This window comes from Escherichia sp. MOD1-EC6475, assembly GCF_003046645.1.
GTDB classification, from domain to species: Bacteria; Pseudomonadota; Gammaproteobacteria; order Enterobacterales; family Enterobacteriaceae; genus Escherichia; species Escherichia ruysiae.
This window is the reverse complement of the sequence record NZ_PZKQ01000022.1, coordinates 115,343-173,013: the sequence shown is the minus strand read 5'-3', so window position 1 is coordinate 173,013 and position 57,671 is coordinate 115,343. Positions and strand designations below refer to the sequence as shown.

General features: G+C 51.0%; 54 protein-coding genes (2 of these 54 running past the window's edge). 31 read left to right on the top strand and 23 right to left on the bottom strand.

Features of this window, described 5'->3' with window-relative positions; genetic code table 11:
• Both fumC and fumB read right to left on the bottom strand, forming a co-directional pair.
• On the bottom strand, positions 1-1,365 hold the 5' portion of the coding sequence (gene fumC / locus A7589_RS07345) for a class II fumarate hydratase (RefSeq protein WP_000860010.1). 39 nt of this gene lie to the left of the window's left edge; the window shows 1,365 of its 1,404 coding nt (coding positions 1-1,365); the start codon lies at positions 1,363-1,365; its stop codon lies beyond the left edge, outside the window.
• Between the two features lie 142 nt (positions 1,366-1,507).
• Positions 1,508-3,154, bottom strand: a complete 1,647-nt coding sequence (gene fumB, locus A7589_RS07340; protein WP_000066639.1) for a class I fumarate hydratase — start codon at positions 3,152-3,154, stop codon at positions 1,508-1,510.
• A gap of 198 nt (positions 3,155-3,352) precedes the next feature.
• Here fumB and manA point away from each other — a divergent pair, with 198 nt between their 5' ends.
• Both manA and A7589_RS07330 read left to right on the top strand, forming a co-directional pair.
• Complete coding sequence (gene manA / locus A7589_RS07335) at positions 3,353-4,528, top strand: mannose-6-phosphate isomerase (protein WP_105282738.1); 1,176 nt, start codon at positions 3,353-3,355, stop codon at positions 4,526-4,528.
• A 99-nt stretch (positions 4,529-4,627) separates the two neighbouring features.
• On the top strand, positions 4,628-6,136 hold the full coding sequence (locus tag A7589_RS07330) for a YdgA family protein (RefSeq protein WP_001043388.1): 1,509 nt from the start codon (positions 4,628-4,630) through the stop codon (positions 6,134-6,136).
• 44 nt (positions 6,137-6,180) lie between these two features.
• On the opposite strand, the gene uidC is transcribed toward A7589_RS07330, so the two are convergent.
• The 6 genes from uidC to malI all read right to left on the bottom strand — a co-directional run bounded on the left by uidC (position 6,181) and on the right by malI (position 13,764).
• On the bottom strand, positions 6,181-7,446 hold the full coding sequence (gene uidC, locus A7589_RS07325; protein ID WP_001227062.1) for a glucuronide uptake porin UidC: 1,266 nt from the start codon (positions 7,444-7,446) through the stop codon (positions 6,181-6,183).
• Between the two features lie 38 nt (positions 7,447-7,484).
• Positions 7,485-8,858 (bottom strand): glucuronide transporter, encoded by a 1,374-nt coding sequence (uidB, locus tag A7589_RS07320; RefSeq protein WP_108188788.1) that lies wholly within the window; start codon positions 8,856-8,858, stop codon positions 7,485-7,487.
• Complete coding sequence (gene uidA / locus A7589_RS07315) at positions 8,855-10,666, bottom strand: beta-glucuronidase (protein ID WP_000945890.1); 1,812 nt, start codon at positions 10,664-10,666, stop codon at positions 8,855-8,857. Before uidA ends, uidB begins: the two co-directional genes overlap by 4 nt.
• Positions 10,667-11,037: 371 nt before the next feature.
• Positions 11,038-11,625, bottom strand: a complete 588-nt coding sequence (uidR, locus tag A7589_RS07310; protein ID WP_108188791.1) for a DNA-binding transcriptional regulator UidR — start codon at positions 11,623-11,625, stop codon at positions 11,038-11,040.
• Positions 11,626-11,856: 231 nt separating this feature from the next.
• Positions 11,857-12,624 (bottom strand): 7-alpha-hydroxysteroid dehydrogenase, encoded by a 768-nt coding sequence (hdhA, locus tag A7589_RS07305; protein WP_000483368.1) that lies wholly within the window; start codon positions 12,622-12,624, stop codon positions 11,857-11,859.
• Positions 12,625-12,735: 111 nt separating this feature from the next.
• The gene (gene malI / locus A7589_RS07300; protein WP_000179524.1) at positions 12,736-13,764 is read right to left on the bottom strand and encodes a mal regulon transcriptional regulator MalI; all 1,029 of its coding nucleotides are present in this window, start codon (positions 13,762-13,764) and stop codon (positions 12,736-12,738) included.
• Positions 13,765-13,938: 174 nt separating this feature from the next.
• Here malI and malX point away from each other — a divergent pair, with 174 nt between their 5' ends.
• From malX to add, 3 genes are all read left to right on the top strand, one after another.
• Positions 13,939-15,531, top strand: coding sequence for a PTS maltose transporter subunit IICB (gene malX, locus A7589_RS07295; protein ID WP_000125484.1), 1,593 nt, complete (start codon positions 13,939-13,941; stop codon positions 15,529-15,531).
• A 9-nt stretch (positions 15,532-15,540) separates the two neighbouring features.
• The gene (malY, locus tag A7589_RS07290; protein ID WP_108188787.1) at positions 15,541-16,713 is read left to right on the top strand and encodes a bifunctional maltose regulon transcriptional repressor/cystathionine beta-lyase MalY; all 1,173 of its coding nucleotides are present in this window, start codon (positions 15,541-15,543) and stop codon (positions 16,711-16,713) included.
• A gap of 103 nt (positions 16,714-16,816) precedes the next feature.
• Positions 16,817-17,818, top strand: coding sequence for an adenosine deaminase (gene add, locus A7589_RS07285; protein ID WP_000567525.1), 1,002 nt, complete (start codon positions 16,817-16,819; stop codon positions 17,816-17,818).
• 67 nt (positions 17,819-17,885) lie between these two features.
• Here add and A7589_RS07280 read toward each other — a convergent pair whose 3' ends face one another.
• Positions 17,886-18,926: an oxidoreductase gene (locus tag A7589_RS07280; RefSeq protein WP_001282509.1), complete on the bottom strand. Its 1,041-nt coding sequence runs from the start codon at positions 18,924-18,926 to the stop codon at positions 17,886-17,888.
• A gap of 241 nt (positions 18,927-19,167) precedes the next feature.
• Here A7589_RS07280 and blr point away from each other — a divergent pair, with 241 nt between their 5' ends.
• The 12 genes from blr (at position 19,168) to gstA (ending at position 29,694) form a co-directional block, all read left to right on the top strand.
• A complete protein-coding gene (gene blr / locus A7589_RS07275; protein ID WP_032155957.1) occupies positions 19,168-19,293 on the top strand; it encodes a division septum protein Blr in 126 nt (41 codons plus the stop codon).
• 272 nt (positions 19,294-19,565) lie between these two features.
• Entirely contained in the window at positions 19,566-19,781 is a 216-nt protein-coding gene (ydgT, locus tag A7589_RS07265; protein WP_000126621.1) for a transcription modulator YdgT, read from the top strand.
• An 86-nt stretch (positions 19,782-19,867) separates the two neighbouring features.
• Positions 19,868-20,308 carry a DUF2569 domain-containing protein gene (locus tag A7589_RS07260; RefSeq protein ID WP_010352892.1) on the top strand — a complete coding sequence of 147 codons (441 nt, stop codon included), beginning with the start codon at positions 19,868-19,870 and terminating at the stop codon, positions 20,306-20,308.
• Between the two features lie 76 nt (positions 20,309-20,384).
• Complete coding sequence (rsxA, locus tag A7589_RS07255; RefSeq protein ID WP_000133181.1) at positions 20,385-20,966, top strand: electron transport complex subunit RsxA; 582 nt, start codon at positions 20,385-20,387, stop codon at positions 20,964-20,966.
• Positions 20,966-21,544: an electron transport complex subunit RsxB gene (gene rsxB, locus A7589_RS07250; RefSeq protein ID WP_000991799.1), complete on the top strand. Its 579-nt coding sequence runs from the start codon at positions 20,966-20,968 to the stop codon at positions 21,542-21,544. Before rsxA ends, rsxB begins: the two co-directional genes overlap by 1 nt.
• A complete protein-coding gene (gene rsxC, locus A7589_RS07245; protein WP_108188786.1) occupies positions 21,537-23,855 on the top strand; it encodes an electron transport complex subunit RsxC in 2,319 nt (772 codons plus the stop codon). The genes rsxB and rsxC overlap by 8 nt, the downstream gene beginning before the upstream one ends.
• A complete protein-coding gene (rsxD, locus tag A7589_RS07240; protein ID WP_000231898.1) occupies positions 23,856-24,914 on the top strand; it encodes an electron transport complex subunit RsxD in 1,059 nt (352 codons plus the stop codon).
• A gap of 3 nt (positions 24,915-24,917) precedes the next feature.
• Positions 24,918-25,538 carry an electron transport complex subunit RsxG gene (gene rsxG / locus A7589_RS07235; RefSeq protein ID WP_000920784.1) on the top strand — a complete coding sequence of 207 codons (621 nt, stop codon included), beginning with the start codon at positions 24,918-24,920 and terminating at the stop codon, positions 25,536-25,538.
• A 3-nt stretch (positions 25,539-25,541) separates the two neighbouring features.
• Positions 25,542-26,237: an electron transport complex subunit RsxE gene (rsxE, locus tag A7589_RS07230; protein WP_001289635.1), complete on the top strand. Its 696-nt coding sequence runs from the start codon at positions 25,542-25,544 to the stop codon at positions 26,235-26,237.
• Positions 26,237-26,872 (top strand): endonuclease III, encoded by a 636-nt coding sequence (nth, locus tag A7589_RS07225; RefSeq protein ID WP_001030335.1) that lies wholly within the window; start codon positions 26,237-26,239, stop codon positions 26,870-26,872. The genes rsxE and nth overlap by 1 nt, the downstream gene beginning before the upstream one ends.
• 609 nt (positions 26,873-27,481) lie before the next feature.
• Positions 27,482-28,984: a dipeptide/tripeptide permease DtpA gene (gene dtpA / locus A7589_RS07215; RefSeq protein WP_108188785.1), complete on the top strand. Its 1,503-nt coding sequence runs from the start codon at positions 27,482-27,484 to the stop codon at positions 28,982-28,984.
• A gap of 104 nt (positions 28,985-29,088) precedes the next feature.
• A complete protein-coding gene (gene gstA, locus A7589_RS07210; RefSeq protein ID WP_000765737.1) occupies positions 29,089-29,694 on the top strand; it encodes a glutathione transferase GstA in 606 nt (201 codons plus the stop codon).
• A gap of 38 nt (positions 29,695-29,732) precedes the next feature.
• Here gstA and pdxY read toward each other — a convergent pair whose 3' ends face one another.
• From pdxY to anmK, 5 genes are all read right to left on the bottom strand, one after another.
• Positions 29,733-30,593: a pyridoxal kinase PdxY gene (pdxY, locus tag A7589_RS07205; protein ID WP_000789748.1), complete on the bottom strand. Its 861-nt coding sequence runs from the start codon at positions 30,591-30,593 to the stop codon at positions 29,733-29,735.
• A 60-nt stretch (positions 30,594-30,653) separates the two neighbouring features.
• Entirely contained in the window at positions 30,654-31,928 is a 1,275-nt protein-coding gene (gene tyrS, locus A7589_RS07200) for a tyrosine--tRNA ligase (RefSeq protein ID WP_001516333.1), read from the bottom strand.
• A 128-nt stretch (positions 31,929-32,056) separates the two neighbouring features.
• Positions 32,057-32,713 (bottom strand): pyridoxamine 5'-phosphate oxidase, encoded by a 657-nt coding sequence (gene pdxH / locus A7589_RS07195; protein WP_001282324.1) that lies wholly within the window; start codon positions 32,711-32,713, stop codon positions 32,057-32,059.
• Between the two features lie 58 nt (positions 32,714-32,771).
• The gene (gene mliC, locus A7589_RS07190) at positions 32,772-33,095 is read right to left on the bottom strand and encodes a C-type lysozyme inhibitor (protein ID WP_000734947.1); all 324 of its coding nucleotides are present in this window, start codon (positions 33,093-33,095) and stop codon (positions 32,772-32,774) included.
• Between the two features lie 90 nt (positions 33,096-33,185).
• The gene (gene anmK / locus A7589_RS07185; protein ID WP_000835035.1) at positions 33,186-34,307 is read right to left on the bottom strand and encodes an anhydro-N-acetylmuramic acid kinase; all 1,122 of its coding nucleotides are present in this window, start codon (positions 34,305-34,307) and stop codon (positions 33,186-33,188) included.
• Positions 34,308-34,581: 274 nt separating this feature from the next.
• Here anmK and slyB point away from each other — a divergent pair, with 274 nt between their 5' ends.
• Positions 34,582-35,049: an outer membrane lipoprotein SlyB gene (gene slyB, locus A7589_RS07180; protein WP_000597203.1), complete on the top strand. Its 468-nt coding sequence runs from the start codon at positions 34,582-34,584 to the stop codon at positions 35,047-35,049.
• Between the two features lie 46 nt (positions 35,050-35,095).
• On the opposite strand, the gene slyA is transcribed toward slyB, so the two are convergent.
• Positions 35,096-35,530 (bottom strand): transcriptional regulator SlyA, encoded by a 435-nt coding sequence (slyA, locus tag A7589_RS07175; RefSeq protein WP_016158207.1) that lies wholly within the window; start codon positions 35,528-35,530, stop codon positions 35,096-35,098.
• A 200-nt stretch (positions 35,531-35,730) separates the two neighbouring features.
• On the opposite strand from slyA, the gene A7589_RS07170 reads away from it, so the two are divergent.
• Genes A7589_RS07170 through A7589_RS07160 form a run of 3 tightly spaced genes read left to right on the top strand, consistent with a single transcriptional unit; the run spans position 35,731 to position 38,839 of the window.
• Positions 35,731-35,967, top strand: a complete 237-nt coding sequence (locus A7589_RS07170) for a DUF1656 domain-containing protein (protein WP_000671001.1) — start codon at positions 35,731-35,733, stop codon at positions 35,965-35,967.
• 2 nt (positions 35,968-35,969) lie between these two features.
• Positions 35,970-36,827 carry an efflux RND transporter periplasmic adaptor subunit gene (locus tag A7589_RS07165; protein WP_010350818.1) on the top strand — a complete coding sequence of 286 codons (858 nt, stop codon included), beginning with the start codon at positions 35,970-35,972 and terminating at the stop codon, positions 36,825-36,827.
• On the top strand, positions 36,827-38,839 hold the full coding sequence (locus A7589_RS07160; protein ID WP_001276614.1) for an FUSC family protein: 2,013 nt from the start codon (positions 36,827-36,829) through the stop codon (positions 38,837-38,839). Before A7589_RS07165 ends, A7589_RS07160 begins: the two co-directional genes overlap by 1 nt.
• Here the strand turns inward: A7589_RS07160 and sodC are convergent, their stop codons facing one another.
• From sodC to A7589_RS07145, 3 genes are all read right to left on the bottom strand, one after another.
• Positions 38,840-39,361 (bottom strand): superoxide dismutase [Cu-Zn] SodC, encoded by a 522-nt coding sequence (gene sodC / locus A7589_RS07155; protein WP_000819797.1) that lies wholly within the window; start codon positions 39,359-39,361, stop codon positions 38,840-38,842.
• Between the two features lie 79 nt (positions 39,362-39,440).
• A complete protein-coding gene (locus A7589_RS07150; protein WP_000250648.1) occupies positions 39,441-40,337 on the bottom strand; it encodes an aldo/keto reductase in 897 nt (298 codons plus the stop codon).
• A 48-nt stretch (positions 40,338-40,385) separates the two neighbouring features.
• Positions 40,386-40,625 (bottom strand): DUF1289 domain-containing protein, encoded by a 240-nt coding sequence (locus A7589_RS07145; RefSeq protein WP_000840481.1) that lies wholly within the window; start codon positions 40,623-40,625, stop codon positions 40,386-40,388.
• A 102-nt stretch (positions 40,626-40,727) separates the two neighbouring features.
• On the opposite strand from A7589_RS07145, the gene A7589_RS07140 reads away from it, so the two are divergent.
• The 5 genes from A7589_RS07140 (at position 40,728) to A7589_RS07120 (ending at position 48,406) form a co-directional block, all read left to right on the top strand.
• On the top strand, positions 40,728-41,327 hold the full coding sequence (locus A7589_RS07140) for a TetR/AcrR family transcriptional regulator (RefSeq protein WP_001032928.1): 600 nt from the start codon (positions 40,728-40,730) through the stop codon (positions 41,325-41,327).
• Between the two features lie 37 nt (positions 41,328-41,364).
• Positions 41,365-42,462 (top strand): N-ethylmaleimide reductase, encoded by a 1,098-nt coding sequence (gene nemA / locus A7589_RS07135; protein ID WP_000093629.1) that lies wholly within the window; start codon positions 41,365-41,367, stop codon positions 42,460-42,462.
• A gap of 80 nt (positions 42,463-42,542) precedes the next feature.
• Positions 42,543-42,950, top strand: a complete 408-nt coding sequence (gene gloA, locus A7589_RS07130; RefSeq protein WP_001237802.1) for a lactoylglutathione lyase — start codon at positions 42,543-42,545, stop codon at positions 42,948-42,950.
• 102 nt (positions 42,951-43,052) lie between these two features.
• Positions 43,053-43,700, top strand: coding sequence for a ribonuclease T (rnt, locus tag A7589_RS07125; RefSeq protein WP_001282286.1), 648 nt, complete (start codon positions 43,053-43,055; stop codon positions 43,698-43,700).
• 92 nt (positions 43,701-43,792) lie between these two features.
• Positions 43,793-48,406 (top strand): ATP-dependent helicase, encoded by a 4,614-nt coding sequence (locus tag A7589_RS07120; protein WP_024257377.1) that lies wholly within the window; start codon positions 43,793-43,795, stop codon positions 48,404-48,406.
• Positions 48,407-48,455: 49 nt separating this feature from the next.
• Here A7589_RS07120 and grxD read toward each other — a convergent pair whose 3' ends face one another.
• Positions 48,456-48,803, bottom strand: a complete 348-nt coding sequence (gene grxD, locus A7589_RS07115) for a monothiol glutaredoxin 4 (protein ID WP_000108172.1) — start codon at positions 48,801-48,803, stop codon at positions 48,456-48,458.
• 334 nt (positions 48,804-49,137) lie between these two features.
• Here grxD and mepH point away from each other — a divergent pair, with 334 nt between their 5' ends.
• Positions 49,138-49,965 carry a peptidoglycan DD-endopeptidase MepH gene (gene mepH / locus A7589_RS07110; RefSeq protein WP_000101159.1) on the top strand — a complete coding sequence of 276 codons (828 nt, stop codon included), beginning with the start codon at positions 49,138-49,140 and terminating at the stop codon, positions 49,963-49,965.
• Positions 49,966-50,092: 127 nt separating this feature from the next.
• The gene (gene sodB / locus A7589_RS07105) at positions 50,093-50,674 is read left to right on the top strand and encodes a superoxide dismutase [Fe] (protein ID WP_000007278.1); all 582 of its coding nucleotides are present in this window, start codon (positions 50,093-50,095) and stop codon (positions 50,672-50,674) included.
• 146 nt (positions 50,675-50,820) lie between these two features.
• Here the strand turns inward: sodB and A7589_RS07100 are convergent, their stop codons facing one another.
• Positions 50,821-51,990, bottom strand: coding sequence for an MFS transporter (locus A7589_RS07100; RefSeq protein WP_000701067.1), 1,170 nt, complete (start codon positions 51,988-51,990; stop codon positions 50,821-50,823).
• Between the two features lie 165 nt (positions 51,991-52,155).
• Positions 52,156-52,245 (bottom strand): cytochrome bd-I accessory subunit CydH, encoded by a 90-nt coding sequence (cydH, locus tag A7589_RS07095; RefSeq protein ID WP_000102278.1) that lies wholly within the window; start codon positions 52,243-52,245, stop codon positions 52,156-52,158.
• Positions 52,246-52,542: 297 nt separating this feature from the next.
• Here cydH and purR point away from each other — a divergent pair, with 297 nt between their 5' ends.
• Complete coding sequence (purR, locus tag A7589_RS07085; RefSeq protein WP_000190978.1) at positions 52,543-53,568, top strand: HTH-type transcriptional repressor PurR; 1,026 nt, start codon at positions 52,543-52,545, stop codon at positions 53,566-53,568.
• Here the strand turns inward: purR and punR are convergent.
• Positions 53,565-54,497 carry a DNA-binding transcriptional activator PunR gene (gene punR / locus A7589_RS07080; RefSeq protein WP_000269488.1) on the bottom strand — a complete coding sequence of 311 codons (933 nt, stop codon included), beginning with the start codon at positions 54,495-54,497 and terminating at the stop codon, positions 53,565-53,567. The two genes, purR and punR, sit on opposite strands and share 4 nt — an antisense overlap.
• Positions 54,498-54,609: 112 nt before the next feature.
• Between punR and punC the strand changes: the two genes are divergently transcribed.
• Entirely contained in the window at positions 54,610-55,821 is a 1,212-nt protein-coding gene (punC, locus tag A7589_RS07075) for a purine nucleoside transporter PunC (protein ID WP_001182343.1), read from the top strand.
• A gap of 289 nt (positions 55,822-56,110) precedes the next feature.
• Complete coding sequence (gene cfa, locus A7589_RS07070; RefSeq protein WP_000098915.1) at positions 56,111-57,259, top strand: cyclopropane fatty acyl phospholipid synthase; 1,149 nt, start codon at positions 56,111-56,113, stop codon at positions 57,257-57,259.
• Between the two features lie 48 nt (positions 57,260-57,307).
• Here the strand turns inward: cfa and A7589_RS07065 are convergent, their stop codons facing one another.
• Positions 57,308-57,671: the 3' portion of a riboflavin synthase gene (locus A7589_RS07065; RefSeq protein WP_000493960.1), read on the bottom strand. It continues 263 nt past the right edge of the window; the window shows 364 of its 627 coding nt (coding positions 264-627); its start codon lies beyond the right edge, outside the window; the stop codon is at positions 57,308-57,310.

The window sequence follows — 57,671 nt, the reverse complement described above, 5'->3', positions numbered from 1 at the left end:
TCGTACCCAGCTGTCAAACTCGGCTTCGCTAAGATAGCCCAGCGCAAGGGCTGCGGCTTTTAAGGTCAGCCCTTCTTTATGCGCCTTTTTGGCAATCTCGGCGGCTTTGTCATAGCCAATGTGGGTGTTGAGTGCGGTCACCAGCATCAGCGATTCATTGAGTAATTGATTGATTCGCTCACGATTCGGCTCAATCCCCACTGCACAGTGTTTGTTAAAACTTTCCATGCCATCTGCCAGCAAGCGTACCGATTGCAGGAAATTGTGGATAACCATCGGACGGAAGACGTTCAGTTCAAAGTTTCCGGAAGCGCCACCCATGTTGATCGCCACATCGTTCCCCATCACCTGACAGCAAAGCATGGTTAACGCTTCACACTGCGTTGGGTTCACTTTCCCAGGCATGATTGAACTGCCCGGCTCGTTTTCCGGGATTGAGATTTCACCAATTCCGCAGCGAGGGCCAGATGCCAACCAACGGACGTCATTGGCAATTTTCATCAGTGACGCAGCCAACCCTTTCAAGGCGCCGTGCGCCTGAACCAGCGCATCACAGGTCGCCAGAGCTTCAAATTTGTTCGGCGCGGTAACAAACGGCGCGCAGGTAATTACCGAAAGTTCATCCGCAACGCGACGCGCATATTCCGGATGAGTGTTCAGCCCCGTCCCTACTGCTGTACCACCCAGCGCCAGTTCCGCCACGTGCGGCAGACTGTACTCGATATGTTTGAGATTATGCTCCAGCATCGCTACCCAGCCAGAAATCTCCTGCCCCAACGTCAGCGGCGTGGCGTCCTGCAAGTGGGTACGACCAATTTTGACGATATCGGCAAATGCGCGCGATTTTTCACTCAGCGTTTGTGTCAGTGTTTTAAGCTGCGGAATGAGTTGCTTGCGCAGCGCCAGCAGCGCCGCAACATGCATCGCCGTCGGAAAGACATCATTGGAACTTTGGCTTTTGTTCACGTCGTCATTAGGGTGAACTTTACGTTCCATCCCACGCACGCCGCCAAGCAATTCGCTCGCCCGGTTAGCCAGCACTTCGTTCATATTCATATTGCTTTGCGTACCGGAACCGGTCTGCCAGATAGCCAGCGGAAATTCATCGTCATGCTGTCCCGCCAGCACTTCATCTGCCGCCTGACGAATGGCACTCGCTTTCTCTTCGGACAGCAAGCCTAAATCTTCATTAACTTTTGCCGCTGCGCGCTTGGTTAGCGCCAGCGCATGAATCAGTGAGGTTGGCATTTTCTCCGTCGAAATGCGGAAATGCTCCAGCGAGCGTTGAGTTTGTGCGCCCCACAGCTTATCTGCCGGGACATCGATCGCACCCATCGAATCTTTTTCGCTGCGTACTGTTTTCATGGACTGCTCCTCACCTGATTAATTTTTTCTTTCTGTTTTGCTTACGTTAAGCAACTTTTAGCTCACTCATTATTTACTATTTGATAACAAATGTTTGGTCTTTCGTGCCATGTAAAAAAGCCGCCCCGAAGGACGGCTCTGTTTATTTCACGCAGCGGGTGCACTGCGTGAGCTGTATCTGCTGGAAGAAGTCATTTCCTTTATCATCCACAAGAATAAACGCCGGGAAATCTTCCACTTCGATTTTCCAGATAGCTTCCATTCCCAGTTCAGGATACTCAACACATTCCAGACTCTTAATACTACCCTGCGCCAGCACTGCCGCCGGGCCGCCAATACTACCGAGGTAGAAGCCACCGTGTTTTTTACAGGCATCCGTCACCTGCTGGCTGCGGTTGCCTTTCGCCAGCATGATCATACTTCCGCCCTGCGCTTGCAGTTGATCGACATAAGAATCCATCCGTCCGGCGGTTGTTGGACCAAGAGAACCGGAGGCATAACCTTCCGGCGTTTTTGCCGGCCCCGCGTAGTAAATCGGGTGATCTTTGATGTATTGCGGTAGCCCTTCGCCGTTGTCCATGCGCTCTTTCAGTTTGGCATGGGCGATATCACGACCGACGATGATAGTACCGTTAAGCGACAATCGCGTAGAAACAGGATATTGCGACAACTGAGCAAGGATCTCTTTCATCGGACGATTAAGGTCTACGCGCACCGCCTCGCCTTCTCCCGCTTTACGCAATTCTTCAGGGATATATTTGCCTGGGTTATGTTCCAGTTTTTCGATCCAGATCCCCTGACGGTTGATCTTCGCTTTAATATTACGGTCAGCGGAACAGGAAACGCCCATACCAACCGGGCAGGATGCGCCATGACGCGGCAGGCGAATCACGCGGATATCGTGAGCGAAGTATTTACCACCAAACTGCGCCCCCAGACCAAGATTTTGCGCTTCGATCAGCAATTCTTTTTCCAGCTCCACATCGCGGAAAGCCTGACCGTGCTCATTCCCTTCCGTTGGCAGTTCGTCATAGTATTTAGCGGAAGCCAGTTTTACCGTTTTAAGGTTAGTTTCCGCAGAAGTTCCGCCAATAACGAACGCAATGTGATACGGAGGACAGGCCGCCGTCCCCAGCGTACGCATTTTCTCAACCAGATAATTTTTCAGTTTCCCCGGCGTCAGTAACGCTTTGGTTTCCTGATAAAGATACGTTTTGTTTGCCGAACCGCCACCTTTGGCAATACAGAGGAATTTGTACTCGTCGCCATCAACGGCATAAAGATCGATCTGCGCTGGCAGGTTGGTGCCGGTATTCACCTCTTTATACATGTCCAGCGGCGCGTTTTGCGAGTAGCGCAAATTATCTTCGATATAGGTGTTATAGACACCGCGCGCCAAAGCCGCTTCGTCGCCACCACCTGTCCATACGCGCTGCCCTTTTTTACCAACGATAATCGCGGTGCCGGTATCCTGACAGGTTGGCAGAACGCCTTTTGCCGCGATATCGGAGTTTCGCAGGAATTGCAGCGCCACATATTTATCGTTTTCGCTGGCTTCCGGGTCACGCAGAATGTCGGCCACCTGTTGTTGGTGAGCCGGACGCAGCATAAATGACGCATCATGAAACGCCTGACGCGCCAGCAGAGTTAACGCTTCTGGCGCGACTTTCAAAATCTCCTGCCCTTCAAATTCAGATACGCTAACGTGTTCGCTGGTCAGCAGGTAATACTCGGTATCATCTTTTTTGAGTGGGAAAGGAGCCTGATAATGAAAGGGTTTGTTTGACATTGTTCTCTCACTTACTGCCTGGTTTGGTTATGCTCTGGGCGGGTGTTCCGTTGCCCTGTTAAAAGCGAGTAACAATATCCTACACACTTTTTTAACAAAAACTGAGACTAGTACGACTTTTTGCGGCTCCAGGTTACTTCCCGTAGGATTCTTGCTTTAATAGCGGGATTAATTTCCACATTTAAACAGGGATTGATCATGCAAAAACTCATTAACTCAGTGCAAAACTATGCCTGGGGCAGCAAAACGGCGTTGACTGAACTTTATGGTATGGAAAATCCGTCCAGCCAGCCGATGGCCGAGCTGTGGATGGGGGCACATCCGAAAAGCAGTTCCCGTGTGTACAATGCCGCAGGAGATATCGTTTCACTGCGTGATGTGATTGAGAGTGATAAATCGACTCTGCTTGGAGAGGCCGTTGCCAGACGCTTTGGCGAACTGCCTTTCCTGTTCAAAGTATTATGCGCAGCCCAGCCGCTCTCCATTCAGGTTCATCCAAACAAACGCAATTCTGAAATCGGTTTTGCCAAAGAAAATGCCGCAGGTATTCCGATGGATGCCGCCGAGCGTAACTATAAAGATCCTAACCACAAGCCGGAGCTGGTTTTTGCGCTGACGCCTTTCCTTGCGATGAACGCGTTTCGAGAGTTTTCCGAGATTGTCTCCCTACTCCAGCCGGTCGCAGGTGCACATCCGGCGATTGCTCACTTTTTACAACAGCCTGATGCCGAACGTTTAAGCGAACTGTTCGCCAGCCTGTTAAATATGCAGGGTGAAGAGAAATCCCGCGCGCTGGCGATTTTAAAATCGGCGCTCGACAGCCAACAGGGCGAACCGTGGCAAACGATTCGTTTAATTTCTGAATTTTACCCGGATGACAGCGGTCTGTTCTCCCCGCTGTTGCTGAATGTGGTGAAACTGAACCCTGGCGAAGCGATGTTCCTGTTCGCTGAAACACCACATGCCTACCTGCAAGGCGTGGCGCTGGAAGTGATGGCGAACTCCGATAACGTGCTGCGTGCGGGTCTGACGCCTAAATACATTGATATTCCTGAGCTGGTTGCCAACGTGAAGTTCGAAGCCAAACCAGCTAACCAGTTGTTGACCCAGCCGGTGAAGCAAGGTGCAGAACTGGACTTCCCGATTCCGGTGGATGATTTTGCCTTCTCGCTGCATGACCTTAGCGATAAAGAAACCACCATCAGCCAGCAAAGTGCCGCCATTTTGTTCTGCGTTGAAGGCGAAGCAACTCTGTGTAAAGGTTCTCAACAGTTACAGCTTAAACCGGGTGAGTCAGCGTTTATTGCCGCCAACGAGACACCGGTGACAGTGAAAGGCCACGGACGTTTAGCCCGTGTTTACAACAAGCTGTAAGAGCTTACTGAAAAAATTAACATCTCTTGCTAAGCTTATTAAAGGCTTATAACACTTCAGGCGGCCAGTCCGCCTGATTTCATTTTATGGATAATCACTATGAATAAATCGCTGGTAGCGGTAGGCGTCATTGTTGCGCTCGGCGTAGTCTGGACAGGCGGCGCATGGTACACAGGCAAGAAAATAGAAACCCATCTCGAGGACATGGTCGCGCAGGCGAATGCGCAACTTAAGCTGACGGCTCCTGAATCCAACCTGGAAGTGAGTTATCAAAACTATCATCGCGGCGTGTTCAGCAGCCAGTTACAACTGGTGGTGAAACCCGTTGCCGGGAAAGAAAATCCGTGGATTAAAAGTGGTCAGAGCGTCATCTTCAACGAATCTGTTGATCATGGTCCCTTTCCCTTGGCTCAGCTGAAAAAACTGAACCTGATCCCATCGATGGCGTCGATTCAAACCACGCTTGTCAACAACAATGTGAGCAAACCACTGTTTGATATGGCAAAAGGAGAAACACCTTTTGAGATTAACTCCCGCATTGGTTACAGCGGTGATTCCAGCTCAGATATCTCTCTCAAGCCACTGAATTACGAACAAAAAGATGAAAAAGTCGCCTTTAGCGGCGGCGAATTCCAGTTAAATGCAGACAGAGACGGCAAAGCTATCTCCCTTTCCGGGGAGGCGCAAAGCGGTCGGGTAGATGCGGTTAACGAATACAACCAGAAAGTACAGTTGACCTTTAATAATCTGAAAACCGACGGTTCCAGCACGCTGGCAAGTTTTGGTGAGCGCGTGGGCAACCAAAAACTGTCACTGGAAAAAATGACCATTTCGGTGGAAGGCAAAGAACTGGCACTGCTGGAAGGCATGGAGATCAGCGGTAAATCAGACCTGGTCAATGACGGTAAAACGATCAATAGCCAACTGGATTACTCGCTAAATAGCCTGAAGGTACAGAATCAGGATCTGGGCAGCGGCAAGCTGACTTTAAAAGTCGGTCAGATTGATGGCGAAGCCTGGCATCAGTTTAGCCAGCAATATAACGCGCAAACTCAGGCACTGCTGGCACAGCCAGAGATTGCCAACAATCCCGAACTTTATCAGGAGAAAGTGACAGAAGCCTTCTTTAGCGCCCTGCCACTGATGTTGAAAGGCGATCCGGTGATAACTGTCGCTCCGTTAAGCTGGAAAAACAGTCAGGGTGAAAGTGCGCTGAATCTGTCGCTGTTCCTGAAAGATCCGGCAACGACTAAAGAAGCGCCGCAGACACTGGCTCAGGAAGTTGATCGCTCGGTTAAGTCTCTGGAGGCAAAACTGACCATTCCGGTTGATATGGCAACTGAGCTGATGACCCAGGTAGCGAAACTGGAAGGTTATCAGGAAGATCAAGCTAAAAAACTGGCAAAACAGCAAGTTGAAGGTGCATCAGCAATGGGTCAGATGTTCCGACTGACCACCTTGCAGGACAATACCATCACCACCAGCCTGCAATATGCTAACGGTCAGATCACGTTGAATGGCCAGAAAATGCCGCTGGAAGATTTTGTTGGTATGTTTGCAATGCCAGCATTAAACGTTCCGGCTGTACCAGCCATTCCGCAACAGTAATTCACTGCCAAAACGCCGGAGAGTTTTCTCTCCGGCGTTTTTTCTCACCTCAGCATAAAGTCATACTGAATACTCATTTTCACATCCCAGTAATTCAGGCGATCGCCCAGCGCACTGCCATCGCGCTTTTCCCGCCCTTTATCGGCGGCAAGAAAGAAATTCATCCCTTGTAGCGCCCCTTCGCTGACCCGATAGTTCATACCACCTAAGATGCCCGCACCTTCAATCCGCACGTCTCGTTTACTGGATTCATAACCACGGGTCACAATCGGCGCAAAAGTCAGCGTAAATTGCGGGGTTAGACGATAGTTGACGCCCAATTGCCAGGACTGCATTCCTTCACGGTTACGATCTAGACTTAATGAAAAAGGATAGCCAATGTCAGTGTCCACCACGGCGCCATTCATCGCATGACGCAGATAACCACCACTACCAAATACACTTCCCCACGGCGTGCTCCAGGTCAATTGTCCACTAACCAACGTCGTTTCATTGGGCTGCCAGGTATTACGACTTAAGCCTTCGAGTTGCGCGTAAAAGCCGAGCAACTCTCCTTTCAGCGCATAATTCTGGTCGAGGGGTATGCTTTTCTCCAGAATACTTTGTATCTGGTTGGAAACATCTTTCTGTGTCGATGCGCCCAGAGAATAGCGACTGGTATCATCATGCCAACTGGCGGCTAAAAAAGAACGTGCGCGATGTTTATCGTATTTCCCCGTCTGGCTGTTATAAACCCCTTCATCACGAATACCGGTTGTTGAGTCGGTCCACAAAAATACTCTTGAGCGCCACATTCCCCACAGTTCGATATTAGGTGTTAAAGCCCAATAACCTAATACCCCTTCGGAAACAGTCGGTAATGTACGTTGCGAACTGCCAGCAATTAACGGAATACGATAAGGTAAGCTACCATAACTATAATCCGTCCCGAAGCGACCTAATTTAAGCAAACTATTTTCACTCGGTTTTATTTTTACCGCGCCAAGGGCAAAGCCAAAACTTTTATCGCCATCAAGATACCATCGGGTACTCATATCAGCGCGAGCACCTAATTTATAAACATAATATGCTCCACCTTCGACGCCAATAATATTAGAATAATAGCCACTATTAAAATCGAGTAATCCTCCCTGTACCCACGCGTAAATATCTCTTCCCGCACCAGCACTGGGCTTGTCGGCCCGGCGTAATTCATTTTTCAGTCTGATACGTAGCCCCGCTTCATCGTCAACCAGTTGCGCGGCGTAAGCAGAGGTAAGGCCAGAGGCAGCCGTCAGGCAAATAACGGCCATGGCCACTATTTTTCTCATAGTTGCACCTTTGATGTTCTGATTATTTTTATAGAATATTAATTAGTGATATCGCTGATTAATTGCTGCTGCATTTGTTTGCGATTATCAATTTCAACTACAATTTCTTTGAATTTTTTATCCGTGAGCGGATAAAACCAGATTATAGCGAATGCCAGTAGCATAAATCCGCAAGGGACTAAGGCAATTGATGTGCGTATCCCCATAATAACTTCCGGTGTTTGTGCCTGATTCGCAATATATCCGCTTAATCCCAAAATAAAGGCGGGAATTGATCCCCCTATTGCCTGGCCGCATTTGCGGGTAAATAAGAATAGCGAATAGGTAAGCCCTTCAATTCGCACGCCGGTCAGGTATTCACCGTATTCTACGGTATCAGCTTCCAGCGCCCACATCACGGTCATAGTAACGCCCTGACCAATTGAAGCGATGGCTAACGCGACCAACGCCACTGGCAGTGACCAGACGGAAACCCAGAAGAACAGAAAATAACCGCAGGTTCCCAACAGAGCGCCAATCAGGAAAGTATTCTTTTTACCAATCCTGGCGACCATCCCTGGCACCAGCGGTGCCGACGCCACTGTACCGACCAGGTTTTGCACCAGTACCAGCACAGTAAACAGACCGGTGTCATTCAGCACATAGCGAACATAGAACAACGACGATGCGCTGACCGCGAAGGTCGAAATCAGCACACACAGTGCACCGATGCACAACATAAACAGCGGACGATTCCGTTTCAGCGTTTGCAGACTGATCTTCAAGGACGGCTGCGCCACGATACGTACCACATTCTCACGCGTCGATTTGAAGCAGATGAAGTAAAGCACCATACCGGCAATTGCCAGTACAATCGTCCAGAAATGGTACACCGACACCATCTCCTCCGGGCTGGAGTTTTTAATGCTCGGTCCTATCAGAAAAGCCAGACAGACAAAGGTCAGCGAAGCGGCAATTCCTCGAGCCGCGCCCAGACGGGCGCGGGACTGCGGTTGTTGGGTCATCGCGGTAGCAAGTGAACCATAAGGAATATTCACCAGGCTGTAGCAAAGCCCGAGGCCCATGTAGGTCAAATATGCATACACTACTTTGCTGCTATGACTCCAGTCGGTCGGCACCCAGAATACCAGCACGCTGAAGATCATTAACGGCGCAGTACCGAAGAGTAAAAATGGGCGGAATTTTCCCCAGCGGGTATTTACACTGTCCACCACTCGTCCGGCAAAGACGTCGGCGAAAGCATCGAATACCCGAACCAGTAACAGCATGGTGCCCGCCGCAGCGGCACCGACGCCAGCGACGTCGGTGTAGTAACTCAACAGGAAGAGCGCCCCCATTGCGAAGGCGAAGTTATTGGCGACGTCACCGAGGCTGTAGCCGACGATGGTGCGCCAGGAGAGTTGTTGATTCATTGTTTGCCTCCCTGCTGCGGTTTTTCACCGAAGTTCATGCCAGTCCAGCGTTTTTGCAGCAAGAAAGCCGCCGACTTCGGTTTGCGGTCGCGGGTGAAGATCCCTTTCTTGTTACCGCCAACGCGCAAAATGCCCTGCGAGGTTGCAAAATCGGCGAAATTCCATACCTGTTCACCGACGACGGCGCTGACGCGATCAAAGACGCGGTGATACATATCCAGCCATGCACACTGATACTCTTCACTCCACATGTCGGTGTACATCGAGTGCAGACCGGCTAACGTATCCACGCCGTATTCGGTGATGATAATCGGCTGATGCAGTTTCTCCTGCCAGGCCAGAAGTTCTTTTTCCAGTACCTTCTCCGCCGTTTCCAAATCGCCGCTTTGTACATACCAACCGTAATAACGGTTAAGACACAGCACATCGAAGAGATCGCTGATGGTATCGGTGTGAGCGTCGCAGAACATTACATTGACGCAGGTGATCGGTCGCGTCGGGTCGAGTTTACGCGTTGCTTCCGCCAGTGGCGCGAAATATTCCCGTGCACCTTGCGGACGGGTATCCGGTTCGTTGGCAATACTCCACATCACCACGCTTGGGTGGTTTTTGTCACGCGCAATCAGCTCTTTAATCGCCTGTAAGTGCGCCTGCTGAGTTTCCCCGTTGACTGCCTCTTCGCTGTAGAGTTCTTTCGGCTTGTTGCCCGCTTCGAAACCAATGCCTAAAGAGAGGTTAAAGCCGACAGCTGCAGTTTCATCAATCACCACGATGCCATGTTCATCTGCCCAGTCGAGCATCTCTTCAGCGTAAGGGTAATGCGAGGTACGGTAGGAGTTAGCCCCAATCCAGTCCATTAATGCGTGATCGTGCACCATCAGCACGTTATCGAACCCTTTGCCGCGTAAATCTGCATCTTCATGGCGACCAAAACCAGTGAAGTAGAACGGTTTGTGGTTGATCAGGAACTGTTCGCCACTCACTGCCACTGACCGGATACCAACGCGCAGCGGGTAGATATCACACTCTGTCTGGCTTTTGGCTGTGACGCACAGTTCATAGAGATAACCTTCACCCGGTTGCCAGAGGTGCGGATTCACCACTTGCAAAGTCCCGCTGGTGCCTTGTCCAGTTGCAACCACCTGTTGATCCGCATCACGCAGTTCAACGCTGACATCACCATTGGCCACCACCTGCCAGTCAATAGACGCGTGGTTACAGTCTTGCGCTACATGCGTCACCACGGTGATATCGTCTACCCAGGTGTTCGGCGTGGTGTAGAGCATTACGCTGCGATGGATCCCGGCGTAGTTAAAGAAATCATGGAAGTAAGACTGCTTTTTCTTACCGTTTTCGTCGGTAATCACCATTCCCGGCGGGATAGTCTGCCAGTTCAGTTCGTTGTTCACACAAACGGTGATACGTACACTTTTCCCGGCAATAACATATGGCGTGACATCGGCCTCAAACGGCGTATATCCCCCCTGATGCTCCATCACTTCCTGATTGTTTACCCACACTTTGCCGTAATGAGTAACCGCATCGAAACGCAGCACGATACGCTGGCCCGCCCAACCTTTCGGTATAAAGACTTCGCACTGATACCAGACGTTACCCACATAATTACGAATATCCGCATCGGCAAACTGATCGTTAAAACTGCCCGGCACAGCAATTGCCCGGCTCTCTTGTAACGCGCTTTCCCACCAACGCTGATCAATTCCACAGTTTTCGCGATCCAGACTGAATGCCCACAGGCCGTCGAGTTTTTTGATTTCACGGGTTGGGGTTTCTACAGGACGTAACATAAGGGACTCCTCATTAAGATAAAAATACTGGTCAACCTTTAATCCGATTAGTTAACCAATTTTGTGATGTACACAGTTATCTGTGAGAAACCCATGGAAGAGAAATGGAAATAAAAAGAACTGACACCGCGATCAAAAAACCAAAAACTGCAATACCCACAGCGTGATACGGATCGCATTAATCTTTAAAACAGCGTTGACAGAAGCCACAAAATAAGCAATCGAACGTTCATTCGAATAGATTTTAAATGATAAATTTACGTGTCATATGGCCACTGTGTATGTGTTAACGGTGGTTTTGTGACGAAACGGAAAGAGTTTCTATGCAGGATTAAGCAGGCCAGTCTTCACCGACCCGCGAAAAGACAGAATCAGGATGCGGTTAAAATACCGCCAATCATCGCGCGTAATCCCCGGGCGAATGACGCTTCACACGCCAGGTCTTCGGCTTCGATATCGGCCAGTACGCCATAGGTCAAATCCAGCAGTAAACGAGAGGTCATTGCCGTGTTGATGTCAGGGTTTATCTCACCTTTTTGCTGGGCATCGCGCATACGCTGGGCGATAAACTCCGTAATCGTCAGATGCTTATTCTTTAGCATGGCGGCGACCTGTGGATTGCGCATCCCTTCTGCCATAATTTCGACCACCAGCGCCCTTTGTCCAAAGGCTTCATGAGTGAGAGACACTATCGACTCGACTATATAGTCAACGAAATGAATCCCTTCGATAGGTTCGCGGAAGCGGATCACCGCCCTCTCCTGATCCTGAAGGATAATCGCCTGAATCAGGGCTTCTTTAGAAATGAAATGGTGATAGAGCGTTCCTGGGCTTATGCCGCAAGATTTACAGATGGCTTTCATCGAGGCACTGTGAAATCCATTTTCTGAAAAAATCTCTCTGGCAGCATTGAGGATCCGGGTCCGTGTCGGTTGTGCTTCAGTCTGCATGTTATCCATCGTTAAACCATTATAGTTAGCGTGAATAAGTAGTTTACCGCTTTGCCAGGCAAGCACCTAACATTGCAGGTCAAATGTGCGAAGCCCCCCCGCATTCGAGTATTATTCACACGACAATTGGTCAACCAGCAATCGAAATATGGCAACCAGTAGCGAGATGGATACATTTTCTGATAACCCATCAGCACCGGAAAACAACGCTGAGTTGCGTTGTTTTCCGGGTTATTCGAATTAATTGAGTTCCTGTACCCCACCGCCGGAGACAGTGAGAATTTGTCCGCTTATCCAGCTGGCGGCGGGTGAACACAAGAACAACGCCGCATTAGCAATATCTTGCGGTTGGCCCAGACGTCTGATTGGCGTGTGTTGCAACATTTTTTGTTCGATTTCTGGTGTAATAACGGATTTGAGGGCATCCGTTAATATTGCTCCTGGCGCAATACCATTCACCCGAATATTTTTTTCACCCAGGTCAAACGCCATATTCCTGACCAGATGACTGGCCGCAGCTTTAGAGGACGCATACGAGGTCATGTTTTTATTTTTATTTTCTGCCGCCATGGAAGTGATAGTCAGAATAACGCCACCGCCATTTTTTTCCATTTCTGGCGCAATGAGTTGTGAAAGATGGAAAAAAGAAAAGACATTCAGTTCATAAGCGCGGCGAAAATCCGCCATTGGCATATCAAATGGCTTAGGACCACCGCCACCAGCGTTGTTAACCAGAATATCAACTTTACCCAACTTACTGATGGCAAAGTCTGCCAGAGCGGATAATTCCTGTTCGGACGTAATATCACAGCGCCACGCAAATGCCTGCCCCCCCAGTTGTTGAATCTCATCAACAACATGATTTGCTGCATCGGCGTTAATATCACTGACCACTACAGATGCACCTGCTGTCGCGAATGTAATGGCGATTTCTTTACCAATACCTGCACCCGCACCGGTGATAATGGCGCATTTTCCGTCGAGTCTCAGGTTGTCAGAATTAAACACATAAACCTCCTGTGAACTTCAGTAAAAATAAAAGGCACCGCCTGTGTGCCACATTTTTTATCATTAACCTTGAGGAAAGGACACTACCAGGTATAGCAGATAAAGAGAGGATTATTTCGCCGCAATGAGCCGGGCGGGGATAATTAGATTACGTGAATGCGTCTCTTCATGAGTGATTTTTTGCATCATGCGATCTGCAAGTGTTGTACCAAGTTCCCGCGCGGGTGTACTTGCCCAGGTAACGGGTATGTCATCAAGTGTGGTTTGCGTCGCATCGGTAAATGCCGCCAGCGAAACCTGTTGCTCAAAGTAACGATCGACTCCGCTCTCCCCGCTTTGCCGCCCTGCTTTCAGCAAACCAAACCATGCCCCCATCGCAATAGTTTCGTTATAGCAAACCACGGCACTGATAGTCGGGTTACGGCGCAAAAGTGCCGTGATAGCTTCCGCAGCTTGCTTCTGGCTGGAAGCGCACTCCAGTACCCAATCGCTGTGAAACGGCAGGCCAAATTTTAATAATGTCGCACAGTATCCCCCCACCCGCTCCGCGCGGGTTAATGAAGAACTTTGCCCTCCCAGCCAGGCGATACGCTGATGTCCATTGCGAATGAGATGCTCCGTCAACAACTGTGCAGCCTGCATGTTGTCCGGGCGAACCGTATCGACATCATCAAGATAACTGGCACGGGAAGCGAAAATCACCGGGATACCTTTTTCTTCTGCCATCCGCCGCAGGCCATCGCTGCTTCCCGCCGCACCGGCAATCACTACACCATCGACGCCCTGGTTGAGCAACAGTGAGAACCGCTGTGCCAACTGCTCGCCGTCTTTACCGCCGTGAAGCAAAAAAACCATCCGCCCCTGCGCCTCCAGAGCTTCCGTCAATCCGGCCGTTAATTCAGCGTAAAATGACGTAGATAAATCACGCACGATCAAACCAATGACGCCGCTTTGCCCGCCGCGCAGTGCCGACGCCTGGCGATTGCGCACAAATCCCAGCTCTTCAATAGCTGCGTTAACCCGTTCCCCCGTAGCGGTAGATATCCGTCCTTTTCCGCTAAGTACCAGCGAAACGGTACTGACCGACACTCCCGCAGCCAGCGCAACATCATGAATGGTGATTTTTTTGGCGGTAGCCATACAGATGACCTACTCCCTGATTTTGTGACAGATAAAACGTTTTACCTTTAATTTATCTTATACCCGCTATTATCGTCGCGTAATGTGATTTATGCCTCACTAAAGTTTGATAAAACGTTTTATCTTCTCGCGCAATTTATTGAATCCAGACTGTTCTTAACAAGGAGTCGTTTTATGACGGCGAAAGCAGCACCGAAAGTCACGCTGTGGGAATTTTTCCAGCAGTTAGGCAAAACCTTTATGTTACCCGTCGCATTACTGTCGTTCTGCGGCATTATGTTAGGGATTGGTAGTTCCCTTAGTAGCCATGATGTCATCACCCTCATCCCGGCATTGGGTAACCCCGTGTTGCAGGCTATCTTTACCTGGATGAGTAAAATTGGCTCGTTCGCTTTTAGCTTTCTGCCGGTGATGTTCTGTATTGCGATCCCGCTAGGGCTGGCGCGCGAGAACAAAGGCGTAGCAGCGTTCGCTGGTTTCGTGGGTTATGCGGTAATGAACCTGGCGGTTAATTTCTGGTTGACCAATAAAGGCATTCTGCCAACCACCGATGCAGCCGTTCTGAAAGCCAATAACATCCAGAGCATTCTTGGGATCCAGTCGATCGACACCGGGATCCTCGGTGCGGTAATCGCCGGTATTATCGTCTGGATGCTGCATGAGCGTTTCCATAATATCCGTCTGCCGGATGCGCTGGCATTCTTCGGCGGTACGCGCTTCGTGCCAATTATCTCCTCGCTGGTGATGGGTCTTGTCGGTCTGGTGATTCCGTTAGTCTGGCCGATTTTTGCCATGGGTATTAGCGGCTTAGGTCATATGATCAACAGCGCGGGTGATTTCGGACCTATGCTGTTTGGTACGGGTGAACGTCTGCTGTTGCCGTTTGGTCTGCATCACATTCTGGTGGCATTAATTCGCTTTACCGACGCGGGCGGCACGCAGGAAGTCTGTGGACAAACCGTAAGCGGCGCACTCACCATCTTCCAGGCGCAATTAAGCTGCCCGACCACTCACGGTTTCTCTGAAAGCGCCACGCGTTTCCTCTCCCAGGGTAAAATGCCTGCATTCCTCGGCGGTCTGCCAGGTGCTGCATTAGCCATGTATCACTGTGCTCGCCCGGAAAACCGTCATAAAATTAAAGGTCTGCTGATTTCTGGCCTGATCGCCTGTGTTATTGGCGGCACTACCGAACCGCTGGAGTTCCTGTTCCTGTTCGTAGCGCCAGTTCTGTACGTCATCCACGCGCTGTTAACCGGCCTCGGCTTCACCGTCATGTCTGTTCTCGGCGTCACCATCGGTAATACCGACGGCAATATCATCGACTTTGTGGTGTTCGGTATTTTGCATGGCCTGTCGACTAAGTGGTACATGGTGCCAGTGGTGGCGGCAATCTGGTTTGTCGTTTACTACGTCATCTTCCGTTTCGCTATCACCCGCTTCAATCTGAAAACCCCGGGGCGCGACAGTGAAGTTGCCAGCTCAATCGAAAAAGCCGTTGCTGGTGCGCCGGGTAAATCAGGTTACAACGTTCCGGCAATTCTCGAAGCCTTAGGCGGTGCCGACAATATTGTCAGCCTGGATAACTGCATTACCCGCCTGCGTTTGTCAGTGAAAGATATGTCGCTTGTTAATGTGCAGGCGCTAAAGGACAATCGGGCAATTGGCGTAGTACAACTTAATCAACATAACCTGCAGGTTGTTATCGGGCCGCAAGTTCAGTCTGTAAAAGACGAAATGGCTGGTCTGATGCGTACTGTTCAGGCATAAGGATAAAATATGTTCGATTTTTCAAAGGTCGTGGATCGTCATGGAACATGGTGTACACAGTGGGACTATGTCGCTGACCGTTTCGGCACTGCTGACCTGTTACCGTTCACGATTTCAGACATGGATTTTGCCACCGCCCCCTGCATTATCGGGGCGCTTAATCAACGCCTGATGCACGGTGTATTTGGCTACAGCCGCTGGAAAAACGATGAGTTTCTCGCGGCTATTGCCCACTGGTTCTCCACCCAGCATAACACCGCCATTGATACGCAGTCGGTGGTTTATGGTCCTTCTGTTATCTATATGGTGTCGGAATTGATTCGCCAGTGGTCTGCTGTCGGTGAAGGTGTAGTGATCCATACCCCAGCTTACGACGCATTTTACAAAGCCATCGAAGGTAATCAGCGCACCGTGATGCCCGTTGCTTTAGAGAAACGGGCAGACGGCTGGTTTTGCGATATGACCAAACTGGAAGCGGTGTTGGCAAAACCGGAGTGTAAAATTATGCTCCTGTGTAGCCCGCAGAACCCCACCGGTAAGGTCTGGAGTTGTGACGAACTGGAGATAATGGCAGACCTGTGCGAGCGGCATGATGTGCGCGTTATCTCCGATGAAATCCATATGGATATGGTATGGGGCGAGCAACCGCATATTCCCTGGAGTAACGTGGCGCGCGGAAACTGGGCGCTGCTGACCTCAGGCTCAAAAAGCTTCAACATACCCGCTCTGACCGGAGCCTACGGCATCATTGAAAATAGCGATAGTCGCGAGGCGTATTTATCGGCACTGAAAGGTCGTGATGGATTGTCCTCACCAGCCGTACTGGCGCTTACCACCCATATTGCCGCCTATCAACAAGGCGCGCCGTGGCTGGATGCCTTACGTGTCTATCTGAAAGACAATCTGACATATATCGCAAATACGATGAATGCAGCGTTCCCGGAACTCAACTGGCAGATCCCACAATCCACTTATCTTGCCTGGATTGATCTACGTCCGTTAAATATAGACGACAACGCATTGCAAAAAGCCCTGATTAAGCAAGAAAAAGTAGCGATCATGCCGGGATATACCTACGGTGAAGAGGGTCGTGGCTTTGTTCGTCTCAATGCAGGATGCCCGCGTTCAAAACTGGAAAAAGGTGTTGCCGGTTTGATTAACGCCATCCGAACTGTACGTTGATTACGATTGCGCAACGTAAATAATCGTTGCGCAATCGTAGATTTTCACCCGGTTTTGTTTTTATAATGGTGCGCACTTTTATATACAGAAAAAGAGTGCGACCATGATTGATACAACCCTGCCATTAACCGATATCCATCGCCACCTTGATGGCAACATTCGTCCCCAGACCATTCTTGAACTTGGCCGCCAGTATAATATCTCGCTTCCTGCACAGTCCCTGGAAACGTTGATCCCTCACGTTCAGGTCATCGCCAACGAACCCGATCTGGTTAGCTTTCTGACCAAACTTGACTGGGGCGTTAAAGTTCTTGCCACGCTCGACGCCTGCCGTCGCGTGGCGTTTGAAAATATAGAAGATGCCGCCCGTAATGGCCTGCACTATGTTGAACTGCGTTTTTCGCCGGGTTACATGGCGATGGCGCATCAGCTGCCTGTCGCTGGCGTCGTCGAAGCAGTCATTGATGGCGTACGTGAAGGCTGCCGCACCTTTGGCGTGCAGGCGAAACTTATCGGTATTATGAGCCGAACCTTTGGCGAAGCCGCCTGTCAGCAAGAGCTGGAAGCATTTTTGGCTCACCGCGATCAGATTACCGCACTGGATTTAGCCGGTGATGAGCTTGGTTTCCCGGGGAGTCTGTTCCTTTCTCACTTCAATCGCGCGCGTGATGCAGGCTGGCATATTACTGTCCATGCAGGCGAAGCCGCCGGGCCAGAAAGCATCTGGCAGGCTATTCGTGAACTGGGGGCGCAGCGTATTGGACATGGCGTAAAAGCCATTGAAGATCGGGCGCTGATGGATTTCCTCGCTGAACAGCAAATTGGTATTGAATCTTGTCTGACCTCAAATGTTCAGACCAGCACCGTAGCGTCTCTGGCGGCACATCCGCTGAAAACGTTCCTTGAGCATGGTATTTGTGCCAGCATTAACACTGACGATCCAGGCGTACAGGGTGTGGATATCATTCACGAATATACCGTTGCCGCGCCAGCTGCTGGGTTATCCCGCGAGCAAATCCGCCAGGCGCAGATTAATGGTCTGGAAATGGCTTTCCTCAGCGCAGAGGAAAAACGCGCACTGAAAGAAAAAGTAGCAGCGAAATAAGAACATGCCTGATAAGACACGTAAGCGTCGTATCAGGCATTAAACTCATCAAGAATGTCTACATTATTTACGCCAGACACAGCGTCGCGCGATGTTTGGCGGATTCAATGCCCAGCTCAATCAGCTCCATCACCTGGATTGCCTGACTTGCCGGAACCGGATTTTCTCCATCGCCATTCAACGCATCACGAATAGCAGCATAGTAAGCCGGATAATTTCCCGGCACCGTGAGCAGTGTTTCTTCGACACGTTCTTCACCTTCAACGCGGGTAAGTACGCCGTCACGCATATCGTAGCCCCAATCCTCTTGTGGCAGACGCTCGCCATTTTTCAAGCGTTCTTCCTGTGGATCGAGGCCATATTTAATATAGCTGCCGCGAGAGCCATGAACGATATAACGCGCCGACTCTGCCGCCGCCAGCATAGTGCCGTGTAAAATAACCCGCCGCTGTGGATAGGACAAAATGGCGTGGAAATAATCGGTCGACTGCGCTCCTGGGCGTAACTGTGCTAAATCCACGGTCATGCTGACAGGTAAGCCAAACAACGTAATGGCCTGATCGAGCAGATGCGGTGCCAGATCGTACCAGATACCGCTGCCAGGACCGCCCTGTTCACGCCAGCGATCGCGTACCTGCGGACGGAAACGATCAAAATGTGACTCAAAGTAAGCAACCTCACCCAGCACACCTTCCGCAAGTAATCCTTTCAGCGTCAGAAAATCGCTGTCCCAGCGACGGTTATGAAACACGGACAACACGCGTCCAAGGCTTTTTGCCAGCGCATCCAGCTCCCGCGCTTGTGACAGTGTCACGGTAAAGGGCTTATCAACGACTACGTGTTTACCCGCTTCCAGCGCCGCTTTCGCTAACGGAAAATGAGTATCGTTGGGCGTAGGAATGACAATCAGATCAATATTGGGATCATTAAAGAGATGCTTCGGTTCAGAGACAACCGTAACCGTTGGCCAGTCGGCCTTTACTTTTGTTTCGTCACTGCTGGAGATAACTGCCAGCTCCAGCCCGGGCGTGCCCGCAATCAGGGGCGCATGGAAGGTTTTACTCGCATAACCGTACCCAATCAACCCAACACGGATGTTGTCGCTCATGTCATTGCCTCTCATTGAAGTATGATTGCTATTTGACACTATCCTTTACCCTCTCTCAACAGTTTAATAACCTGCTTGCAATAAGGGATGTTATTTAACTTAAGTCAAAAAAATAGCTAATTTTCCGAAGGAAAAAGATAAATATCGCAAAAACATCGGTAAAAATCTTGCTGGAGCAATTATTGCTAAGTAACATTTACGGCCTTAGTTAATGGATCAATCAACATAGATGTGGGCAGTAATGAATCGTCTTATTGAATTAACAGGTTGGATCGTTCTTGTTGTTTCAGTCATTCTTCTTGGCGTGGCGAGTCACATTGACAACTACCAGCCGCCAGAACAGAGTACCCAGGTGCAACACAAGTAATCTCTGCGTTTGCAAGGCAACATGCAGCCATCCGGGTGCATGTTTTAACTTGACAGGTATTTAAACCAGGAATTTATTATCTTGCTCGATGGAGTTGACGATTGTCAGGAATAGTAAAGCGCGTTACTCTTTTATTAGCAGTATTTCATCCCTGAATATTTGCCATCAGCACATTCTTATTATTGTTATTGCAAAAGCGTTCACCGCTGGTGAAATTTTATCATAACATATAATGCCTACCACTTTGGTATTAGTTATTTTATGGATCTTTTATGACTGCTCAGGAATACTTATTAAAGTTTCGTAAAATCAATTCTCTCGAAAGTCTGGAAAAACTCTACGACCACCTTAATTACACCCTGACGGACGATCAGGATATTATCAATATGTATCGCGCAGCCGATCACCGCCGTGCTGAACTGGTCTCTGGCGGTCGATTGTTTGACCTTGGCCAGGTTCCAAAGTCCGTCTGGCACTATGTTCAATAAAGAAAGTAGCGATCGGTTATAAAAGCCTTATAATAACGCCCCTAAAATTAGATTTGCCTGTTTGCTGTCGCTATTCTGGAGAACGTATGACCACCACAACGCCACAACGTATTGGAGGCTGGTTGCTTGGCCCGTTAGCCTGGCTGTTAGTCGCCCTATTGAGTACGACGCTGGCGTTGTTGCTGTACTGTGCAGCGTTATCCTCTCCTCAAACATTTAAAACGCTCGGGGAACAAACACTAACGACGCAAATCTTATGGGGCGTTTCGTTTATTACCGCCATTGCCATGTGGTATTACACCTTGTGGTTAACTATCGCATTCTTTAAACGTCGGCGTTGTGTTCCTAAACACTATATTATCTGGTTACTGATTTCCGTATTACTGGCGGTTAAAGCCTTCGCGTTTTCGCCAGTTGAAGATGGTGTCGCCGTTCGCCAGTTGCTGTTTACTTTGCTGGCAACCGCATTGATCGTCCCCTATTTCAAACGCTCGTCGCGGGTGAAAGCGACGTTTGTGAATCCGTAATAACCTTACAGTTAACCTGTTGTCGCCTGCTCTGGATTAACGGATAATAGGCGGCTTTTTTATTTCAGGCCGAAAAATGACTGACTACCTGTTACTGTTTGTCGGAACTGTACTGGTCAATAACTTTGTACTGGTCAAGTTTCTGGGGCTTTGCCCGTTTATGGGCGTTTCCAAAAAGCTGGAAACCGCAATGGGCATGGGGCTGGCAACAACATTTGTGATGACGCTGGCGTCTATTTGCGCCTGGCTTATCGACACGTGGATTTTGATCCCACTCGATCTGATTTACCTGCGCACCCTGGCCTTTATTCTGGTGATTGCCGTGGTCGTGCAGTTCACCGAGATGGTGGTACGTAAAACCAGCCCGGTGCTTTACCGACTGCTGGGGATTTTTCTCCCGCTTATCACCACCAACTGTGCGGTGCTCGGCGTGGCATTGCTGAATATCAATCTCGGACACAATTTCTTGCAGTCGGCACTGTACGGTTTTTCTGCTGCTGTCGGCTTCTCGCTGGTAATGGTGCTTTTCGCCGCCATTCGCGAACGCCTTGCTGTGGCTGATGTCCCGGCACCTTTTCGCGGTAATGCCATTGCTCTCATTACCGCAGGTCTTATGTCTCTGGCCTTTATGGGCTTTAGTGGTTTGGTGAAGTTGTAATGAATGCTATCTGGATTGCCGTTGCCGCCGTGAGCCTGCTGGGTCTGGCGTTTGGCGCCATTCTGGGTTATGCCTCCCGCCGTTTTGCGGTGGAAGACGATCCGGTCGTTGAGAAAATTGACGAAATCTTACCGCAGAGCCAGTGTGGGCAGTGCGGTTATCCTGGCTGTCGCCCGTATGCGGAAGCCATCAGCTGTAACGGTGAAAAAATCAACCGCTGCGCCCCTGGCGGCGAAGCTGTAATGCTAAAAATTGCCGAACTGCTTAATGTCGAGCCGCAGCCGCTGGATGGCGATGCGCAAGAGTTGACGCCTGCGCGGATGGTGGCGGTTATTGATGAAAATAACTGTATTGGCTGCACCAAGTGCATTCAGGCGTGTCCGGTAGACGCCATCGTTGGCGCTACCCGTGCCATGCATACGGTAATGAGTGATCTCTGTACGGGCTGCAATTTATGCGTTGACCCGTGCCCGACGCACTGCATCTCGTTGCAACCGGTCGCAGAAACGCCTGACTCCTGGAAATGGGATCTGAACACCATTCCCGTGCGCATTATTCCCGTGGAACACCATGCTTAAGTTATTCTCTGCATTCAAAAAAAATAAAATCTGGGATTTCAACGGCGGCATCCATCCACCGGAGATGAAAACTCAGTCCAACGGTACTCCCCTGCGCCAGGTTCCATTGGCGCAGCGTTTTGTCATGCCACTGAAACAGCATATTGGTGCCGAAGGTGAGCTGTGTGTTAACGTCGGCGATAAAGTATTGCGCGGTCAGCCGCTTACCCGTGGTCGCGGCAAAATGCTGCCGGTTCACGCGCCAACGTCTGGCACGGTTACGGCTATTGCACCCCACTCGACGGCTCATCCTTCAGCCTTAGCTGAATTAAGCGTGATTATTGATGCCGATGGTGAAGATTGCTGGTTCCCACGTGACGGCTGGGCTGATTACCGCTCACGCAGCCGGGAAGAATTAATTGAACGCATTCATCAGTTTGGCGTCGCCGGGCTGGGTGGTGCGGGCTTCCCGACAGGCGTTAAATTGCAGGGCGGCGGCGATAAAATCGAAACCTTGATTATTAACGCAGCCGAGTGCGAACCGTATATTACCGCTGATGACCGTCTGATGCAGGATTGCGCTGCTCAGGTCGTAGAAGGCATTCGCATTCTTGCGCATATCCTACAGCCGCGCGAAATCCTTATCGGTATTGAAGATAACAAACCTCAGGCGATCTCCATGCTTCGCGCGGTGCTGGCGGATTCTCACGATATTTCTCTGCGGGTGATTCCAACCAAATATCCTTCCGGCGGTGCCAAACAGTTAACGTACATCCTGACTGGGAAACAAGTGCCGCACGGCGGTCGCTCGTCGGATATCGGCGTGTTAATGCAAAACGTTGGTACGGCTTACGCAGTAAAACGCGCAGTAATCGATGGTGAACCGATTACCGAGCGCGTGGTGACGCTGACCGGCGAAGCGATTGCACGTCCGGGCAACGTCTGGGCGCGTCTGGGTACGCCGGTGCGTCATTTATTGAACGATGCCGGATTCTGCCCTTCTGCCGATCAAATGGTGATTATGGGCGGCCCGCTGATGGGCTTTACCTTACCGTGGCTGGATGTACCGGTAGTCAAAATCACCAACTGCCTATTAGCTCCGTCCGCCAGTGAACTGGGCGAACCACAGGAAGAACAAAGCTGCATCCGCTGTAGCGCCTGTGCCGATGCCTGCCCTGCGGATCTTTTGCCGCAGCAGTTGTACTGGTTCAGCAAAGGTCAACAGCACGACAAAGCCACCACGCATAACATTGCCGACTGCATTGAATGCGGTGCCTGCGCGTGGGTTTGCCCGAGTAATATTCCCCTGGTGCAATATTTCCGTCAGGAAAAAGCCGAGATTGCCGCCATTCGTCAGGAAGAGAAACGCGCCGCAGAAGCTAAAGCGCGTTTTGAAGCTCGTCAGGCACGTCTGGAACGCGAAAAAGCTGCGCGTCTTGAACGACATAAGAGCGCAGCAGTTCAACCGGCAGCCAAAGACAAAGATGCGATTGCTGCCGCACTGGCACGTGTGAAAGAAAAACAAGCTCAGGCCACGCAACCGATTGTGATTAAAGCGGGCGAACGCCCGGATAACAGCGCGATTATTGCGGCACGGGAAGCCCGTAAAGCACAAGCCAGAGCAAAACAGGCAGAATTGCAGCAAACTAACGACACCGCAAGCGTTGCTGATCCACGTAAAGCGGCAGTAGAGGCCGCAATTGCTCGAGCGAAAGCACGCAAGCTGGAACAACAACCTGCTAACGAGTCGCCGCAGGAACAGGTTGACCCGCGCAAGGCCGCCGTCGAAGCCGCTATCGCCCGCGCCAAAGCACGCAAGCTGGAGCAGCAGCAGGCTAACGCAGAACCAGAAGAACAGGTTGACCCGCGCAAAGCCGCCGTCGAAGCTGCTATCGCCCGCGCCAAAGCACGCAAACTGGAACAGCAGCAGGCAAACGCAGAACCAGAAGAACAGGTCGATCCGCGCAAGGCCGCCGTTGAAGCAGCTATCGCCCGCGCCAAAGCACGCAAACTGGAACAGCAGCAGGCAAACGCAGAACCAGAAGAACAGGTTGACCCACGCAAAGCCGCTGTTGAAGCTGCTATCGCCCGCGCCAAAGCACGCAAACTGGAACAGCAGCAGGCAAACGCAGAACCAGAAGAACAGGTTGACCCGCGCAAAGCCGCTGTTGAAGCTGCTATCGCCCGCGCCAAAGCACGCAAACTGGAACAGCAGCAGGCAAACGCAGAACCAGAAGAACAGGTTGACCCGCGCAAAGCGGCAGTTGCTGCGGCTATAGCCCGCGTTCAGGCCAAAAAAGCCGCCCAGCAAAAGGTTGTAAACGAGGACTAAATGGTATTCAGAATAGCTAGCTCCCCTTATACCCATAACCAGCGCCAGACATCGCGCATTATGTTGCTGGTACTGATCGCAGCCGTGCCCGGAATCGCTGCGCAACTTTGGTTTTTTGGCTGGGGTACTCTCGTTCAGATCCTCCTGGCGTCGGTCAGTGCACTGTTAGCCGAAGCTCTTGTGCTGAAACTGCGCAAACAGCCTGTTTCCACAACCTTGAAAGATAATTCGGCGCTTTTAACAGGGCTGTTACTCGCCGTAAGTATTCCGCCCCTCGCACCGTGGTGGATGGTCGTGCTGGGTACGGTGTTTGCGGTGATCATCGCTAAACAGTTATACGGCGGTCTGGGGCAAAACCCGTTTAACCCGGCGATGATTGGCTATGTGGTCTTACTGATCTCCTTCCCGGTGCAGATGACCAGCTGGCTGCCACCGCATGAAATTGCGGTCAACATTCCTGGCTTCATCGACGCCATACAGGTTATCTTCAGCGGTCATACTGCCAGCGGCGGTGATATGAACACGCTACGCTTAGGTATTGATGGCATTAGCCAGGCAACGCCACTGGATACGTTCAAAACTTCTGTCCGCGCCGGTCATTCGGTTGAGCAGATTATGCAGTATCCGATCTACAGCGGTATTCTGGCGGGTGCTGGCTGGCAATGGGTAAACCTCGCCTGGCTGGTTGGCGGCGTGTGGTTGCTATGGCAAAAAGCGATTCGCTGGCATATTCCGGTCAGCTTCTTAGTAACGCTGGCGTTATGCGCAACGTTGGGCTGGTTGTTTTCACCAGAAACACTGGCATCACCGCAAATTCATCTGCTTTCTGGCGCGACCATGCTCGGCGCATTCTTTATTCTGACCGATCCGGTGACCGCTTCTACGACCAATCGTGGTCGTCTGATTTTCGGTGCGCTGGCGGGCTTATTAGTCTGGTTGATCCGCAGTTTCGGCGGCTATCCTGACGGCGTGGCTTTTGCTGTCTTGCTGGCGAACATCACGGTTCCTCTGATCGATTACTACACGCGTCCGCGCGTCTACGGCCATCGCAAAGGATAAACCATGCTGAAAACTATCCGAAAACACGGTATTACACTGGCGCTGTTTGCTGCGGGTTCAACAGGTTTAACGGCGGCCATCAACCAGATGACCAAAACGACGATTGCTGAACAGGCCAGCCTGCAACAAAAGGCGTTATTTGATCAGGTGCTGCCAGCCGAACGCTATAACAATGCGCTGGCGCAGAGTTGCTACCTGGTGACGGCACCAGAGTTAGGTAAAGGTGAGCATCGGGTTTACATCGCTAAACAGGATGACAAGCCGGTAGCCGCCGTTCTGGAGGCGACCGCGCCGGATGGCTATTCCGGTGCGATTCAGCTACTGGTGGGAGCCGATTTTAACGGCACGGTACTTGGCACGCGCGTGACAGAACATCACGAAACGCCAGGGCTTGGCGATAAAATCGAACTGCGCCTTTCAGACTGGATCACCCATTTTGCAGGTAAAAAAATCAGCGGTGCTGACGACGCACACTGGGCGGTGAAGAAAGATGGTGGTGATTTCGACCAGTTTACTGGCGCGACGATTACGCCTCGCGCGGTGGTGAATGCGGTAAAACGCGCCGGATTGTACGCTCAGACGTTACCGGCACAACTTTCTCAACTTCCTGCCTGTGGAGAATAAACCGTGAGCGAAATTAAAGACGTTATTGTTCAGGGGTTATGGAAGAACAACTCCGCACTGGTTCAGTTGCTTGGCCTCTGCCCGCTGCTGGCGGTCACGTCCACTGCCACCAACGCACTGGGTTTAGGGCTTGCGACGACGCTGGTGCTGACGCTTACCAACCTGACTATCTCGATGCTGCGTCACTGGACGCCAGCTGAGATCCGTATCCCGATCTACGTGATGATCATCGCCTCGGTTGTCAGCGCCGTACAGATGCTGATCAACGCCTACGCCTTCGGCCTGTATCAATCGTTAGGGATTTTTATTCCGCTGATTGTCACTAACTGTATCGTTGTGGGTCGCGCTGAAGCCTTCGCCGCCAAAAAAGGTCCGGCGCTTTCGGCTCTTGATGGTTTTTCGATAGGCATGGGCGCAACCTGCGCAATGTTCGTGCTGGGTTCACTGCGCGAAATCATCGGCAATGGAACGTTGTTTGACGGTGCTGATGCGCTGTTGGGTAACTGGGCAAAAGTATTGCGGGTGGAGATCTTCCACACTGATTCCCCTTTCCTGCTGGCAATGTTACCACCAGGCGCATTTATTGGTCTGGGACTGATGCTGGCAGTGAAATATCTGATTGATGAAAAAATGAAAAAGCGCCGCGCTGAAGCCGTCGCCGAACGCGACTTGCCGAACGGTGAAACAGGGAATGTCTGATGAACAAAGCAAAACGCCTGGAGATCCTCACACGCCTGCGTGAGAACAATCCTCACCCCACAACCGAGCTTAATTTCAGTTCGCCTTTTGAATTGCTGATCGCCGTACTGCTTTCCGCTCAGGCCACCGATGTCAGCGTTAATAAGGCGACGGCGAAGCTCTACCCGGTGGCTAATACACCTGCAGCAATGCTCGAACTGGGCGTCGAAGGGGTGAAAACCTATATCAAAACTATTGGGCTTTATAACAGCAAAGCGGAAAATATCATAAAGACCTGCCGTATCTTACTGGAACAGCATAAAGGCGAAGTTCCGGAAGATCGCGCGGCGCTTGAAGCTTTGCCAGGCGTAGGACGTAAAACAGCTAATGTGGTGTTGAATACCGCTTTCGGCTGGCCGACCATCGCTGTAGATACCCACATTTTCCGAGTCTGCAACCGTACCCAATTTGCGCCAGGAAAAAATGTCGAGCAGGTCGAGGAAAAATTGCTGAAAGTGGTGCCAGCAGAATTTAAAGTCGATTGCCACCACTGGTTAATTCTTCACGGACGTTATACCTGCATCGCCCGCAAGCCCCGCTGTGGCTCCTGCATTATTGAAGATCTTTGTGAATACAAAGAGAAAGTTGACATCTGACACAAATGGGTAGCGTCGTCTACCCATCCATTACCTTTCCTTATCTTCTTCAAAAACATCCTTCTAACGTTAATGATGCCGCCTCGCTGCGGCATCATCAGGCAATCCGTTTGTGAATAACCAAAAATGCAGGTTAATTGTTTTTTTAATAGCGAAATTTTCTATCCATTCGTGATCAAGATCACACTGATGCTGAAATGTAAAAACAATGCATTTTAAAAGTTAAATTTGACAAAGCATTGATTCAATCCGTCCTGAAACCTACAAAACATTACACTGGCTATTTTTCAGATAATGGACTATCCCACTACACAAAACACCTTATAGCAGAACATATCGCCAAACTGGAATTATTACCCTATCTCAGTAGTGAAAAAATCTGCCGTTACGTTTTTTGAAAAATTTAACGCTGGATAACATTTCGCGGAGCCGATGAATTCCCCACGCCAGTTATATGTAACAGATTATTACAAAAGACTTGTCTGAAAGTGCAAGATAGTGAACATTACCTGCCGTTTCCCCTCCCACTATAACAATTGCGCGTATGTTTTTTAGACATCACGCGAGAAAGCACCCCCGTTAATATGGGATGTAAAAAAAGAGGTAAAAGTGTCCACTGCAAACCAAAAACCAACAGAAAGCGTTAGTTTGAACGCTTTCAAACAACCGAAGGCGTTCTATCTCATCTTCTCGATTGAGTTATGGGAACGTTTTGGTTATTACGGCCTACAAGGAATTATGGCTGTCTACCTGGTTAAACAACTGGGTATGTCTGAAGCGGATTCAATCACCCTTTTCTCTTCCTTTAGCGCCCTGGTTTATGGTCTGGTCGCTATCGGCGGCTGGTTAGGTGACAAGGTACTGGGTACTAAACGCGTTATTATGCTTGGTGCTATTGTACTGGCCATTGGTTATGCGCTGGTTGCATGGTCTGGTCACGACGCCGGTATCGTCTATATGGGTATGGCGGCCATTGCCGTAGGTAACGGCCTGTTTAAAGCCAACCCGTCTTCGCTGCTCTCTACTTGCTATGAGAAAAACGACCCGCGTCTGGACGGTGCATTTACCATGTACTACATGTCCGTCAACATCGGTTCTTTCTTCTCTATGATTGCAACCCCATGGCTGGCTGCCAAATATGGCTGGAGCGTCGCGTTCGCCCTTAGCGTAGTAGGTCTGTTAATCACTATCGTTAACTTCGCCTTCTGCCAACGCTGGGTTAAGCAGTACGGCTCAAAACCTGACTTTGAACCAGTCAACTACCGTAACCTGCTGCTGACCATTATTGGTGTTGTGGCCCTGATCGCAGTTGCAACCTGGCTGCTGCACAACCAGGAAGTTGCACGTATGGCGCTGGGCGTTGTTGCTCTGGGTATCGTGGTTATCTTCGGTAAAGAAGCGTTTGCCATGAAAGGTGCTGCGCGTCGTAAAATGATCGTTGCCTTCATCCTGATGCTTGAAGCAATCATCTTCTTCGTGCTGTACAGCCAGATGCCGACGTCTCTGAACTTCTTTGCGATTCGTAACGTTGAACACACTATTCTGGGTCTGGCCGTTGAGCCAGAGCAGTATCAGGCGCTGAACCCGTTCTGGATCATCATTGGTAGCCCGATTCTGGCCGCTATCTATAACAAGATGGGCGATACCCTGCCGATGCCGACCAAGTTTGCAATCGGTATGGTGATGTGCTCTGGTGCGTTCCTGATCCTGCCGCTGGGTGCGAAATTCGCGTCTGACGCAGGTATCGTTTCTGTAAGCTGGCTGGTAGCTAGCTACGGCCTGCAGAGTATCGGTGAACTGATGATCTCTGGTCTGGGTCTGGCGATGGTTGCACAGCTCGTTCCGCAGCGTCTGATGGGGTTCATTATGGGTAGCTGGTTCCTGACCACTGCCGGTGCAAACCTGATTGGTGGTTATGTTGCGGGTATGATGGCTGTTCCGGATAACGTAACCGATCCGCTGATGTCGCTGGAAGTGTATGGTCGCGTGTTCTTGCAGATTGGGGTCACCACTGCCGTTATTGCTGTGCTGATGCTGCTGACCGCGCCGAAACTGCATCGCATGACCCAGGACGATGCTGCAGACAAAGCGGCGAAAGCTGCCGTAGCGTAAATTTCAGGGAAACTCTTTTACAAGCCGCTAACTTTTCGTTAGCGGTTTTTTTTTGTTCAGCAACGCACTACCATACTTTAAACCACAGCCAAAAGGAGTTACCGATGAAACTGTTCTACAAACCGGGCGCCTGCTCTCTTGCTTCCCATATCACCCTGCGTGAGAGTGGAAAGGACTTTACGCTCGTCAGTGTGGATTTGATGAAAAAACGTCTCGAGAACGGTGATGATTACTTTGCCATTAACCCTAAGGGACAGGTTCCTGCGTTGCTGCTGGACGATGGTACTTTGCTGACGGAAGGCGTAGCAATTATGCAGTATCTTGCCGACAGTGTTCCCGACCGCCAGTTGCTGGCATCGGTAAACAGTATTTCTCGCTATAAAACCATCGAATGGCTGAACTATATCGCCACTGAATTGCATAAAGGGTTCACACCACTGTTCCGCCCGGATACCCCGGAAGAGTATAAACAGGCTGCCCGTGTACAACTGGAGAAAAAGTTGCGTTATGTTAACGACGCCCTGGAAAATGAGCACTGGATCTGCGGGCAACGTTTCACCATCGCTGATGCCTATCTGTTTACGGTTCTGCGCTGGGCATATGCGGTGAAACTGAATCTGGAGGGTTTAGAGCACATTGCAGCCTTTATGCAACGTATGGCTGAAAGACCTGCGGTGAAAGCTGCGTTAACGGCGGAAGGATTGCAGTAATCGTCATCGGCCCACAGGAAGCTGTGGGCCGAGGTATTTCAGAGCTTCGTTGCGCTGAAATAGTGTTCCGGTTTGGCTATACGATCTTGCGCGGCAACCACCTGCAGCTCATATTCCTGCATTGCTTTGGTGGTCACCATAATTTCGTATACTGCAGCCGTCACGTGTTCCAGTGCCTCTTGCAGCGTTGCCCCCTGCAACAATTTCACCAGCAGTAAACCGCTCGTCACATCACCAACGCCTACCGGTTGGCGCGTACCGAAATCGACCAGCGGACGGCTGATATGCCAGGCTTCATCGGCAGTAACCAGCAGCATTTCAAAACGATCTGTGCTGTAGCCCGCACGCGCCAGGTGTTTAACCAACACGATTTGTGGCCCTTGCGTAATAAGCTCACGCGCAGCTTTAACGGCCTCTTCGACGTTATGTACTGGATGTTCACAAAGAATTTCCAGCTCGACCAGATTCGGCGCGATGATATCGCTGGCTGGCATACCGTGACAGACATGAAACTCCGCCACGCCCGGCGCAACGATACAACCTTTTTCCGGGTGCCCCATTACTGGATCGCAAAAATATTTCGCTTGTGGATTCGCCGCTTTTACCTGACGGACAATACCGAGGATATGTTCGCCCTGCTCCGCCGATCCCAGATAACCACTGAGTACGGCATCACAGGTGTGTAATTTATCAATGGCGGCAATGCCCTGAACAATTTCGGTTAAATGGCTGGGCGGCATCACACAGCCAGTCCATTTGCCGTATTGAGTGTGATTAGAAAATTGAACGGTATTCAGCGGCCAGACATTCGCGCCCAGGCGGCGCATCGGAAACTCTGCCGCACTGTTACCCGCATGACCATAAACAACGTGAGACTGGATAGCGAGAATATTTTTCATTGTGTTCCCTGTATAAAAATCAGGGGAGTGATTTCTCACTCCCCCTTTCCACTTAGTGCATTATTTCCAGCAAATCAGACAGTAATTCTTTTTGCCGCGACGCAGTAAGGTATAACGACCAAACAGGCGATCTTCTTCTTTAAAGAAGTATTCAGGATCGGACTGTTTTTCACCGTTAATGGTGATGGCATTGGATGCGATAGTTTTACGCGCCTGACCACGGGATGGTTGCAGTTCAGAATCGACCAGCGCCTGCATCAGATCAGCGCCTTTTTCCATCTCAACCATCGGTACGCCGTCCTGCGCCAGCTGTTCAAAGTCCGCTTCGCTAAGCGCACTCAAGGAACCGCTGAACAGACATTCGGTAATACGTTTCGCGGCTTGCAAACCTTCTTCACCGTGAACCAGACGCGTCACCTGCTCCGCCAGCACATACTGGGCGCGCGGTGCTTTACCGCTGTTTTTATCTTCTTCTTCGAGGGCATTGATCTCTTCAATGCTCATGAAGGTGAAGAACTTCAGGAAGCGGTAAACGTCGGCATCAGCGGTATTGATCCAGAACTGGTAGAACTTGTACGGACTGGTCTTCTTCGGATCCAGCCATACTGCGCCGCCTTCAGTTTTACCAAATTTGGTGCCGTCAGCCTTGGTGATCAGCGGAACGGTCAGGCCAAACACCTGATTCTGATGCAGGCGACGGGTCAGATCGATACCAGAGGTGATGTTACCCCACTGGTCAGAACCGCCAATCTGCAACGTAACACCATACTGTTTATTCAGACAGGCAAAGTCATAGCCCTGCAACAGGTTGTAAGAAAACTCGGTGAACGAAATACCCTGATCTTCACGGTTGAGACGCTGCTTAACCGCTTCTTTGTTGATCATCTGGTTAACGGAGAAGTGCTTACCGATATCGCGCAGGAAGGTTAGCACATTCATATTGCCGAACCAGTCATAGTTGTTCGCGGCGATAGCAGAATTTTCTCCACAGTCGAAATCGAGGAACGGGGCAACCTGCTTGCGGATTTTGTCCACCCACTCCTGAACAGTTTCTTCGGTGTTCAGCTTACGCTCGGCAGCTTTGAAGCTTGGGTCGCCAATCAGACCTGTCGCGCCGCCTACCAGCGCAACCGGCTTGTGGCCCGCCTGCTGGAAGCGTTTCAGGCATAACAATGGAACAAGATGCCCCAAATGCAAGCTGTCAGCGGTAGGATCGAAGCCGCAATAGAGCGCGATCGGGCCTTGCGCCAGTCGCTCTGCTAACGCTTCTTCGTCCGTCACCTGGGCCACCAGCCCCCGCTCTTGCAATTGTTTAATCAAGTTACTGCTTGCCATCAAAATCTCCATGTATATAACGACTGCACCTTTGCCGGTACACGACTTTTCGCCAGATGCGAAAGAGACATAGAATAAAGTGCCGGAATCAGGAGTGCCAGCGATTAAAGCAAGATTTTTGCATCTTTTCAGGGTGCGAGACGATCGATTTTCCACGCCTCATTTTCACGCTGGTACAAAAAGCGGTCATGCAGACGATGCTCACCGCCCTGCCAGAACTCAACCTGCTCAAGACTTACGCGGAAACCGCCCCAGAAACTCGGTAACGGGACGTCGCCCTGCTGAAACTTCTGCTTCAGCTCAAGGAATTTGCTCTCAAGGATCCCTCGCGCGGAAATACGGCTGGACTGCTTAGATACCCACGCGCCAATCTGGCTATCGCGCGGACGACTATGAAAATATTTCATCACTTCGAGAGTCGAAAGACGCTCCGCTTTACCGGTCACCATCACCTGGCGTTCAAGAGTATGCCACGGGAAAAGCAGGCTAACGCGCGGGTTATTTTCGATTTGATGCGCTTTGCGACTGCCGAGATTGGTGTAAAACACCATCCCTTTTTCGTCGTAATGTTTGAGTAACACGATGCGCTGATAAGGCTGACCATGTTCATCAACGGTTGCGACGACCATCGCAGTGGGGTCAACCAGTTTGGCTTCACAGGCCTGGGAGAGCCAGCGTTCAAAAAGGGTTAAAGGATCGGCGGGAAGATCGCGGCGGCGTAAACCGCCTTTGGTGTATTCACGGCGCAGATGCGCGATTTGCTGCAATTCGTCGTTATCAGACATGGTTTTCTTTACGGATTGTCAGTGGGTGACGCTATTGTGCGCCGCCCCTGGAAAAATCTCAACGCTGCGGATTTTGTAACTGACAGTTATTCAAGACGATGCGGTCACGCTTATAGACCGTTGCCTCATCACCTTTTGACCAGAAAACATAAATGCCATCGGTATAACGTGCGCCAGAGGCTGAAATGCCCTGTTTAAGGTGAATTAATTGATTGTCGTAGACAAAACTGACTTCCTGACGCGGATTATTCAGTTTTACCGTCAACGGTTTTTCATCACACTGGTATTCCAGCGTATCAGTTTGCATACGTTCAACCAGTTGATTAAACGCGCCACAGCCAGTGAGAAGCACCGGCAAACAGATCAGTAACAGTTTTTTCATAAACACATCCCGAAGACTTTCCTGGTCCGGAGAGCAAAACGCTCTCCTCAACTTCCAAGTGTAACGGCAGACGCAGTAGGAAAAATTCAGTTAACTCTGATATCGCGGGTTTGCAGGGAAAATTGCGCCCAGCACCGTCGCCTCGCTTGCGCCGGTGACCGAAGGCAGGTTGCCTGGCAGTCCCGCCAGCGTCCGCCAGGCAAGCCACGCGAAGGCCAATGCTTCCATGTCATCACCACTAATGCCAACGGCGTCAGTGGTGGTCACTTCGGTTCCTGGCAGCAAAGCAGCAAGTCGCGTCATCACCAATGGATTACGGCTTCCGCCACCACAGACCATCAAACGATCGCAGCCGCCACTCAATAATACCTGTTCAGAAATGGTCACGGCGGTAAGTTCCGCCAGCGTTGCCTGGACATCGCGCGCATCAACACCCGGGAATTGACGCAGATGGCGCTCCAGCCAGCCATAGTTAAAGTATTCGCGCCCGGTGCTTTTTGGCGCGGATTGGGAAAAATACGCATCACTAAGCATATTCTGCAACAGCGGCAAAATGACTTTACCCGCCCGCGCCCACTCAGCATCTTTATCGTAAGGTTTACCGGCCTGACGCCAGATCCACGCATCCATCAACATGTTACCCGGCCCGGTATCGTACCCCCCCACCGGCTGCCCTGGAATCAACAACGACAAATTGGCGATACCACCAATGTTGAGAACCATTCGCCGCTCCGTCGGATGAGCCAGTAATGCGTGATGAAACGCTGGCACCAGCGGCGCCCCCTGCCCACCTAAGGCAATATCGCGACGGCGAAAATCACCAACGACAGTAATTCCAGTGCGCGCCACAATTTGATTGTTATCACCAATCTGTAGAGTATGCGGTGCAACACCAGTAGGTTCGTGCCAGACAGTCTGTCCGTGACACCCGATGGCGACGATATCTTTTGGCTGCAAATTTTCTTGCTTGAGCAGTGCGTTAACGGCATCGGCAAACAAGCGACCAAGTTGAGTATCCAGTTGACCGAACTGAGAAAGCGTAAGCTGCTGCCCCTGACAAATATCCAGTACTGCTTGTTTAAGTGATGGGGGAATCGGCCAGCTCAAACTTGCCAACTGCGCCACCCTGTGTTCATCGATAGTCGCCAGTACAACATCGACACCATCCAGACTAGTGCCTGACATTACGCCAATAAAGCGGCCTGATTTCATAGTTCATCCTTTTTCAACCTGTCGTTTGCGCTCCACTCAAACACAAACCTCTCACGAATTCCATGCATGAGCGCCGATTTTTACCATTACCAGGAAAACATTATATTCATATCAATAATTACTATGAATGTTTTGTTTATACTTGGTTAACCGTATTCTAATTATGATTCCATCATGTTTTAGTGGAACATGTAATCATAGTTATACCAATGCCATTTACTTTGGCCATGAGGGATGCTTGTGAGGCGTTTCATGGTAATCAGGAGATTTTTCAATGATTAAGCGCGTACTGGTTGTATCAATGGTAGGTCTGTCTCTTGTCGGTTGTGTTAATAACGATACCCTTTCTGGCGATGTCTATACCGCCTCTGAAGCGAAGCAAGTGCAGAATGTCAGCTATGGCACAATCGTTAATGTACGACAGGTACAAATTCAGGGCGGTGATGATTCCAACGTTATCGGCGCAATTGGCGGTGCGGTTCTCGGTGGCTTCCTTGGGAATACCGTTGGTGGCGGAACAGGGCGTTCTCTGGCAACTGCGGCAGGCGCTATCGCAGGTGGCGTAGCTGGTCAGGGCGTGCAGAGCGCAATGAACAAAACTCAGGGTGTAGAGTTGGAAATTCGTAAAGATGATGGCAACACCATTATGGTGGTACAGAAACAGGGCAATACCCACTTCTCTCCGGGACAACGCGTTATTCTGGCCAGCAACGGTAGCCAGGTGACGGTTTCCCCGCGCTAAACAAGTTGACGTGTGGTCAGGTCACTGACCACACGCCCCTTTCATTTCACCCTTTGGCCTGTAACTCAGTGATATTATGCTCAAGTTTTGCAATGAGTTTAATCAACTGTTCTACTTCCTCTGCGGAAATTCCATGCAATATTTCCGCCCGGGTTTTGTTAATAACCGCTTCCATTTCGCTAATCAGCGGCTCCGCTTTTTCCGTCAGTTTAATACGTTTAGCCCGACGATCGCTGGCGCAAGTTTGACGCGAAATTAACCCTTTTTCTTCCAGTTGGTCCAGCGTACGAACCAGTGAAGGCTGCTCAATGCCGATCGCTTTTGCCAGTTGAATTTGCGACTGGTCTGGAGGTAACTGATGAATATTGTGCAACGTTACCCAATGGGTTTGCGTTAACTCCAGCGGTTTCAGGCGATGGTCTATCAGAGCACGCCATATGCGCACCAACCGTGCCAGATCAGAACCTAGTGGCGATTCCAATTTCATCTCCTTATAATTAGCTTGCTAAGATATTATACAGCTTTTAGAATAGTGTGCAGCAATTGTATTGCTAAAACAAATGTATTGCTGCATTTGCTTACCGTCAGACATGCTTTTCAGAAATTGCGCGTAACTTTTTCGCACTTAAAGAATATTTATTAATCTAACGCAATATATTCGGTCGTAGAGGAATCTATTTTGTGAAGTTTATGCTTAATGCAACGGGATTGCCCTTACAAGATCTGGTGTTCGGTGCGTCCGTCTATTTTCCTCCGTTTTTCAAAGCGTTCGCGCTTGGATTTGTCCTCTGGCTTGTCATACACCGCCTGCTTCGCGGCTGGATCTACGCCGGTGACATCTGGCATCCCTTGTTAATGGATTTATCGCTGTTTGCGATTTGCGTTTGCCTTGCTCTGGCAATACTGATTGCGTGGTAACTATGTCAATTAAAACAATTAAGTATTTCTCAACAATTATTGTAGCGGTTGTTGCGATTCTTGCCGGATGGTGGCTATGGAACTATTACATGCAGTCACCGTGGACACGCGATGGAAAAATACGTGCAGAACAGGTTTCTATCACGCCACAGGTGTCTGGACGTATTGTTGCGATGAATATAAAAGACAACCAGTTGGTTAATGCTGGTGATATTTTGCTCACCATCGATAAAACGCCCTTTCAGATAGCCGAACTGAACGCCCAGGCACAGTTAACGAAAGCGCAATCTGACCTCGCCAAAGCCAATAACGAAGCTAACCGTCGCCGTCATCTCTCACAAAACTTTATCTCTGCCGAAGAGCTGGATACCGCTAACCTCAATGTTAAAGCGATGCAGGCCAGTGTTGATGCCGCACAGGCGACGCTTAAACAGGCACAATGGCAACTGGCGCAAACGGAAATTCGCGCTCCGGTGAGTGGATGGGTAACTAATCTCACTACCCGCATCGGCGACTACGCCGACACCGGAAAACCCCTGTTTGCCCTGGTGGATAGCCATTCGTTTTACGTCATTGGTTATTTTGAAGAAACCAAATTGCGCCATATCCACGACGGTGCACCAGCACAAATTACGCTCTATAGCGACAACAAAACGTTACAGGGTCACGTTTCCAGTATCGGTCGGGCGATTTATGATCAGAGCGTTGAAAGTGATTCCAGCCTGATTCCTGATGTGAAACCTAACGTCCCCTGGGTACGTCTCGCCCAACGCGTTCCCGTCCGCTTTGCTCTGGATAAAGTCCCCAGCGATGTCACGCTGGTGTCGGGCACCACCTGTAGCATCGCCGTAGGTCAATAATGAGCGCATCGCCATGGTTCTTGCGCAATTTGCCCTGGTTCAAGGCCACGCTGGCGCAATGGCGTTATGCGTTACGCAATACCATTGCCATGTGCCTGGCGCTGACGGTTGCCTATTATTTAAATCTCGATGAACCCTACTGGGCGATGACCTCGGCTGCGGTGGTAAGCTTCCCCACCGTTGGTGGTGTCATCAGCAAAAGCCTCGGACGCATCGCTGGCAGTTTGCTGGGAGCCATTGCGGCACTGATTCTTGCCGGGCATACGCTTAACGAGCCGTGGTTTTTTCTATTGAGCATGTCGGCGTGGCTTGGTTTTTGTACCTGGGCTTGCGCGCACTTCACGAATAACGTGGCGTATGCCTTCCAACTGGCGGGCTACACTGCGGCCATTATCGCCTTTCCGATGGTCAATATCACGGAAGCAAGCCAGTTATGGGATATCGCTCAGGCGCGCGTTTGCGAAGTCATCGTCGGTATTCTTTGCGGCGGCATGATGATGATGATCCTACCGAGTAGTTCCGACGCCACCGCGCTTTTAACCGCGTTAAAAAACATGCATGCCCGTTTACTGGAACATGCCAGCTTGCTCTGGCAGCCTGAAACAACCGATGCCATTCGCACAGCACATGAAGGAATCATTGGTCAAATATTAACCATGAATTTGCTGCGCATTCAGGCGTTCTGGAGTCACTATCGTTTCCGCCAGCAAAATGCACGCCTGAATGCGCTACTCCACCAGCAATTACGCATGACCAGCGTCATCTCCAGCCTGCGACGTATGTTGCTCAACTGGTCATCAACGCCCGCCGCCACTCGTGAAATTCTCGAACAGTTGCTGACGGCGCTTGCCAGTTCGCAAACTGATTTTTACACCGTCGCACGTATCATTGCCCCACTGCGCCCAACCAACGCCGCCGACTATCGGCACGTCGCCTTCTGGCAGCGACTACGCTATTTTTGCCGCCTTTATCTGCAAAGTAGTCAGGAACTACATCGTCTGGAAAGCGGTACAGATGATCGAGCCAGACTCCCACGAACAGCCGGCCTGGCACGTCATACCGATAACGCCGAAGCAATGTGGAGTGGACTGCGCACATTTTGTACGTTGATGATAATTGGCGCATGGAGTATTGCCTCGCAATGGGATGCCGGTGCCAATGCATTAACACTGGCAGCAATTAGCTGCGTACTCTACTCCGCCGTCGCGGCACCGTTTAAGTCACTGTCGCTACTTATGCGCACGCTGGTATTACTTTCGCTATTTAGCTTTGTGGTTAAGTTTGGTCTGATGGTTCAGATTAGCGATCTGTGGCAATTTTTGCTGTTTCTCTTCCCGCTACTGGCAACGATGCAACTTCTCAAATTACAGATGCCCAAATTTGCCGCGCTGTGGGGACAACTGATTGTATTTATGGGTTCGTTCATCGCTGTCACTAATCCACCGGTGTATGATTTTGCTGACTTTCTTAACGATAATCTGGCGAAAATTGTTGGCGTGGCGCTGGCGTGGTTAGCGTTCGCCATTCTGCGACCAGGATCGGATGCCCGTAAAAGCCGCCGACATATTCGCGCGCTGCGCCGGGATTTTGTCGACCAACTAAGCCGCCATCCAACCCTGAGTGAAAGCGAATTTGAATCGCTTACTTATCACCACGTTAGTCAGTTGAGCAACAGCCAGGATGCACTGGCTCGCCGTTGGTTATTACGCTGGGGCGTGGTGCTGCTGAACTGTTCACATGTTGTCTGGCAATTGCGGGACTGGGAGTCGCGTTCCGATCCGTTATCGCGAGTGCGGGATAACTGTATTTTGCTGTTGCGGGGAGTAATGAGTGAGCGTGGCGTTCAGCAAAAATCACTGGCGGCCACACTTGAAGAATTACAGCGGATATGCGATAGCCTTGCCCACCATCATCAACCCGCTGCCCGTGAGCTGGCGGCGATTGTCTGGCGTCTGTACTGCTCGCTTTCGCAACTTGAGCAAGCGCCGCCGCAAGGTACGCTGACCTCTTAATTACTTAATAACACCACAGGCATAGCGTTCACCGCCACCGCCCAGCGGTTTTGGTTGATCGGACATATTATCGCCGCCAACGTGGATCATCAGCGCCTTATCTTTGATTTCATCAAGTGATTTCAGACGAGGCGCAATGACGGCATCGGTTGCTTTACCGTCATTGTTAACCACCAGTGCAGGCAGATCGCCTAAGTGTCCTGCACCTTCTGGACCTTCATGTTTACCGGTATTTTGTGGATCAAGATGCCCGCCTGCGGATTCTGCGGCGCTGGCTTTGCCATCTTTCGTTGCTGGCTGGCAGCTTCCTTTGGCATGAATATGGAAGCCATGCTCACCGGGTGGTAATGCTTTCAGATCGGGTGAAAACTCCAGACCTTTATCGGTTTCAGTAATCGTTACACTACCGATTGACTGCCCAACCCCTTGCGACGTGACGAGGTTCATCTCGACTTTTTCACTGGCAGCTTGTGCGCCGGTTGCAACAACCAGCGCCAGAATGGCCAGACTAAAACGTTTCATAGGACCTCCGTTCAATGTGCATACCCGTTAAGTGTAAACCAGTGACACATATTTGAACGGCGGCTATTCCTAAAAGTGTTTACGGTACGTCGTAACCCAGTGCCGCTTTACGGATACGGAACCATTGTTGGCGGGTCATTTTCAATGCTTCCGCTTCGACAGCAGCCCGCACACGCTCAATTTTACCGGAGCCGATAATCGGCAGCGGCTGCGATGGCAGACGCAATATCCAGGCATAAACCACCTGCTCGATAGAGCCCGCGTTTAATTCTTCCGCCACCACAGCAAGTTCATCACGTAGCGGCCTGAAATAATCATCATTAAACAGACGACCACCGCCAAGACAAGACCAGGCCATCGGGCGAATACGCAGTTGTTGCAGTTGATCAAGCGTGCCATCCAGCAGTAACGGCTGATGCACCGGGGATATTTCCACCTGATTAGTGGCAAGGGTAAACGGCAGACGCGATTGCAACAGCGCAAATTGCGCAGGCGTGAAGTTGGATACGCCAAAATGGCGTACTTTTCCGCTCTGATGCAGATGTTTAAACGCATCTGCCACTTCATCGGCATCCATGAGCGGGTCGGGGCGATGGATTAACAGCAGATCCAGATGATCGGTTGCAAGATTAATTAGCGACTGTTCGGCGCTCTTAATGATGTGATCGCGGTCAGTGATGTAATGACCAATGACGTTTTCTTCACGCGCGGTCGTCGCGATACCGCATTTGCTGACAATTTCCATTCGTTCACGCAAATGAGGCGCCAGTTTCAACGCCTCGCCAAACGCCGCTTCGCACTGATAACCGCCATAAATATCAGCGTGGTCCACGGTAGTCACGCCGAGATCCAGATGCTCTTCAATAAAACTGACTAACTGGCGAGCGGACATATTCCAGTCCATCAGTCGCCAGTAGCCCATCACGAAACGTGAAAACTCCGGGCCTTGCGGCGCAATAGTAATACGCTGAACCATAATCGCTTCCTCTTATCAGATATGAGAGGAGTATACGCAAGATTATGCTCAAAAGAGTGATGGTTGCTCCGGTTCGTCTGATGACGCTGGCTTATTTGCACGTAATTTACGCATAAGTCGTTGCCGACAAAGGCGCAGCACCTCTTGTTTTTCGCCATCACTCATTTTATTCCAGTTAAAACGCTCATCCCGGCTACGAAAACAGCCGCGACAAAATCCGCGTTCATCAGACTGGCAAATTCCCCGGCACGGGCTCTGGACGGGAAAGAACTCTAATTGCTCCGCCATTTCGCCCTCCTGAGATGAGATTATTACCACTATTGAAGCTGTTAATGCCCAAAGTAGCAACTTTGCTTGCACTAGACCGACTGGTCTACTACACTCGAACGCATGAACAAACACACCGAACATGATACTCGCGAACACCTCCTGGCTACGGGTGAGCAACTTTGCCTGCAACGTGGATTCACCGGGATGGGGCTAAGCGAATTACTAAAAACCGCTGAAGTGCCGAAAGGGTCGTTCTATCACTACTTTCGCTCTAAAGAAGCGTTTGGCGTTGCCATGCTTGAGCGTCATTACGCGGCATATCACCTGCGACTGACGGAGTTACTGCATTCCGGTGAAGGTAACTACCGCGACCGCATTCTGGCTTATTACCAGCAGACGCTTAATCAGTTTTGCCAGCATGGAACTATCAGCGGATGCCTGACAGTAAAGCTCTCTGCCGAAGTGTGTGACCTGTCAGAAGATATGCGTAACGCAATGGATAAAGGTGCACGCCAGGTAATCGTCCTGCTCGCCCAGGCACTGGAAAATGGCCGTGCCAGCCACTGTTTAACCTTTTGTGGCAAACCGCTGCAACAGGCGCAAGTACTTTACGCGCTGTGGCTGGGCGCAAATCTGCAGGCCAAAATTTCGCGCAGTTCCGGGCCACTGGAAAACGCGCTGACACATGTAAAAACCATTATTGCGACGCCTGCCGTTTAGCAGGCATTTTTTCATCATCAGACGACCGGGAGCCTTTATGTCATCTGAAAAACTGTATTCTCCACTAAAAGTGGGCGCGATCACGGTGGCAAACCGTATTTTTATGGCCCCTCTGACGCGTCTGCGCAGCATTGAACCGGGTGACATCCCTACCCCGTTGATGGTGGAATACTATCGCCAACGTGCCAGTGCCGGTTTGATTATTAGCGAAGCCACTCAAGTTTCCGCTCAGGCAAAAGGGTATGCGGGCGCACCTGGCATTCATAGCCCAGAGCAAATCGCAGCATGGAAAAAAATCACCGCTGGTGTTCATGCTGAAAATGGTCATATCGCCGTACAGCTTTGGCATACGGGGCGCATTTCTCACGCCAGCCTGCAACCTGGCGGCCAGGCTCCGGTAGCACCTTCGGCACTTAGTGCGGGAACCCGTACTTCTCTGCGCGATGAAAATGGTCAGGCGATCCGTGTCGAGACATCTATGCCGCGTGCGCTTGAACTGGAAGAGATTCCGGGTATCGTCAATGATTTCCGCCAGGCCATCGCTAACGCCCGTGAAGCCGGTTTTGATCTGGTGGAGCTTCACTCCGCTCACGGGTATTTACTGCATCAGTTCCTGTCGCCTTCTTCAAACCATCGTACCGATCAGTACGGCGGTAGCGTGGAAAATCGCGCACGCCTGGTACTGGAAGTCGTTGATGCCGGAATAAAAGAATGGGGTGCCGATCGCATTGGCATTCGCGTTTCGCCAATCGGTACTTTCCAGAATACCGATAACGGCCCGAATGAAGAAGCCGATGCGCTGTATCTGATTGAACAACTGGGCAAACGCGGCATTGCTTATCTGCATATGTCAGAACCAGACTGGGCAGGCGGCAAACCATATACCGAGGCTTTCCGCGAAAAAGTACGCGCCCGTTTCCACGGTCCAATTATCGGGGCTGGTGCATATACGGTAGAAAAAGCAGAAACGCTGATCGGCAAAGGGTTAATTGATGCGGTGGCATTTGGTCGTGACTGGATTGCAAACCCGGATCTGGTCGCCCGCTTGCAGCGCAAAGCTGAGCTTAACCCACAGCGTGCCGAAAGTTTCTACGGTGGCGGCGCGGAAGGCTATACCGATTACCCTACGCTGTAATCCAACATTGCGAGCGGCGCAAACCCGCCGCTATACTAAAACAACATTTTGAATCTGTTAGCCATTTTGAGGATATAAAAATGCGTCTTCTTCACACCATGCTGCGCGTTGGCGATCTGCAACGCTCCATCGATTTTTATACCAACGTGCTGGGCATGAAACTGCTGCGTACCAGCGAAAACCCGGAATACAAATACTCACTGGCGTTTGTTGGCTACGGCCCGGAAACCGAAGAAGCGGTGATTGAACTGACCTACAACTGGGGCGTGGATAAATACGAACTCGGCACCGCTTATGGTCATATCGCCCTTAGCGTTGATAACGCCGCTGAAGCGTGCGAAAAAATCCGTCAGAACGGCGGCAACGTGACCCGTGAAGCCGGCCCGGTAAAAGGTGGCACTACGGTTATCGCATTTGTGGAAGATCCGGACGGTTATAAAATTGAATTGATCGAAGAGAAAGACGCCGGTCGCGGTCTGGGCAACTAATCTCCTGCCGGGCGTGCACTCATCACGCCCGCATCTTTACTGCATCAGCGGGTAATATTTGTCATAATGCGCGCTGCAATTTTTCCGTATTAAGAGAATCAGATGTCCGATAACGCTCAACTTACCGGTCTGTGCGACCGTTTTCGTGGTTTTTATCCTGTTGTGATCGATGTTGAAACAGCCGGATTTAACGCCAAAACCGATGCGCTGCTTGAGATTGCCGCCATCACCCTGAAAATGGATGAACAAGGCTGGCTGATGCCGGACACCACATTACATTTCCACGTCGAGCCGTTTGTCGGCGCTAATTTGCAACCAGAAGCCCTCGCCTTCAACGGCATTGACCCGAACGATCCCGATCGTGGCGCGGTCAGCGAATACGAGGCGCTGCATGAGATTTTCAAAGTTGTCCGTAAAGGCATCAAAGCGAGCGGCTGTAACCGTGCCATTATGGTGGCGCACAACGCCAATTTCGACCACAGCTTTATGATGGCCGCCGCAGAACGCGCCTCACTGAAACGTAACCCGTTCCACCCTTTCGCCACTTTTGACACTGCTGCACTGGCCGGGCTGGCGCTCGGACAAACCGTATTATCAAAAGCCTGCCAGACCGCTGGCATGGAGTTTGATAGCACTCAGGCGCACTCCGCGCTGTACGATACCGAACGCACCGCCGTGCTGTTTTGTGAAATCGTCAACCGCTGGAAACGTCTGGGAGGCTGGCCGCTGCCTGCTGCCGAAAAGGTGTAATCGAGTCGATGCCTGATGACATGCAATGAATCAGGCATCTATAGTGAGGCTATTCCACGCATCATGCATGATATTCACGGGGAATAGCGTTAATGGCAGATAACCCAAATCCTTCATCGCCGCTGCCGGACGTTTTTTCACCGGCGACCCGCGACTGGTTTTTCCGCGCCTTTAAACAGCCGACCGCTGTCCAGTCACAAACCTGGAGCGTGACGGCACGCGGTGAACATGCGCTGGTGATTGCACCGACCGGTTCCGGGAAAACGCTGGCAGCTTTTCTCTACGCCCTCGATCAACTCTTCCGCGAAGGCGGGGAACATGCGAGCGAAGCGCATAAGCGTAAAACCTCGCGCATCCTCTATATTTCACCGATTAAAGCCTTAGGCACCGACGTTCAGCGCAATTTACAGATCCCGTTACAGGGCATTGCGAATGAGCGGCGGCGGCGTGGCGAAACGGAAGTCAACATTCGTGTGGGTATCCGCACTGGCGATACGCCCGCACAGGAACGCAGCAAACTGACCCGTAATCCGCCGGATATTCTGATCACCACGCCCGAATCACTCTACCTGATGCTGACCTCCCGCGCGCGAGAGACGCTGCGCGGCGTCGAAACGGTGATTATTGATGAAGTCCATGCCGTGGCAGGCAGCAAACGCGGCGCACATCTGGCACTGAGCCTGGAGCGACTCGATGCGTTGCTAAACACCTCTGCACAACGAATTGGTCTTTCCGCCACCGTGCGCTCGGTCAGCGATGTGGCGGAATTTCTGGGTGGCGATCGCCCGGTTACGGTAGTCAACCCGCCCGCAATGCGCCATCCGCAGATCCGTATTGTCGTTCCTGTCGCCAATATGGATGATGTCTCATCGGTCGCCAGCGGCACCAGCGAAAACAGCCATGCCGGCCGGGAAGGCTCCATCTGGCCATATATTGAAACGGGTATCCTTGATGAAGTGTTGCGCCATCGTTCGACCATTGTCTTTACTAATTCACGCGGGCTGGCGGAAAAACTGACGGCACGATTAAATGAGCTTTACGCCGCACGCATACAGCGTTCCCCGTCTATCGCCGTTGATGTGGCCCATTTCGAGTCGACCTCCGGCGCAACCTCTAACCGTGTACAAAGTAGCGACGTTTATATTGCCCGCTCACACCACGGCTCCGTCTCTAAAGAACAACGAGCAATCACCGAACAGGCGCTGAAATCGGGTGAATTACGCTGCGTGGTCGCAACCTCCAGTCTCGAACTGGGGATTGATATGGGCGCGGTGGATCTGGTGATTCAGGTGGCGACGCCGCTCTCTGTCGCCAGCGGGTTACAACGCATTGGGCGCGCCGGACACCAGGTTGGAGGCATCTCTAAAGGACTTTTTTTCCCCCGTACCCGGCGTGACTTAGTCGATTCCGCAGTTATTGTGGAGTGTATGTTCGCTGGCAAGCTGGAAAGCCTGACACCACCGCATAATCCACTCGACGTTCTGGCGCAGCAAACTGTTGCCGCTGCGGCGATGGACGCCTTACAGGTTGATGAGTGGTACGCCCGCGTGCGCCGTGCCGCACCGTGGAAAGATCTGCCGAGGCGCGTTTTTGACGCCACGCTGGATATGCTTTCCGGGCGCTATCCTTCTGGTGATTTTTCCACTTTTCGCCCAAAACTTATCTGGAATCGGGAAAGTGGAATATTAACTGCGCGTCCTGGCGCCCAACTTTTGGCGGTGACCAGCGGTGGCACCATTCCGGATCGTGGCATGTACAGCGTGTTATTGCCGGCAGGTGAAGAACAGGCAGGATCTCGTCGGGTAGGAGAACTGGATGAAGAGATGGTGTATGAATCGCGGGTGAATGACATTATCACCCTCGGGGCTACCTCCTGGCGGATCCAGCAAATCACCCGCGATCAGGTGATTGTGACGCCTGCGCCCGGACGCTCCGCCAGACTTCCCTTCTGGCGCGGTGAAGGTAGCGGACGTCCCGCTGAATTAGGCGAGATGATCGGCGATTTTCTCCATTTGCTGGCGGATGGCGCGTTCTTTTCCGCGAATATCCCTCCGTGGCTGGCGGAAGAAAATACTCTCGCCAATATTAAGGGGCTGATTGACGAGCAGCGAAACGCAACGGGCGTTGTCCCCGGAAGCCGTCACCTGGTTCTCGAACGCTGCCGTGATGAAATTGGCGACTGGCGTATTATTTTGCACTCTCCCTATGGAAGACGCGTGCATGAACCCTGGGCGCTGGCGATTGCCGGGCGAATACATGCGCTATGGGGCGCAGACGCCTCAGTCGTTGCCAGTGATGACGGTATTGTTGCGCGCATTCCTGACACCGATGGCAAATTGCCTGATGCTGCCATTTTCTTGTTTGAGCCGGAAAAGTTGCTGCAAATTGTCCGTGAAGCGGTGGGCAGCTCGGCGCTTTTTGCTGCCCGTTTTCGTGAATGCGCCGCGCGGGCATTGCTGATGCCTGGTCGCACGCCGGGGCGTCGCACGCCACTGTGGCAACAACGACTACGGGCCAGCCAGTTGCTGGAAATCGCCCAGGGTTATCCTGATTTTCCAGTCATTCTCGAAACCCTGCGCGAATGCCTGCAAGATGTTTATGATCTTCCCGCGCTGGAACGTTTGATGCGTCGCCTGAACGGTGGCGAAATACAAATCTCCGATGTAACGACCGCTACGCCCTCGCCTTTCGCCGCCAGTTTATTGTTCGGCTATGTCGCAGAGTTTATGTACCAGAGCGACGCCCCGCTGGCAGAGCGCCGGGCGTCCGTACTGTCGCTGGACAGCGAGCTGTTGCGCAATCTACTCGGTCAGGTCGATCCGGGTGAATTACTCGACCCGCAGGTCATTCGCCAGGTGGAAGAAGAGTTACAGCGACTAGCGGCTGGCAGAAAAGCGAAAGGTGAAGAAGGTTTGTTTGACCTGCTACGCGAACTGGGGCCAATGACGTTTGAAGATCTGGTACAACGGCATACAGGCAGCGGTGAAGAGATTGAGACGTATGTGGAAAATCTTCTCGCGGAAAAACGAATCTTCCTGGCAATGATTGCAGGTCAGAAGCACCTGGCCTGCATGGATGACGCCGCCAGGCTACGGGACGCCCTCGGTGTACAGCTGCCACACTCACTACCGGAAATCTACCTGCACCGCGTAAATTCCCCGCTTCGCGATCTCTTTCTACGCTATCTGCGGACTCATGCCCTGGTCACGGCTGAACAACTTGCCCGTGATTTTGGCCTCGGTATTGCCATTGTCGAAGAGCAACTTCAGCAACTGCGCGAGCAAGGGTTGATGATGAATCTGCAACAAGACGTCTGGGTGAGTGACGAAGTTTTCCGTCGTCTGCGCTTACGCTCGCTGCAGGCTGCCAGAGAAGCGACGCGTCCAGTTCCGTCTACAGTCTATGCGCGATTGCTGCTGGAACGTCAGGGCGTGTTACCCGCCACCGATGGCAGCCCGGCGCTCTTTGCCACAACGTCTACAGGCGTTTATGAGGGTGTGGATGGCGTCATGCGGGTTATCGAACAACTTGCCGGTGTTGGTTTACCCGCCTCACTCTGGGAAAGCCAGATCCTGCCAGCCCGCGTGCGCGACTATTCGCCAGAAATGCTTGATGAACTGCTGGCAACCGGCGAAGTTATCTGGTCGGGGCAAAAAAGACTGGGGGATGATGACGGTCTGGTGGCTCTGCATTTGCAGGAGTATGCCGCAGAATCGTTAACACCAGTAGAAAATGATCACGCGAAACGTTCAGCGATTCAGCAAGCAATTATCGCGGTTCTGGCTGATGGTGGTGCCTGGTTTGCGCAACAAATCGGTCAACGGGTAGGCGAGAAAATCGGTCAACCGGTAGATGCGTCGCCCCTGCAAGAAGCGTTATGGGAGCTGGTCTGGCAAGGCGTCATTACCAGCGATATTTGGGCACCGTTACGCGCCCTCGCCCGCAGCAGTACCAGCGCGCGCGCCTCAGCTCGCCGCAGCCACCGGGCTCGGCGTGGACGTCCTGCCTATACGTTGCCCATCTCGCCGCTGGTATCTTACAACACGCCGAAGCTGGCTGGGCGCTGGTCGTTATTACAGGTGGAGCCACTGAACGATACTGAAAGGATGCTGGCGCTGGCGGAGAATATGCTCGACCGCTACGGCATCGTCAGTCGCCAGGCGGTGATAGCCGAGAATATCCCTGGCGGGTTTCCATCAATGCAAACGCTTTGTCGCAGCATGGAAGATTCGGGGCGAATTATGCGTGGTCGTTTTGTTGAAGGTCTGGGCGGTGCGCAATTTGCTGATCGCCTGACTATTGACCGATTGCGCGATCTCGCCGCCGCCAGCCAACCGCAGCAATTCACGCCAGTGGCGCTCTCTGCCAACGATCCGGCTAATGTGTGGGGAAATATCCTGCCCTGGCCTGCACATCCGGCAACGCTGGTGCCAACGCGTCGGGCAGGTGCGCTGGTGGTCATTTCCGGCGGCAAATTGTTGCTCTATCTGGCGCAAGGTGGCAAAAAAATGCTGGTCTGGCAGGAAAAAGAGGAATTACTCGCGCCAGAGGTTTTACAGGCGCTGACCACCGCGCTGCGTCGCGAACCACGGCTGCGCTTTACGCTGACAGAAGTAAATGATCAACCCGTCCGGCAAACGCCGATGTTTACGCTGCTGCGTGATGCGGGATTTTCAAGTTCACCACAAGGGCTGGATTGGGGATAGAAAAGGACTGACGGATGCTTGTTTGCATCCGTCAGTATTGCAGGACGGATTACTCCGCGTCCGGCTCTTCAGACTTGTATTTTGCGGCAGTTTCTTTGATCAGCTGCTGCAGTTCGCCGCGCTGATACATTTCGATCACGATATCACAGCCGCCTACCAGTTCGCCGTCAACCCACAGTTGCGGGAAAGTCGGCCAGTTAGCGTATTTCGGCAGTTCCGCACGAATGTCCGGATTCTGCAGGATATCAACATAGGCAAAACGTTCGCCACATGCGGCAAGCGCCTGGACTGCCTGGGCAGAGAAACCGCAGCTCGGCAGTTTCGGTGAACCTTTCATGTACAGCAGGATCGGGTTTTCAGCAATCTGGCGTTGGATTTTTTCGATAGTGGTGCTCATTGTCTTGCTTCCTCAAACTTCTTTACGGCAGTAATCTGACATTGTAGCGGGTCAGTGCGGCAACGGAAAATAACATTTTCATCACGCTTTTGCTATTTTATCCCTTTGCTCTAAATGTTGCATTTCAAATATTCTTTTCTTCTCTGGCACGCAACAACGTGGTGTTTTTATAACCATTTTTAGCTTTGCCTGCTGCATTTTTTTGCGCTCGCCAACGAAACGTATTTTTTAACAATAAAAGCTATTAACTTTCTCTTCTTCTATGCATTAGAATCATCAAGTTTTGTAAATCAGACGCAGGCATGATAGACCTGCCTTAACAGAGGGACGCTCAGTGGCGCGGATAAACCGTATTTCGATCACGCTCTGTGCTTTACTTTTTACTACCCTGCCTTTTACGCCTATGGCACATGCTTCAAAGCAAGCCAGGGAGAGTTCTGCTACCACTCATATCACCAAAAAAGCAGATAAAAAGAAAAGCACGGCAACCACCAAAAAGGCCAATAAAGCCAGCCAGAAAACAGCGAAAAAAGCCGCCAGTAAAAGTACTACTAAAAATAAAACTGCTTCTTCCGTTAAAAAATCCTCCATTACTGCTTCTAAAAACGCCAAAACTCGCAGCAAACAAGCCGTCAATAAAACGGCGTCAGCCAGCTTTACGGAAAAGTGCACCAAACGTAAAGGCTATAAGTCGCGTTGCGTGAAAGTCAAAAATGCCACACAGGGAACCATCGCCGACGCGCATAAAGCCAAAGTACAGAAAGCCACAAAAGTGGCTATGAATAAGCTGATGCAGCAAATTGGCAAACCATATCGCTGGGGCGGCAGCTCACCGCGTACCGGTTTTGATTGCAGCGGGCTGGTTTATTATGCGTATAAAGATCTGGTGAAGATCCGTATTCCACGTACGGCTAACGAAATGTATCACTTGCGTGATGCCGCGCCGATCGATCGCAGCGAACTGAAAAACGGCGACCTGGTTTTCTTCCGCACTCAGGGGCGCGGAACCGCCGATCACGTTGGCGTGTATGTCGGCAACGGCAAATTTATTCAGTCACCACGCAGTGGTCAGGAAATTAAAATCACTTCGTTAAGTGAAGATTACTGGCAACGCCACTATGTTGGTGCTCGTCGGGTGATGACCCCAAAAACACTTCGCTAAAACTTTACCCTGTTGTTACGGCAACAGGGTAAGTTCATCTTTTGTATCACCTTTTAATTTGCTACCCTATCCATACGCACAATAAGGCTATTGTACGTATGCCAATTAATAATAAAGGAGAGTAGCAATGTCATTTGAATTACCTGCACTACCATATGCTAAAGATGCTCTGGCACCGCACATTTCTGCGGAAACTATCGAGTATCACTACGGCAAACATCATCAGACTTATGTCACTAACCTGAACAACCTGATCAAAGGTACTGCGTTTGAAGGTAAATCACTGGAAGAGATTATTCGCAGCTCTGAAGGTGGTGTATTCAATAACGCCGCTCAGGTCTGGAACCACACTTTCTACTGGAACTGCCTGGCGCCGAACGCGGGTGGCGAACCTACTGGTGAACTGGCTGAAGCTATCGCCGCTTCTTTTGGCAGCTTTGCTGATTTCAAAGCTCAGTTTACTGATGCTGCGATCAAAAACTTTGGTTCTGGCTGGACCTGGCTGGTGAAAAACAGCGATGGCAAACTGGCTATCGTTTCCACCTCTAACGCGGGTACTCCGCTGACCACCGATGCAACTCCACTGCTGACCGTTGATGTCTGGGAACACGCTTATTACATCGACTATCGCAATGCACGTCCGGGTTATCTGGAGCACTTCTGGGCGCTGGTAAACTGGGAATTCGTAGCGAAAAATCTCGCCGCATAATCACTGATGGCAAATGCAGCATTGCCTGATGCGCTACGCTTATCAGGCCTACGTGGATGAGGCGTTAACACCACATCCGGCAAGATAAATCGCACTTTGCCTGCAAACTGTAACGCAGAAGGTTAGCCTTCTGCGTTTTTGTTTTATTAGCTGTTGGCAACGCAAACTGCTTCAGGTTGTTTTCTGGCTGACATAAACACCAGCAACAATGCCAGTCCCGCGACAATCGCCCCCATCACCGGCACAAAACTGTATCCCAGACCACCGGAAATCACTGCACCACCGGCTGCGGCACCCAGCGCATTTCCAAGGTTAAAGGCACCAATATTTACTGATGAAGACAAACCCGGAGCTTCGCTGGCGACACGCATCACACGCATCTGCAACGGCGGTACGACCGCAAAGGTTGCCGCGCCCCACACCACCATGCTGATTGCCGCGCCAAACTCATTTCGTGCCAGGAACGGGATCGCCAGCATAATCACCATCAACAGCAGCAAAAAGCCTTTCAGCGTACCATTGACCGAACGATCTGCCAGTTTACCGCCGAGATAGTTACCGATAGAGAACCCAACGCCAATCAGCACCAGCATTGCCGTCACGAACACCGGCGTTGCGTGAGTGATACTTTGCAGTACCGGAGAAATATAGGTGTAGAGGGTGAACATTGCACCAGCGCCCAGCACCGTCGTCAGCAATGCAGACAGCACCTGCGGACGCATCAGTACCGCCAGCTCTTTTTTCACTTCAGGCCGCGCTCCTGCGCCACCTTTTGGTAACGAGAAGAACAGGCTCACCATTGAAATCACACCCAGCCCCGCCGTTGCCAGAAATGACATACGCCAGCCAATAGTTTCCCCAAGCCAGGTTGCCGCCGGAACGCCACCGATATTCGCCAGGGTTAAGCCCATAAACATAGTGGCAACTGCGCTGGCCTGTTTATGTTTTGGCACCACGCTTGCTGCCACGACAGACCCCAGGCCAAAAAACGCCCCGTGATTCAGACTGGTTAAAATGCGTGAAAGCATCAGCGTCATATAATCCGGTGCGATGGCAGAAAGTACGTTACCGAGGGTGAAAATCGCCATCAGGAAAATCAGCGCACTGCGGCGGGCACGATGAGAAAGCAGAAGCGTCATCAATGGCGCGCCAACCATCACGCCAACCGCATAGGCGCTGATTAACATTCCGGCAACTGGAATCGAGACATCCACACCACGCGCAATAACGGGCAACAAGCCCATTGGCGAGAATTCCGTTGTCCCGATACCAAACGCGCCAATTGCCAGCGCCAGCAACGGATAGTTAATTTTCATGCCTAATCTCCACCTCTTCGCGTCATCACGCGATGTTCATCAAAGTGGCGAAAGCATGACATCAATCACAAAAGAATGAAAATAACAAAAAGAGAAAACACTTTTGCCAATTTGCTAACAAAGAGGAAGGAGATGTGAGGGAGAACGCGCTCCCTCGAGGGGAAATCAGTGCAGCGCGGCAGTCAAACCCACGGCCACGATCAAACCAAGAACGATAATGGTTGTTACCAGTGAAAATTTAAGGTCGGTGCTCATCAAGTTTTCTCCTTTTTATTACCCCACAAAAAGTGATATTACGCATTTTTACATACTGTGATGAAAAAATCTCCCGCCATTTATAATGATAAGTGTTTTTACTACTTCCCCTTTTCATCAAGATCGGCCAAAATTCCACGCTTACATTATTTGCGTACTGGCCATTGACCCCTTCCTGACGCTCTGTGTCATTTTCCCGGCGTACCGCAACACTTTTGTTGTGCGTAAGGTGTGTAAAGGCAAACGTTTACCTTGCGATTTTGCAGGAGCTGAAGTTAGGGTCTGGAGTGAAATGGAATGGCAACAATAAAAGATGTAGCGAAGCGAGCAAACGTTTCCACTACAACTGTGTCACACGTAATCAACAAAACACGTTTTGTCGCTGAAGAAACGCGCAATGCCGTGTGGGCGGCGATCAAAGAATTACACTACTCCCCTAGCGCGGTGGCGCGCAGCCTGAAGGTCAACCACACCAAGTCTATCGGTTTGCTGGCGACCAGCAGCGAAGCGGCCTATTTCGCCGAGATCATTGAAGCGGTAGAAAAAAATTGCTTCCAGAAAGGCTACACGCTGATTCTGGGCAATGCGTGGAACAATCTTGAGAAACAGCGGGCTTATCTGTCGATGATGGCGCAAAAACGCGTCGATGGCCTGCTGGTGATGTGTTCTGAGTATCCGGAACCGTTGCTGGCGATGCTGGAAGAGTATCGCCATATCCCGATGGTGGTGATGGACTGGGGTGAAGCAAAAGCAGACTTTACCGATGCGGTTATCGATAACGCTTTTGAAGGCGGTTACATGGCCGGGCGCTATTTGATTGAACGCGGTCACCGCGAAATCGGTGTTATTCCGGGTCCTCTGGAGCGTAACACCGGTGCAGGCCGTCTGGCGGGCTTTATGAAAGCGATGGAAGAAGCCATGATCAAGGTGCCGGAAAACTGGATTGTGCAAGGTGACTTTGAGCCTGAATCAGGTTATCGCGCCATGCAGCAAATCCTGTCGCAACCGCACAGACCTACCGCAGTCTTCTGTGGCGGCGATATTATGGCGATGGGCGCGCTCTGTGCCGCTGATGAAATGGGTCTGCGCGTCCCGCAGGATGTTTCGCTGATCGGTTATGATAACGTGCGCAATGCTCGCTACTTTACCCCGGCACTGACCACTATCCATCAGCCAAAAGATTCGCTGGGTGAAACGGCGTTCAATATGCTGTTGGATCGTATCGTCAACAAACGCGAAGAACCGCAGTCAATTGAAGTTCATCCACGGTTGATTGAACGTCGCTCCGTGGCTGATGGCCCGTTCCGCGACTATCGTCGTTAATCATCCGTTGCGGGAGTCTCTTCAGGCTCCCGCAGCCACTCCTTATTCAGCGTCTCACTATCGCCGAGATACTCAAGCAACCAGGTTAAAGCAGGCGACATATCATTCTGCTGCCAGGTCAGACAACATGCTGAATCAGGGAATGGATTTTCCAGTTCTAGTGCTACCCACTTCCCCTCATTAAGCCACGGTTTGGCGAAATGTGTCGGCACCATACCGATGCATAACCCGGCCGAAATACACGTTGCCGATGATTCCCAGTCCGGTACAACCAGGCGCTTTTGGTTATCCAGTAGCCAGGTAATACGTTTGGGTAGCGTCCGTGAGGTGTCTTCGCGCACCAGTGACGGCCAGTTGCGCAATGTATCATCGCTGAATGGTCCATTCATTGACACAAGCGGATGATGGCGGGCAACAACACAGCTCCAGCTCAGCATCCCCATATCACGGAAGGCATAACGACCGCCCACCGGAATCGCTCGTGTCGCGCCAATCGCCAGTTCCACGCGCCCGTCAGAAAGCGCATCCCAGACACCGTTGAATACTTCTTGAAATACCAGAAGTTCAACGTCATCAAAATGACGATAGAAATCAACGATCATCTGCCGTGTACGTTCTGGCCTGACGATATTATCCACCGCAATGGCTAACTGACCACGCCAGCCGTTCGCAATCTGCTGACATTGCTGGCGCGTGATCTGCATTTTTTTGACAACAGAGCGCCCTTCTTTGAGAAACCACGCCCCGGCAGCGGTCAGTTCCACATCACGATGACGCCGTTCAAAAAGCGGCACCGCCAGCCACTCTTCCAGCTGACGCACGGTATAGCTGACCGCAGAAGGAACACGATGCAACTCCTGAGCCGCAGCACTAAAACTGCCATTACGCGCTACCGCATCAACCACTTCGAGAGAATACTCAGACCACATAGTTTGCCTGCAAAATTTTTGAAACCAGCCATCAAATATTACCGTTTCACAACAGGAATTTCACTCCCTACACTTTGCGACGGTGTTTAATTGAGAAATTTAGAGAATATACATGCAACCTGGGAAAAGATTTTTAGTCTGGCTGGCGGGTTTGAGCGTACTCGGTTTTCTGGCAACCGATATGTATCTGCCCGCTTTCGCCGCCATTCAGGCCGATTTGCAAACGCCTGCGTCTGCTGTCAGTGCCAGCCTTAGTCTGTTCCTTGCCGGTTTTGCCGCAGCCCAACTTCTGTGGGGGCCGCTCTCCGACCGTTATGGTCGTAAACCGGTGTTATTAATCGGCCTGACAATTTTTGCGTTAGGTAGTCTGGGGATGTTATGGGTGGATAACGCCATCACTCTGCTGGTATTACGGTTTGTGCAAGCGGTTGGTGTCTGTGCCGCCGCAGTTATCTGGCAGGCGTTGGTGACGGATTACTATCCTTCACAAAAAGTGAATCGTATTTTCGCCACTATCATGCCATTAGTGGGACTCTCTCCTGCCCTTGCTCCTCTTTTAGGTAGCTGGCTGCTGGTTCATTTTTCCTGGCAGGCGATTTTCGCGACCTTATTTGCCATTACCGTGGTGCTTATTCTGCCCATTTTCTGGCTTAAACCTACGACTAAAGCACGTAACGACAGTCAGGATGGACTGACCTTTACCGATCTGCTGCGTTCAAAAACCTATCGCGGCAACGTGCTGATTTATGCGGCCTGTTCAGCCAGTTTCTTTGCCTGGCTGACCGGTTCACCGTTCATCCTTAGCGAGATGGGCTACAGCCCGGCAGTCATTGGTTTAAGTTATGTACCACAAACCATCGCGTTTCTGATTGGTGGTTATGGCTGTCGCGCAGCATTGCAGAAATGGCAAGGCAAACAATTATTACCGTGGCTGCTGGCGCTGTTTGCTGTCAGCGTCGTGGCGACCTGGGCTGCTGGCTTCATTAGCCATGTTTCGCTGGTCGAAATTCTGATCCCATTCTGTGTGATGGCTATTGCCAACGGCGCAATCTACCCGATTGTTGTCGCGCAGGCGCTGCGCCCCTTCCCACATGCGACCGGCCGCGCCGCAGCATTGCAGAACACACTGCAACTGGGACTGTGCTTCCTCGCAAGCCTTGTGGTTTCCTGGCTCATCAGCGTTAGCACACCACTGCTCACCACCACCTGCGTGATGTTATCGACCGTGGTACTGGCTTCTCTGGGTTACATGATGCAACGTTGTGAAGAATCTGGTTGCCAGAATCATGGCAATGCCGAAGTCGCTCATAGCGAATCACATTGATCTATATCGACATCTTTATACTTAGGCTGCTAACAAAATTTTGTTGTATGATTGAAATTAGCGGCCTATACTAATTTCCAGTTGTTAAGATTACGATAAATATTATGTTTTTACGGGGACAGGAGCGTTCCCGGATTGCTATGGATGGTCATTTCGGCAAGGGTTCCTCCTTTCCCTCTGTTCTACGTCGGATTATAGACTCGCGGATTTTCTGCGAGATTTCTCACAAAGCCCAAAAAGCGTCTACGCTGTTTTAAGGTTCTGATCACCGACCAGTGATGGAGAAACTATGAGTTCATCGTGTATAGAAGAAGTCAGCGTACCGGATGACAACTGGTACAGAATCGCCAACGAATTACTTAGCCGCGCCGGTATAGCCATCAACGGTTCTGCCCCGGCGGATATTCGTGTTAAAAACCCCGATTTTTTTAAACGCGTTCTACAGGAAGGTTCGTTGGGGTTAGGCGAAAGTTATATGGATGGCTGGTGGGAATGTGAACGACTGGATATGTTTTTTAGCAAAGTCTTACGCGCAGGTCTCGAAAACCAACTCCCCCATCATTTCAAAGACACTCTGCGCATCGCTGGCGCTCGTCTCTTCAATCTGCAGAGTAAAAAACGTGCCTGGATAGTTGGCAAAGAGCATTACGATCTGGGTAATGATCTGTTCAGCCGTATGCTTGATCCCTTCATGCAATATTCCTGCGCTTACTGGAAAGATGCCGATAATCTGGAATCTGCCCAACAAGCGAAGCTTAAAATGATCTGCGAAAAATTGCAGTTGAAGCCAGGGATGCGTGTGCTGGATATTGGCTGCGGTTGGGGCGGACTGGCGCACTACATGGCGTCTAACTATGACGTAAGCGTGGTAGGTGTCACCATTTCTGCTGAACAGCAGAAAATGGCTCAGGATCGCTGTGAAGGTCTGGATGTCACCATTTTGCTGCAAGATTACCGTGACCTGAACGATCAATTTGACCGCATTGTTTCAGTGGGAATGTTCGAACACGTCGGGCCGAAAAATTACAACACCTATTTTGAGGTGGTGGATCGCAATCTGAAACCGGAAGGTATTTTCCTGTTACATACTATCGGCTCGAAAAAAACCGATCTGAATGTTGATCCATGGATTAATAAATATATTTTCCCGAACGGTTGTCTGCCCTCTGTACGCCAGATCGCTCAATCCAGCGAACCACACTTTGTGATGGAAGACTGGCATAACTTTGGCGCCGATTACGATACCACGCTGATGGCCTGGTATGAGCGATTCCTCGCCGCATGGCCGGAAATTGCGGATAATTACAGTGAACGCTTTAAACGGATGTTTACCTATTATCTGAATGCTTGCGCTGGTGCTTTCCGCGCCCGTGATATTCAGCTCTGGCAAGTGGTGTTCTCTCGAGGGGTTGAAAACGGCCTTCGGGTTGCACGCTAAATGTTATTCTATCGCCCCCGTTTGGGGGCGATATCATATTTCAGTCCGTTATTGATTCTGCGCCTTTTCCCGCATCGCCAGCACACGTTCTACCGTATCTACCACTGCCTGAGTTTGTGGATCGATTTCAATATTGACGCGCGCTCCGAGTTTTTTCTTACCGAGAGTGGTACGTTCCAGCGTTTCTGGAATTAAATGTACGCAGAAACGTGTTGACGTTACTTCGCCCACGGTCAGGCTAATACCGTCGATTCCGATAAATCCTTTGTACAGGATATATTTCATCAACTGACTATCCTGCACTTTAAACCAGATCTGGCGATTATTTTCAGAGGTTAATATTTTCGCTACTTCAGCGGTGGTCATAATATGACCCGACATTAAATGTCCGCCAATTTCATCACTGAATTTA

Bases quoted from the DNA above. Each gene is read 5' to 3' on its own strand.
- fumB (WP_000066639.1), bottom strand. From the start codon at position 3,154: ATGTCAAACAAACCCTTTCATTATCAGGCTCCTTTCCCACTCAAAAAA.
- manA (WP_105282738.1), top strand. From the start codon at position 3,353: ATGCAAAAACTCATTAACTCAGTGCAAAACTATGCCTGGGGCAGCAAA.
- A7589_RS07330 (WP_001043388.1), top strand. From the start codon at position 4,628: ATGAATAAATCGCTGGTAGCGGTAGGCGTCATTGTTGCGCTCGGCGTA.
- uidC (WP_001227062.1), bottom strand. From the start codon at position 7,446: ATGAGAAAAATAGTGGCCATGGCCGTTATTTGCCTGACGGCTGCCTCT.
- uidB (WP_108188788.1), bottom strand. From the start codon at position 8,858: ATGAATCAACAACTCTCCTGGCGCACCATCGTCGGCTACAGCCTCGGT.
- uidA (WP_000945890.1), bottom strand. From the start codon at position 10,666: ATGTTACGTCCTGTAGAAACCCCAACCCGTGAAATCAAAAAACTCGAC.
- uidR (WP_108188791.1), bottom strand. From the start codon at position 11,625: ATGGATAACATGCAGACTGAAGCACAACCGACACGGACCCGGATCCTC.
- malI (WP_000179524.1), bottom strand. From the start codon at position 13,764: ATGGCTACCGCCAAAAAAATCACCATTCATGATGTTGCGCTGGCTGCG.
- malX (WP_000125484.1), top strand. From the start codon at position 13,939: ATGACGGCGAAAGCAGCACCGAAAGTCACGCTGTGGGAATTTTTCCAG.
- malY (WP_108188787.1), top strand. From the start codon at position 15,541: ATGTTCGATTTTTCAAAGGTCGTGGATCGTCATGGAACATGGTGTACA.
- add (WP_000567525.1), top strand. From the start codon at position 16,817: ATGATTGATACAACCCTGCCATTAACCGATATCCATCGCCACCTTGAT.
- A7589_RS07280 (WP_001282509.1), bottom strand. From the start codon at position 18,926: ATGAGCGACAACATCCGTGTTGGGTTGATTGGGTACGGTTATGCGAGT.
- blr (WP_032155957.1), top strand. From the start codon at position 19,168: ATGAATCGTCTTATTGAATTAACAGGTTGGATCGTTCTTGTTGTTTCA.
- ydgT (WP_000126621.1), top strand. From the start codon at position 19,566: ATGACTGCTCAGGAATACTTATTAAAGTTTCGTAAAATCAATTCTCTC.
- A7589_RS07260 (WP_010352892.1), top strand. From the start codon at position 19,868: ATGACCACCACAACGCCACAACGTATTGGAGGCTGGTTGCTTGGCCCG.
- rsxA (WP_000133181.1), top strand. From the start codon at position 20,385: ATGACTGACTACCTGTTACTGTTTGTCGGAACTGTACTGGTCAATAAC.
- rsxB (WP_000991799.1), top strand. From the start codon at position 20,966: ATGAATGCTATCTGGATTGCCGTTGCCGCCGTGAGCCTGCTGGGTCTG.
- rsxC (WP_108188786.1), top strand. From the start codon at position 21,537: ATGCTTAAGTTATTCTCTGCATTCAAAAAAAATAAAATCTGGGATTTC.
- rsxD (WP_000231898.1), top strand. From the start codon at position 23,856: ATGGTATTCAGAATAGCTAGCTCCCCTTATACCCATAACCAGCGCCAG.
- rsxG (WP_000920784.1), top strand. From the start codon at position 24,918: ATGCTGAAAACTATCCGAAAACACGGTATTACACTGGCGCTGTTTGCT.
- nth (WP_001030335.1), top strand. From the start codon at position 26,237: ATGAACAAAGCAAAACGCCTGGAGATCCTCACACGCCTGCGTGAGAAC.
- gstA (WP_000765737.1), top strand. From the start codon at position 29,089: ATGAAACTGTTCTACAAACCGGGCGCCTGCTCTCTTGCTTCCCATATC.
- pdxY (WP_000789748.1), bottom strand. From the start codon at position 30,593: ATGAAAAATATTCTCGCTATCCAGTCTCACGTTGTTTATGGTCATGCG.
- tyrS (WP_001516333.1), bottom strand. From the start codon at position 31,928: ATGGCAAGCAGTAACTTGATTAAACAATTGCAAGAGCGGGGGCTGGTG.
- pdxH (WP_001282324.1), bottom strand. From the start codon at position 32,713: ATGTCTGATAACGACGAATTGCAGCAAATCGCGCATCTGCGCCGTGAA.
- mliC (WP_000734947.1), bottom strand. From the start codon at position 33,095: ATGAAAAAACTGTTACTGATCTGTTTGCCGGTGCTTCTCACTGGCTGT.
- anmK (WP_000835035.1), bottom strand. From the start codon at position 34,307: ATGAAATCAGGCCGCTTTATTGGCGTAATGTCAGGCACTAGTCTGGAT.
- slyB (WP_000597203.1), top strand. From the start codon at position 34,582: ATGATTAAGCGCGTACTGGTTGTATCAATGGTAGGTCTGTCTCTTGTC.
- A7589_RS07165 (WP_010350818.1), top strand. From the start codon at position 35,970: ATGTCAATTAAAACAATTAAGTATTTCTCAACAATTATTGTAGCGGTT.
- A7589_RS07160 (WP_001276614.1), top strand. From the start codon at position 36,827: ATGAGCGCATCGCCATGGTTCTTGCGCAATTTGCCCTGGTTCAAGGCC.
- sodC (WP_000819797.1), bottom strand. From the start codon at position 39,361: ATGAAACGTTTTAGTCTGGCCATTCTGGCGCTGGTTGTTGCAACCGGC.
- A7589_RS07150 (WP_000250648.1), bottom strand. From the start codon at position 40,337: ATGGTTCAGCGTATTACTATTGCGCCGCAAGGCCCGGAGTTTTCACGT.
- A7589_RS07145 (WP_000840481.1), bottom strand. From the start codon at position 40,625: ATGGCGGAGCAATTAGAGTTCTTTCCCGTCCAGAGCCCGTGCCGGGGA.
- A7589_RS07140 (WP_001032928.1), top strand. From the start codon at position 40,728: ATGAACAAACACACCGAACATGATACTCGCGAACACCTCCTGGCTACG.
- nemA (WP_000093629.1), top strand. From the start codon at position 41,365: ATGTCATCTGAAAAACTGTATTCTCCACTAAAAGTGGGCGCGATCACG.
- gloA (WP_001237802.1), top strand. From the start codon at position 42,543: ATGCGTCTTCTTCACACCATGCTGCGCGTTGGCGATCTGCAACGCTCC.
- rnt (WP_001282286.1), top strand. From the start codon at position 43,053: ATGTCCGATAACGCTCAACTTACCGGTCTGTGCGACCGTTTTCGTGGT.
- A7589_RS07120 (WP_024257377.1), top strand. From the start codon at position 43,793: ATGGCAGATAACCCAAATCCTTCATCGCCGCTGCCGGACGTTTTTTCA.
- grxD (WP_000108172.1), bottom strand. From the start codon at position 48,803: ATGAGCACCACTATCGAAAAAATCCAACGCCAGATTGCTGAAAACCCG.
- sodB (WP_000007278.1), top strand. From the start codon at position 50,093: ATGTCATTTGAATTACCTGCACTACCATATGCTAAAGATGCTCTGGCA.
- A7589_RS07100 (WP_000701067.1), bottom strand. From the start codon at position 51,990: ATGAAAATTAACTATCCGTTGCTGGCGCTGGCAATTGGCGCGTTTGGT.
- cydH (WP_000102278.1), bottom strand. From the start codon at position 52,245: ATGAGCACCGACCTTAAATTTTCACTGGTAACAACCATTATCGTTCTT.
- purR (WP_000190978.1), top strand. From the start codon at position 52,543: ATGGCAACAATAAAAGATGTAGCGAAGCGAGCAAACGTTTCCACTACA.
- punR (WP_000269488.1), bottom strand. From the start codon at position 54,497: ATGTGGTCTGAGTATTCTCTCGAAGTGGTTGATGCGGTAGCGCGTAAT.
- punC (WP_001182343.1), top strand. From the start codon at position 54,610: ATGCAACCTGGGAAAAGATTTTTAGTCTGGCTGGCGGGTTTGAGCGTA.
- cfa (WP_000098915.1), top strand. From the start codon at position 56,111: ATGAGTTCATCGTGTATAGAAGAAGTCAGCGTACCGGATGACAACTGG.